41 protein-coding genes, 1 tRNA gene and 4 pseudogenes are annotated in these 43743 nt (G+C 67.4%); 24 read left to right on the plus strand and 22 right to left on the minus strand.

The window, feature by feature from the left end; translation table 11 throughout:
- Window positions 1–124 precede the first annotated feature (124 nt).
- Window positions 125–1168 carry a J domain-containing protein gene (locus GKO32_RS31045; RefSeq protein WP_312868864.1) on the minus strand — a complete coding sequence of 348 codons (1044 nt, stop codon included), beginning with the start codon at window positions 1166–1168 and terminating at the stop codon, window positions 125–127.
- Window positions 1169–1258: 90 nt separating this feature from the next.
- On the opposite strand from GKO32_RS31045, the gene GKO32_RS31050 reads away from it, so the two are divergent.
- Entirely contained in the window at window positions 1259–1861 is a 603-nt protein-coding gene (locus GKO32_RS31050) for a hypothetical protein (RefSeq protein WP_154760474.1), read from the plus strand.
- Here GKO32_RS31050 and GKO32_RS31055 read toward each other — a convergent pair.
- Window positions 1845–2237 carry a DUF2237 family protein gene (locus tag GKO32_RS31055; RefSeq protein WP_154760475.1) on the minus strand — a complete coding sequence of 131 codons (393 nt, stop codon included), beginning with the start codon at window positions 2235–2237 and terminating at the stop codon, window positions 1845–1847. The genes GKO32_RS31050 and GKO32_RS31055 overlap by 17 nt on opposite strands.
- A gap of 133 nt (window positions 2238–2370) precedes the next feature.
- Here GKO32_RS31055 and GKO32_RS31060 point away from each other — a divergent pair, with 133 nt between their 5' ends.
- From GKO32_RS31060 to GKO32_RS31085, 6 genes and pseudogenes are all read left to right on the plus strand, one after another.
- Window positions 2371–3348: a sigma-70 family RNA polymerase sigma factor gene (locus GKO32_RS31060; protein WP_154760506.1), complete on the plus strand. Its 978-nt coding sequence runs from the start codon at window positions 2371–2373 to the stop codon at window positions 3346–3348.
- Window positions 3345–3920, plus strand: a complete 576-nt coding sequence (locus tag GKO32_RS31065) for a TIGR03086 family metal-binding protein (RefSeq protein ID WP_154760476.1) — start codon at window positions 3345–3347, stop codon at window positions 3918–3920. The genes GKO32_RS31060 and GKO32_RS31065 overlap by 4 nt, the downstream gene beginning before the upstream one ends.
- A pseudogene (locus GKO32_RS40675) lies at window positions 3913–4302 on the plus strand (PIG-L deacetylase family protein); the annotation flags it as partial. The gene GKO32_RS31065 and the pseudogene GKO32_RS40675, both read left to right, overlap by 8 nt.
- A gap of 80 nt (window positions 4303–4382) precedes the next feature.
- Window positions 4383–4747, plus strand: a pseudogene (locus GKO32_RS31075) (RraA family protein); the annotation flags it as partial.
- A 190-nt stretch (window positions 4748–4937) separates the two neighbouring features.
- Window positions 4938–5399, plus strand: a complete 462-nt coding sequence (locus GKO32_RS38555) for a DUF5684 domain-containing protein (protein WP_208024601.1) — start codon at window positions 4938–4940, stop codon at window positions 5397–5399.
- 118 nt (window positions 5400–5517) lie between these two features.
- Window positions 5518–5994 (plus strand): phosphatase PAP2 family protein, encoded by a 477-nt coding sequence (locus tag GKO32_RS31085; RefSeq protein ID WP_154760478.1) that lies wholly within the window; start codon window positions 5518–5520, stop codon window positions 5992–5994.
- Here the strand turns inward: GKO32_RS31085 and GKO32_RS31090 are convergent.
- A complete protein-coding gene (locus tag GKO32_RS31090) occupies window positions 5927–6949 on the minus strand; it encodes a diacylglycerol/lipid kinase family protein (RefSeq protein WP_154760479.1) in 1023 nt (340 codons plus the stop codon). The genes GKO32_RS31085 and GKO32_RS31090 overlap by 68 nt on opposite strands.
- 43 nt (window positions 6950–6992) lie before the next feature.
- A tRNA-Leu gene (locus tag GKO32_RS31095) sits at window positions 6993–7066 on the minus strand.
- A 106-nt stretch (window positions 7067–7172) separates the two neighbouring features.
- On the opposite strand from GKO32_RS31095, the gene GKO32_RS31100 reads away from it, so the two are divergent.
- Window positions 7173–7394 carry a DUF3618 domain-containing protein gene (locus GKO32_RS31100; protein ID WP_312868865.1) on the plus strand — a complete coding sequence of 74 codons (222 nt, stop codon included), beginning with the start codon at window positions 7173–7175 and terminating at the stop codon, window positions 7392–7394.
- Window positions 7395–7533: 139 nt separating this feature from the next.
- Here GKO32_RS31100 and GKO32_RS31105 read toward each other — a convergent pair whose 3' ends face one another.
- Complete coding sequence (locus GKO32_RS31105; protein ID WP_154760481.1) at window positions 7534–8016, minus strand: hypothetical protein; 483 nt, start codon at window positions 8014–8016, stop codon at window positions 7534–7536.
- A gap of 239 nt (window positions 8017–8255) precedes the next feature.
- Window positions 8256–8831: a TetR/AcrR family transcriptional regulator gene (locus GKO32_RS31110; protein ID WP_154760507.1), complete on the minus strand. Its 576-nt coding sequence runs from the start codon at window positions 8829–8831 to the stop codon at window positions 8256–8258.
- Window positions 8832–8931: 100 nt separating this feature from the next.
- Here GKO32_RS31110 and GKO32_RS31115 point away from each other — a divergent pair, with 100 nt between their 5' ends.
- Window positions 8932–10419 carry a flavin-containing monooxygenase gene (locus tag GKO32_RS31115; RefSeq protein WP_154760482.1) on the plus strand — a complete coding sequence of 496 codons (1488 nt, stop codon included), beginning with the start codon at window positions 8932–8934 and terminating at the stop codon, window positions 10417–10419.
- A gap of 35 nt (window positions 10420–10454) precedes the next feature.
- Here the strand turns inward: GKO32_RS31115 and GKO32_RS31120 are convergent, their stop codons facing one another.
- The 5 genes from GKO32_RS31120 to GKO32_RS31140 form a co-directional block, all read right to left on the minus strand.
- Entirely contained in the window at window positions 10455–10946 is a 492-nt protein-coding gene (locus GKO32_RS31120) for a helix-turn-helix transcriptional regulator (RefSeq protein WP_312868866.1), read from the minus strand.
- Window positions 10947–11120: 174 nt separating this feature from the next.
- Entirely contained in the window at window positions 11121–12758 is a 1638-nt protein-coding gene (locus GKO32_RS31125) for an LCP family protein (protein WP_446680221.1), read from the minus strand.
- Window positions 12759–12874: 116 nt separating this feature from the next.
- Entirely contained in the window at window positions 12875–15007 is a 2133-nt protein-coding gene (locus GKO32_RS31130) for a phospholipase (protein ID WP_154760483.1), read from the minus strand.
- A gap of 58 nt (window positions 15008–15065) precedes the next feature.
- On the minus strand, window positions 15066–16319 hold the full coding sequence (locus GKO32_RS31135) for a GGDEF domain-containing protein (protein WP_154760484.1): 1254 nt from the start codon (window positions 16317–16319) through the stop codon (window positions 15066–15068).
- 629 nt (window positions 16320–16948) lie between these two features.
- On the minus strand, window positions 16949–18142 hold the full coding sequence (locus GKO32_RS31140; RefSeq protein WP_154760510.1) for an MFS transporter: 1194 nt from the start codon (window positions 18140–18142) through the stop codon (window positions 16949–16951).
- A gap of 422 nt (window positions 18143–18564) precedes the next feature.
- Between GKO32_RS31140 and GKO32_RS31145 the strand changes: the two genes are divergently transcribed.
- Entirely contained in the window at window positions 18565–19479 is a 915-nt protein-coding gene (locus GKO32_RS31145) for an SDR family NAD(P)-dependent oxidoreductase (RefSeq protein ID WP_154760485.1), read from the plus strand.
- 137 nt (window positions 19480–19616) lie between these two features.
- Here the strand turns inward: GKO32_RS31145 and GKO32_RS31150 are convergent, their stop codons facing one another.
- Window positions 19617–21446, minus strand: coding sequence for an AMP-dependent synthetase/ligase (locus tag GKO32_RS31150; RefSeq protein WP_154760486.1), 1830 nt, complete (start codon window positions 21444–21446; stop codon window positions 19617–19619).
- Window positions 21447–21547: 101 nt separating this feature from the next.
- Here GKO32_RS31150 and GKO32_RS31155 point away from each other — a divergent pair, with 101 nt between their 5' ends.
- Complete coding sequence (locus GKO32_RS31155; protein WP_154760487.1) at window positions 21548–22717, plus strand: kynureninase; 1170 nt, start codon at window positions 21548–21550, stop codon at window positions 22715–22717.
- A 335-nt stretch (window positions 22718–23052) separates the two neighbouring features.
- Window positions 23053–23907 (plus strand): LLM class flavin-dependent oxidoreductase, encoded by an 855-nt coding sequence (locus GKO32_RS31160; protein WP_154760488.1) that lies wholly within the window; start codon window positions 23053–23055, stop codon window positions 23905–23907.
- Between the two features lie 63 nt (window positions 23908–23970).
- On the opposite strand, the gene GKO32_RS31165 is transcribed toward GKO32_RS31160, so the two are convergent.
- Entirely contained in the window at window positions 23971–26559 is a 2589-nt protein-coding gene (locus GKO32_RS31165) for a bifunctional FO biosynthesis protein CofGH (protein WP_154760489.1), read from the minus strand.
- A gap of 144 nt (window positions 26560–26703) precedes the next feature.
- On the opposite strand from GKO32_RS31165, the gene GKO32_RS31170 reads away from it, so the two are divergent.
- Window positions 26704–28287, plus strand: a complete 1584-nt coding sequence (locus tag GKO32_RS31170; protein WP_312868867.1) for an IS1634 family transposase — start codon at window positions 26704–26706, stop codon at window positions 28285–28287.
- Here GKO32_RS31170 and GKO32_RS31175 read toward each other — a convergent pair.
- The 3 genes from GKO32_RS31175 to GKO32_RS31185 form a co-directional block, all read right to left on the minus strand.
- Window positions 28275–29870: a glycoside hydrolase family 13 protein gene (locus tag GKO32_RS31175; RefSeq protein ID WP_312868868.1), complete on the minus strand. Its 1596-nt coding sequence runs from the start codon at window positions 29868–29870 to the stop codon at window positions 28275–28277. The two genes, GKO32_RS31170 and GKO32_RS31175, sit on opposite strands and share 13 nt — an antisense overlap.
- Window positions 29871–29935: 65 nt before the next feature.
- Window positions 29936–30103: a hypothetical protein gene (locus GKO32_RS31180; protein ID WP_154760490.1), complete on the minus strand. Its 168-nt coding sequence runs from the start codon at window positions 30101–30103 to the stop codon at window positions 29936–29938.
- Window positions 30104–30171: 68 nt separating this feature from the next.
- Window positions 30172–31191: an AraC family transcriptional regulator gene (locus GKO32_RS31185; RefSeq protein WP_154760491.1), complete on the minus strand. Its 1020-nt coding sequence runs from the start codon at window positions 31189–31191 to the stop codon at window positions 30172–30174.
- Window positions 31192–31261: 70 nt separating this feature from the next.
- Here GKO32_RS31185 and GKO32_RS31190 point away from each other — a divergent pair, with 70 nt between their 5' ends.
- On the plus strand, window positions 31262–32752 hold the full coding sequence (locus GKO32_RS31190; RefSeq protein WP_312868869.1) for a flavin-containing monooxygenase: 1491 nt from the start codon (window positions 31262–31264) through the stop codon (window positions 32750–32752).
- A gap of 7 nt (window positions 32753–32759) precedes the next feature.
- On the opposite strand, the gene GKO32_RS31195 is transcribed toward GKO32_RS31190, so the two are convergent.
- Window positions 32760–33194: a winged helix-turn-helix transcriptional regulator gene (locus GKO32_RS31195; protein WP_154760493.1), complete on the minus strand. Its 435-nt coding sequence runs from the start codon at window positions 33192–33194 to the stop codon at window positions 32760–32762.
- Between the two features lie 247 nt (window positions 33195–33441).
- On the opposite strand from GKO32_RS31195, the gene GKO32_RS31200 reads away from it, so the two are divergent.
- Both GKO32_RS31200 and GKO32_RS31205 read left to right on the plus strand, forming a co-directional pair.
- Window positions 33442–33696 (plus strand): WhiB family transcriptional regulator, encoded by a 255-nt coding sequence (locus GKO32_RS31200; RefSeq protein ID WP_154760494.1) that lies wholly within the window; start codon window positions 33442–33444, stop codon window positions 33694–33696.
- A gap of 97 nt (window positions 33697–33793) precedes the next feature.
- On the plus strand, window positions 33794–34153 hold the full coding sequence (locus tag GKO32_RS31205; RefSeq protein ID WP_312868870.1) for an STAS domain-containing protein: 360 nt from the start codon (window positions 33794–33796) through the stop codon (window positions 34151–34153).
- Window positions 34154–34252: 99 nt separating this feature from the next.
- Here the strand turns inward: GKO32_RS31205 and GKO32_RS31210 are convergent, their stop codons facing one another.
- Entirely contained in the window at window positions 34253–35140 is an 888-nt protein-coding gene (locus tag GKO32_RS31210; RefSeq protein ID WP_154760495.1) for an alpha/beta hydrolase, read from the minus strand.
- Between the two features lie 87 nt (window positions 35141–35227).
- Here GKO32_RS31210 and GKO32_RS31215 point away from each other — a divergent pair, with 87 nt between their 5' ends.
- Window positions 35228–35701 (plus strand): winged helix DNA-binding protein, encoded by a 474-nt coding sequence (locus GKO32_RS31215; protein WP_154760496.1) that lies wholly within the window; start codon window positions 35228–35230, stop codon window positions 35699–35701.
- 18 nt (window positions 35702–35719) lie between these two features.
- Here the strand turns inward: GKO32_RS31215 and GKO32_RS31220 are convergent, their stop codons facing one another.
- Window positions 35720–35902, minus strand: a complete 183-nt coding sequence (locus GKO32_RS31220) for a hypothetical protein (RefSeq protein WP_154760497.1) — start codon at window positions 35900–35902, stop codon at window positions 35720–35722.
- Complete coding sequence (locus GKO32_RS31225) at window positions 35895–36677, minus strand: alpha/beta hydrolase family protein (protein ID WP_166459788.1); 783 nt, start codon at window positions 36675–36677, stop codon at window positions 35895–35897. Before GKO32_RS31225 ends, GKO32_RS31220 begins: the two co-directional genes overlap by 8 nt.
- A gap of 139 nt (window positions 36678–36816) precedes the next feature.
- Here GKO32_RS31225 and GKO32_RS31230 point away from each other — a divergent pair, with 139 nt between their 5' ends.
- Complete coding sequence (locus tag GKO32_RS31230) at window positions 36817–37683, plus strand: AraC family transcriptional regulator (RefSeq protein WP_154760499.1); 867 nt, start codon at window positions 36817–36819, stop codon at window positions 37681–37683.
- On the opposite strand, the gene GKO32_RS31235 is transcribed toward GKO32_RS31230, so the two are convergent.
- A complete protein-coding gene (locus GKO32_RS31235) occupies window positions 37680–38882 on the minus strand; it encodes a cytochrome P450 (protein WP_154760500.1) in 1203 nt (400 codons plus the stop codon). The genes GKO32_RS31230 and GKO32_RS31235 overlap by 4 nt on opposite strands.
- 120 nt (window positions 38883–39002) lie before the next feature.
- On the opposite strand from GKO32_RS31235, the gene GKO32_RS31240 reads away from it, so the two are divergent.
- The 5 genes and pseudogenes from GKO32_RS31240 to GKO32_RS39995 all read left to right on the plus strand — a co-directional run.
- Window positions 39003–39698, plus strand: a complete 696-nt coding sequence (locus GKO32_RS31240) for a GntR family transcriptional regulator (RefSeq protein WP_154760501.1) — start codon at window positions 39003–39005, stop codon at window positions 39696–39698.
- Between the two features lie 81 nt (window positions 39699–39779).
- Window positions 39780–41288 (plus strand): bifunctional 3-(3-hydroxy-phenyl)propionate/3-hydroxycinnamic acid hydroxylase, encoded by a 1509-nt coding sequence (locus tag GKO32_RS31245; protein WP_154760502.1) that lies wholly within the window; start codon window positions 39780–39782, stop codon window positions 41286–41288.
- A gap of 24 nt (window positions 41289–41312) precedes the next feature.
- The gene (locus GKO32_RS39450; RefSeq protein ID WP_166459787.1) at window positions 41313–41615 is read left to right on the plus strand and encodes a hypothetical protein; all 303 of its coding nucleotides are present in this window, start codon (window positions 41313–41315) and stop codon (window positions 41613–41615) included.
- Window positions 41612–41668: pseudogene (locus GKO32_RS40680) on the plus strand (hypothetical protein); the annotation flags it as partial. The gene GKO32_RS39450 and the pseudogene GKO32_RS40680, both read left to right, overlap by 4 nt.
- Window positions 41669–41753: 85 nt before the next feature.
- Window positions 41754–42044, plus strand: a pseudogene (locus tag GKO32_RS39995) (fumarylacetoacetate hydrolase family protein); the annotation flags it as partial.
- 24 nt (window positions 42045–42068) lie between these two features.
- Here GKO32_RS39995 and GKO32_RS31260 read toward each other — a convergent pair.
- Window positions 42069–42632: a TetR/AcrR family transcriptional regulator gene (locus tag GKO32_RS31260; RefSeq protein WP_312868872.1), complete on the minus strand. Its 564-nt coding sequence runs from the start codon at window positions 42630–42632 to the stop codon at window positions 42069–42071.
- A 132-nt stretch (window positions 42633–42764) separates the two neighbouring features.
- Here GKO32_RS31260 and GKO32_RS31265 point away from each other — a divergent pair.
- On the plus strand, window positions 42765–43743 hold a 979-nt coding region (locus GKO32_RS31265; RefSeq protein WP_154760505.1), incomplete at its 3' end, for an aldehyde dehydrogenase family protein.

The raw sequence follows: 43743 nt of genomic DNA on the forward strand, positions 1-43743 counted from the left end.
TGCACACTGATCAATTGAGACCCTTGGTGTGATCGTCTTCCCTAAGCAAGAAGCATGATCAACCAAGGGCCTCATCCATGATCATCCGGGTGCCCCGTCATGGCCCCGAACGTTAAAACTCAAGCTAGGAAACAACCTGGCGGCACACCAGCCGCAGCACCTCAGTATCCACAGTGGACGGTTGCGCCGCTAGCCAGCCGCCGATCTCCTCGACGAACTGCTCGGGGGTCATCGGCGGCGCCGGCAGGTCGAAATCCTCCTCGGTCGTCACCTCGCCGGCACGGCTCGGATACACAATCAACGCACCCCGGATCTCGACCCCAGGTAACAGCTCCCGGTAGGCCTCGATGGCCTCCGGGAGCCGGGTCGCACCACCCCGGAAGCGCCGGTCGTCGCGCCACAAGGTGCCGTCCTCGTCCGCGCCGTAGGTGCCGGGCAGCCACGTCTTCGACTCGATCAGAACGAGCCGGCGCCCGGCCAGCACGGCGTGGTCGATATCGGCGAACACCGAGCCCGGCCACGCCAGACCGTGGAAGATCCGCGCGCTGGGCAGCCGGGTGAGGTACCGGTCCAGCAGCTCCGCGGTCAACCGCTCGCCCCACTGGTCGGCATCGGAGCCGGGGCGGCCGAACACCACCGTGCCACCGAACTCCGCCGCGAACCGTTGGCGCGCCTGGATCACCAGCAAATGCCGCCGCACGAGCCAGATCGCGACGGCCATCGCCAGCAGCAGCCAGACGGTCAGCAGCAACCATCCGGCCATCAACGGCAAGACCACGAGCAGCAACCAGCCGAGCAGTATCGCGGCAGGTGCGTGACCCGGCCGTTGCGGTGTCTCCGGGCGGGCGGCTTCGACGCCGCGATGCCACCACGGCAGGGTTTCCGGATCGAGCCGCGGCATACTCGCGACGAACGAAGGATCTTCGCCGAAACCACGTGGCCGCTGCCGGACCCGCACGGGCACCGGTGACAGTCCACGGTCGTAGTCAGCCCGCCGGTGCGGATCGCTCAGCGTTTCGTAGGCTTGCCGCAACACATGGAACTCGGCGGGCGAACCGCCCGCGTCAGGGTGACTCGCCCGTGCCTTCAACCGGTATGCCGACTTGATCTCGGCTTCGGAGGCGGACCTGTCCACCCCGAGCAGCTCGTAGTAGCCGGGCTCGTGCACGCGGTCACAATACAAGGGCCGTTTCCCCGGCTAGACTTGCCGAGCCGACCGAAAAGCAGGCCGGCTCGGCAACGATGGGCACAGCACGCGATGGCAGGTTCGCCGGCCGGTGATCTGGCCCGAAAACTCGGAATCCGCACCGGCCGCGTGGTCGCGCCGGCCGGACTCGGGGCCATCGTCGTTGCCGCTCTGCTGTTCGTCCTTCCCCCGCACAGCACCATTGTCGCGCTGGTCATGGGAATCGCCGGGGTCGCCGCGTTCGGGCTCGGCATGGTCCGGTACGCGGGTGGGCCATGGTGGGCGCTGATCGTCGCGGTCGTGTCGAGCGGGTTGTTGTTCGCCGCGGTGACCGTCGGCGGACGGGGGCTCGCGCTGCACACGTTCGGGCTGACCGAGTCCTGCCAAGTGGTCCACCGCGAAGAGGTCGACACGCGATCTCGGTACCACCACTACGGATTCGTGCACACCATGGCATGCCCACGGGCCGGCACGTTCACGATCCGCACCGATTCGACCGACCGGCAACGCGAGGGAGCACCGGCCGCGGTGCTGGACGACCCCGGCGGCGTGCTTCAACCCGATTTCGCGGAACGGCACAACCTCGCCGTGGAGATCACCGCGATCGTCGGGGCGGTGGCACTCCTCGTGCTGACGGTCTGGACCACCCGGCGCAGGGTCAGAGCAACGAGCTAGGGTCCGCCGGCACATCGGCCGCGTGCTGGCGCAACGCGTCCAGCTCCAGGACTTCGAGGCTGCGGGCGTGCGTCGCGGCCAGCACGACGGGTGGCGCGACCCCCGCTTCGTATGCCTCCTGCCAGCGCGCGGCGACGATGCACCAGCGGTCACCGGCGTGCAGGCCGGGGAAGTCGTACTCCGGGCGTGGGGTGACCAGGTCGTTGCCGACCGCGAGCTGGTGCTCGAGGAACTCCTTCGTGACGACGGCGCAGACGGTGTGGCTGCCGAGGTCTTCCGGGCCGGTGGTACAGCTGCCGTCACGGTAGAAGCCGGTGATCGGATCACTGCCACACGGTTCGAGGTCCCCGCCCAGCACATTGCGGTCGTTCGACATGGATCCAGCTTGGCATCATCCCACCGCTTGCGCCGCCGATCGTGGCAACAATTGTCCGCCACACCGATGAGTTCTCCCGCCTCGTCCGGTCTGTACAGGTATCCGAGCGGAGGCGATGCTGGTGACCATGACGATGACCGAAAGACCGGCCGGGGAGGACTTTCTCCGTCAGGCCGATCCGTTCAGACGTGAATTGCTCGCGCACTGTTATCGCATGCTGGGTTCGGTTCACGACGCCGAAGACCTGGTGCAGGAGACCTACCTGCGTGCGTGGAAATCGTACGAGAAGTTCGAAGGGCGTTCGTCGCTGCGCACCTGGCTGTACCGCATCGCGACCCGCGTGTGCCTGACCGCGCTGGAGAACCGCGGCAAACGCCCGCTGCCGACCGGGCTGGGCGGGCCGGGCTCGGAGGCCGGGGACGAGCTGGTCGAGCAGGCCGAGGTGCCGTGGCTCGAGCCCGTTCCGGACGCGATGGTCGGCGCCGAGCAGGCCGATCCGGCCGCGATCGTGACTTCCCGCGAGAGCATCCGGCTGGCATTGATCGCCGCGCTGCAACATTTGCCGCCGCGCCAGCGGGCGGTGCTGATCCTGCGCGATGTGCTGCAGTGGCGCGCCGCCGAAGTCGCGAAGGTGCTCAACACGACGACGACCGCGGTCAACAGCATCCTGCAGCGCGCCCGTGCGCAGCTGGCCGAGGCCACCCCGCACGAGGAGGAGATCGTCGAGCCGAGCGTCGCCGGCCAGCGTGAACTGCTCGACCGGTTCGTCGACGCCTTCGAGCGCAAGGACATCCCGGCGATCGTCGAGTTGTTCACCAAGGACGCCGTCTGGGAGATGCCCCCTTTCATCGGTTGGTACCAGGGCGCGGAGAACATCGCGCGGCTCATCGACACGCAGTGCCCCGCCGAAGGCCCCGGCGATATGCGGCTCGTCCCGACCTCGGCCAACGGCCAGCCCGCGTTCGGCCTGTACATGCGTGACGGTGACGTCTACCGGCCGTTCAACCTGCCGGTGCTCACGCTTTCCGAATCCGGCGTCGAACATGTCGCGTGCTTCTTCGACCTCACGCTGTTCCCCAAGTTCGGCCTGCCGGAGGTCCTCGTTCGATGATCGACGAGGGCGCGGCGGCGCTGGTCAGTGGAATCGGACTGCTCGAACGCGCGATCAACTACATGCTCGGCAGTCTGCACCTGGTCACCCCCGCATTGCTGTCGCGCCCGACGCCGTGCCGCGACTGGGACCTGCGCGAACTACTCGCGCATCTGGACGATTCGTTGCTGGCGCTGCACGAGGCGGCCGACCTGGGGCAGGTCACGCTCGACGCCGCTGAATTCGCCCGGGCGGACCCGGTGGCAGCGGTGAAAAACCGTGCCGGTCACCTGCTCGCCGCGTGGAGTGCCGCTTCGGTGCCGGGCACGGTGGCGGTCAGCGGAAGCCCGTTGACCGCGGGCATCCTCACCAGCGCGGGTGCGGTCGAAGTCGCGGTGCACGGCTGGGATGTCGCACAGGCCTGCGGTCACCATCGTCCTCTGCCGGAAGCGCTCGCGGAGGAGCTGCTGGACCTGGCTCCGTTCTTCATCGCCGACCACGACCGGCCCGGCCGGTTCGAGCCGCCGTTGCTGGTCTCGCCGCTGGCGAGCGCGAACGACCGGTTGCTCGCCTTCACCGGACGAAATGCCTGACTGGATCGTCTACCAAATTGTTGGCAATATTGTGGACACGCTTCTCGGGTCGGTGGAGAGCCGAGTCCGAGGAGTTGCCACGGGTTCGTTGTTGGTCGTCAGCGCGCATGCGGGCGATTTCGTGTGGCGAGGCGCAGGGGTCATCGCCCTGGCGACCGCCCGCGGGGGCCGGGCCACCGTGCTGTGCCTGACCTTCGGCGAGCGTGGCGAGTCCGCCAAGGCCTGGCGCGCCGGCAACAGCCCGGCGGAAATCAAGCAGCTCCGTCGCAAGACCCTGGGAGCGGACATCCGGTTCCTCGACGCCGGCGACTACCCCCTCGTCGAGTCGCCCGAGCTGGTGGACCGGATTGTGCACGTCTACCGCGAGGTCGTGCCCACCAGCGTGTTCGACACCAAGCGCAAGGCCATGGAATGCCTTCCCGTGCAGCAGCACATGTGGGACTACTACACGGATCTCGCGAAACGACGGGGCGTGCAAATACCGACGGCCTGTTCGGGGAACTGTTCGCCACCGCGTTGCGACATCGTGGGGTGCGCGGCCTGGTCACCACGACCGGGGTGCGTGATGTCGCCGAACTGCACGCGATGAACTTCCCCGTGTGGTCCGCCGCCGTTTCCGCGCGATATTGGCCGACGACGGCGTCGTCGTGGTGCCCCGCGCCGACGTCGACCGCGCCCTGGACGCCGCGCAAGCCCGTGCGGCGAAAGAAGAAGCGACCAGAGAAGCCTTCCGCGGCGGCGAACTCGGCCTCGACCGCTACGGCCTACGCGACAAACTGTCCGAACTCGGCGTCATCTACGTGACAGCCGAGGAGTACGGGTTGTGAGGGATTTCGGGCAACATCGGTTGGCCAAATCAGCGCCAGGGAACCCGTTCCGGTTTTCTTCGCGTCTATGCGGACGTCAGCGATTACGTTGACCCGCATCTCCTCAGACCCCGTGGAAGGACCCGGACCGGTGCTTATCACAGCGCAGTACACGAACACCCAGGCGAGTGCGTCGATCAGTCCAGGGGTCGTGACCACGATAATCGTTGTCGCCGCGGCATTCGGCCTGTTCATGATCGCCGCGATGTGGCGGGTGTTCAGCAAGGCGGGCAAGCCCGGCTGGGCGGCGATCGTGCCGATCTACAACACCGTCGTGCTGCTGCGTGTCGCGGGCAAGCCCGGCTGGTGGTTCCTGCTGATGTTCATTCCGGTGGTCAACATCTTCGTGGTGTTCTCCACCTACGTCGGGCTGGCGAAGTCGTTCGGCAAGGGCGCCGGTTTCGGTGTGGCGTCGGTGTTCTTCCCGTTCATCTGCATCCCGATCCTCGGCTTCGGCAGTGCCCGCTACCTCGGCGGCCACAACGGTGGCCAGCCGCCCTACCCGCCGCAGGGCTCGTACCCCCCGCCGTACCCGCCGCAGGGTCAGCAGTACCCGCAGCAGTACGGCAACCCCTACGGGCAGCAGCCTTATCAGGGCCAGCCGCGTCGCTAGTCAGTCCACAGTAGACAATCCCGGGTCCGGCGCTGTGCCGGCCCGGGATTTCGCTTTTCCCGCACCGGGAACGGGCCCTGTTGAGCAAGCGCCGCGCGATGATGGTGTGATCGGCGGTATGCGGGACACGGTGCTGCCAACCTTGAGCAGGTGGGCGAACTACAGCCGGTTGTGGCTGGCGGTCAGTGGCGTCCTGGCCCTGAGCGGCAACAGCGGCGCCCGGCGTGGCGCGCTGCGCGGGCTGATGGCGCTGAGCGTCGCGAGTTTCAGCACGAACGTCGTGCTCAAGAGCCTGGTGCGCCGGCCGCGGCCCGCCGTGGACGCGATTCCGGCCGTGCGGCGGTTACGCCGTCCGCCGATCACGACGTCGTTCCCGTCCGGCCATTCCGCCTCGGCCGCCGCGTTCACCACCGGCGTCGCCATCGAGCAGCCGCTGCTCGCGGTGCCTGTCGCGGTCCTGGCGTCCGGGGTGGCGACGTCCCGGGTGGTGACCGGGGCCCACTATCGCAGTGACGTCTTCGCCGGGGTCACGATCGGGATCGCCGCCGGAGTACTGACGTTGCGCTGGTGGCCACGGACTTCGCCCAGTTCCTGATCTTCCGCCAGAAACCGGCCGGTTCTTCTCGCCGGGGTACGCGAACTCGCAATGCCCCCGGCAGGGACCTGAACCGCAGCGGTGGCGCCAGTTTCCGTGCCTCGCCGTCGATCCCGACGTCGAGCAGTTCGTCCCCGGAACCGACTTCGAACTCCCGCACCGTCCATTCCCGGTAGCCGGGAAAGTGGTCGACACGCTCCTCGGACTCCGCGGACAGCAATGCCCGCAGCCCGCCGTTGCGGTTCGCGGTGACCGTGACGATCCCCAGCATGCCGGCGTCGAGCCTGGCCCTGGTGCCGAACTGGCTGAGGCTGGTGAGGTGATAGGCGTTGTTGGACACCAGCAGTACGTCCGCGGTTTTCGCGGTCGTGCCCTCGGGCCCGGTGAATCGCAGGTCGAACGGTTCGGTGTCCGGGCTGAGCAGCTCGGGAAGGATCTGCGCGGCGGTGGCGATCTTGGCGTCGCGGTAGTTGCCGGACTGCACGACCTTGCCGTAGACGCCGAGCGAGACGTTGTTGACGAACACCTCGTCACCGACCAGCGCGAGGTCGATCCGCTGCTCGATGGCTTCGCCGAAGGCATCGAGGGCGGCGGCCACGTCGTCGCGGTCGAGGCCGAGGTCGAGCGCGAAATGGTTGCGGGTGCCGGCCGGTACACAGACGAACGCGAGCCCGTGCCGCCGCGCGACGTCGGCGACCAGCGCCTGTGAGCCGTCGCCACCGGCCATGCCGAGCACATCGGCGCCGTCGGCCGCCGCCTGCTCGGCCAGTGCGCGCAGATCATCGTCGGGGCTGAGCACGATCGTGCGGACCCCGAGTGCCTCCGCCTTCGCCACCAGGTCGGCACGTTCCGCTTTGCCGTCCCCGGAGCGCGGGTTGACGATCAGCACACCACGGCGGGCCGGGCGCACGCGTTTTCTGGCGTGGCGACGTTGCCGTCCGCCTGGAGAGTCCATGTTTCGCGTGCCTTCGCCGGATACGCTGCCGAGGGTGAAACTGTGCGCCCGGAGAGACTCGAACTCTCACTGGCACGGACCTAAACCGTGTGCCTCTGCCAATTGGGCTACGGGCGCGACTTGCTCAGCCTAGCCGCCTCGTGGCGGCTGTTCCGGCGTGGCCGGTACGAGCCGCACGATGCCGTGAACTACGGTAAGGCCCTGCCGAAATCGAGGAGGACTGGTGGCCCGCGATCCCGACACCATCGAGCGCGAGATCGAGCAGGCCCGCGAGGCGCTGGCGTCGACGCTGGATCAGCTCGGTGAGAAGGCCGACCCGAAGAAACTGGCCGACTCGGCGAAGACGAACGTGCGCGCGAAGCTCGACGACCCGAAGGTGAAGTTCCCGCTCATCGGGGTGGGCGTGCTCATCGTCGGATTGCTGCTGCGCAAGCTCTTCCGCTGACCCGCGCGCCGGCCGGCCACGGGGGCGCCGGTGCGCAGAACCTCGCGCATCGGCGGCGCCCCACGGTGTTGTGGTACGGATGCCCAGCGGCTTCGCGCTGTCGGCCCCGTACCCGCTCGCTGCGTATCGCGCAGCACCCTCAGCTGCGACTCGCGGCCTTCGCCGGGGTGGTCTCGACCTTCGGCTCCTTCTTGGAGTTCTCCAGCGCGTCACCGATGTTCGCGGTCAGCTTGGCCTTCGGCTGGCGGCCCGCCTTGTTGTTCGGTTTCGCCGGCTCCTCGGACTGCTGAGGCGGCACCGGGGACTCGCTGGGCTCGCCGTCCGAGGCTGCCGCCTCCGGCTGGGCTTTTTCCGGCGACTTCGCGGGTTCCGGCACCGCGTCCGGGCGCGTCAACCGCGCCGTCATGTAAGCCGCCGTGAACTCGAGTGCACTGCCGTTGAGCAGGTGCACGACGGTTGCGCTCTTGGCGTCCGGGCCCAGCGACTCCACGAGCTGGTCCACGTTGTCCCGCGCGGCGATGATGCCCGGCGCTCTCCCCTTGAGCGTCTTGCCCTGCCCGGCGACGGTGATCGCCCAGTCGTCGTCCTCCTGGACGTAACTCGCCATGATCGGTTCGGCCATCAGGTCCTCCACCCTGCACCGGCTGCCTGGCTCCGCCAGTGGGACCCAGGCCGCACCGCCTTGTGACGCCGATCGGTTACGCCCGATCGGGCGTAACCGAGTAACCGTTTGCTGAACTCGCGTCGGCGTCTATCGATACCTCAACACGACTCTGGGTTACAAGCAACGGAACCAACTGTGCTCTGCGTGACTATCGCTTCGCAGATGCACGGATGTCCGCACGAGCGTGTCACCTTCGCTTACCCAGTGCGTTCGACAAGACCGCCCCAGAGGACCGCCATGGCGTAGTCAGTAGCCCGTTCAGGTGTCACCTCGTCGTGCCGTTCGCACCAGATGGCCAGCCGTTCGCAGGCGCCGACGATGATTTCGGCGACCGCTTCCACCCTTGAGGGGGACCCGAGATCGAGATAGCCGGTCATCAATTTGGCAACCAGATCGGTCTGCTGCCGCCGGGTGGCCTCGATCTCCTCGGAAGCGGATGTACCGATCAAGACCATCTCCTGCCGCAGCAGTGACCAGGCTTGCCGCCGCTCGTGGATGTAGACGAAGAACGCCAGCAGCCCGCGGCGAAGCGCGTCCTCGGCGGAGGTGGCGCCGGTGACCGACTCCTCGGTGGCTTCGCGCAGCTGCGCCCGTGAAGTGGCGATGCAAGCCAGTAGCAGGCCTTCTTTCGAGTTGAAGTACTCGTAGAGCATCGGCTTGGACACGCCGACGCGCTCGGCGATCTCGTCCATCGACGCGGCGGCGTACCCGCGCTCCGCGAACACCGCCTCGGCGACCTCGATCATCTGCCGCTCGCGCTCGGCCCTGGGCATGCGCTTGCGAGTGCTCACGGCGAACACTCTATCGAACGTAACCTACTTCAAGTAAGGTGGACTCGCGGTAACACTAAACGAGGAAGTGCGAGGGAGACGGATGGGCGAGCGCACCGAAGCCGAGGTTGTCATCATCGGCACCGGGTTCTCCGGGCTCGGCATGGCGATCCAGCTGCTCAACCGGGGACACCGGGACTTCGTGATCCTGGAGAAGGCCACCGATGTCGGCGGCACCTGGCGGGACAACACATATCCGGGCTGCGCCTGTGACATTCAGTCGCACATGTACTCGTTCTCGTTCGAGCAGAATCCCGAGTGGACGCGGGCATTCTCACCGCAGCAGGAAATCTGGGACTACCTGCGCGGCGTCGCAGCGAAGTACGACCTGTACTCCCACATCCGCTTCGGTCAGGAAATGACCGGGGCGCGCTGGGACCCGGAGGAACACCGTTGGCTCGTCGCCACGAGGGGCGGCGACGAGTTCGCGGGCCGGTACCTGGTCAACGGCATCGGTGCCCTGCATCTGCCGCAGATCCCGGAGCTCGAGGGCTTGGAGAACTTCCGCGGTGAGAAGTTCCACTCGGCCACCTGGAACCACGACTACGACCTGCGCGGCAAGCGGGTCGCGGTCGTGGGCACCGGGGCGAGCGCGATCCAGTTCATCCCGCGCATCGCCCCCGATGTCGCGAAGCTGACGGTCTTTCAGCGCACGCCGCCGTGGGTGATGCCGAAGCCGGACCACGAGATGCCGGAGTGGACGCGGAAGCTCTTCCGCAGGGCGCCGGGGTTCCAGCGGGCCTATCGCGACCTGCTCTACTGGATGCTCGAATCGCGGGCGGTCGGCTACAACAACGGTGGCCTGCGGCTGATGAAGCTCGCGCAATGGCTCGGCAAGCGGAACATCGAGCGCGGCGTGAAAGATCCGGCCTTGCGTGCGCGGTTGACCCCGGACTACGTGCTCGGGTGCAAGCGGGTGCTGCTGTCGAACGACTATTACCCGGCGCTGGCGCGGGACAACGTGGACGTGCGCACCGACGGCGTGCGAGAGGTGCGCGAACACAGCATCGTCGACGGTGCCGGGGTGGAGCACGAGGTCGACACCATCATCTTCGGCACCGGCTTCCACGTCACCGATGCGTTCGAGAATCTCGAAATCATCGGCGCAGGCGGGCGGAACCTGGCCAAGGATTGGGCGGACGAGGGGATGCGCACCCACCTCGGCATCACCGTGGCGGGCTTCCCGAACCTCTTCTTCCTGCTCGGGCCGAACACCGGACTCGGCCACAACTCCGTCGTCTTCATGATCGAGTCGCAGGCGAGGTACGTCGCCGAGGCCATCGAACTGGTCGGGCGGGCAGGGTCGGCGGGGATCGCCACACGACCCGAGGTGCAGGAACGGTTCAACGCGGACATGCAGCGCAAGCTCGAAAAGGGCGTATGGACGAGGGGTGGATGTCGCAGCTGGTATCTCGACGCACAGGGGGTGAACCGGACGCTGTGGCCCGGTTTCACCTGGCGTTACTGGCTGGCGACCCGCAAGGTCGACCCTGCGGACTTCGAACTAATCGGCACCGCAGATGACAAGTAGGGCCTGACCATCCACGGGTTCGCGGCCGAACGCGACTAGAGAGCGCTTCCGGCATCCAGCCCGCCTGGCGGGGTCAATCCCCGCAGCAGCGCGAGCAGTTCCGGCGCGGTCAACCCGCATAATTCGGCCATCCGCTCGACCGCGGCGGGGTCCAGTTGCACTTCCTGCGGAGTGCCCGGCTGACGGAGCCGGTCCTCGGCCCATCTGCGTAACGGGAGCAGCTCACTGCGGTGATCCGCGACGATCTGGCCGAGATCGAGGCGCACCTTGCCGGGTTCGTCGGTGAAGACGCGCCGGTGCACACGCGCGAGGAGATCCTGTGGGAGTTCGTCCATCGCCAGACAGAGCTCGACAAGTCGCACCACCGAGCACTGCCGGGTCCCCAGTTCGTAGGTCGCCAGCGTCTGCAACGAGATATCACTTTGGAGGTGCTGGTTCAGCTCCTTGCGAGTCCACCCTCGCAGCCGCCGAAGTTTCCGGAGTTCCTCCCCCAGAACTCGCTGATAGAGCTCACTGTCGATGTGCACTCCTGGTCCCCTGCCCTGCGTCGCGCCGCACCCCTGCGCCGGCACGTCCGGTCGAACGTCAGTGGTGTCCACGGGTATGTAAGTCGCTGAGCGCTCCGCTCTTACGCGACTTCGACCGAGTTGTTCGCGGATTAGGCCGATTGGGCTAACGGGCCAAGGTCTGAAAGATGTATGTCAGTTAACGCAAGTGATCCCGTCGGCGGTGATCGGTTTGTCATCGGCGTTCGCCGGTGGCGGAGCGCTCGACGACGGCGCCGGGCCCGCGGCCTGCTGCAATGACTGGCTCGATGACGAGCCCGAGTAGTTGTTGCCGATTACGACGAGTATGTGCCCGGACTGTACCGCTGTGTCCTGCTGCAATGTCGCCGGCGAGCCAAGCGCATCGGCCACGTTCTGCGCCGCGCCCTGTGCGCCGGCGGGGTAGCGGATCGTCGTCTTGCTGATCTTGGCGGTGGCGTTCGCGGTGTCCCCCGCGGTGAAACCCTTGCTGGTGAGCGCCTGCGACACGGTGGCGGCGAGCCCGGACTTCGCCGTTCCGTTGTGGACGTCCACAGTGGTCGACGCGTTGGGACTCGCACTCGGGGGAGCCTGCGTGGGTGGTGCGCCCGGCGGGGTGGTCACGCCCTGGACGAAATTCTTGACCTGGGCCGGATCGACCTGAATGGCCGTGCCATCGGTGGGGCTGTCGTAGTCGGGGTTGACCACCGGGATCGTCTGGAACTGCAGTTGCCCGCCGCTCAGCCCCTTCATCTGCTGGGCGAAGCCGAAAATATCCCAACCCTGGTTGAGCACCACGGATTTCTTGATCGCGTCGGTCAGACTGCTGAGCTTGCCGGGATCGGCGAGGGTGCCCGCAGAGAGCACCTTCTGTGCCATCCCGGCCATGAACACCTGCTGGCGCACGACCCGGTCGAGATCACCGCGCGGCAACCCGTGCCGCTGCCGGACGAACTCGAGCGCCTCGACACCGGAAATCGTGTGCCGGCCCGCGGTGAACTTCGCCCCCGAATACGGGTCGTTGACGTTCGCCTTGAGACAGACGTCCACGCCGCCGATCGCCTGGGTGATATCGGAGAACCCGAGCAGGTTGATCGAGGCGTAGTTGTCGATCGACGATCCGGTGAGCTGCTGGACCGTCGCGATGAGCGTTTTCGCACCGGCTTGAGCGCTTTTGACCTCGACGTCCTTGGGGTCTGTGTCACCGGAGTCCTGCAACCGCTTGCGCTCGGCCGCCTTCGCCCGCGCGTACGCCGAGTTGATCTTGTGCTTGCCGTAACCGCCGGGGATGTCGACATACGAGTCGCGCGGCAGCGAGATCGCGACCGCCTTACTCCCGTCGTTCGGGATGTGCACCATGATCAGCGTGTCGGTGTTCTCCTCGCCGTCGGAGACCCCGGCCCGCAACTGGTCGAGCAGCTGCTGTGGCAGCGGGTTTCCCTGCGCGTCGGTGCGCGAGTCCATCCCGACGAGCAGGATGTCGCGCGCCCCGTCCGGCGGCTGGTCGGCGTTGATCACATCGGCCGTGGTGAGCCCGCTGACCAGGCCTTGCATTGCTGCCCACGCGTACCCCGTCAAGCCCATGACCAGCAGTGACACCAGGCCGACCGCGATCTTCACGCCGTACCGGCGGCGCGGCGGCGGGGGTGCGGGACGGCGGCGAGGCGGTGGTGGACCTGGGCGGCGGCGTTCTCCGCGCGCGGCCGGGGAACGGGGGCGGCGGACGGGACCCTCATGACGGGCGTCGGCGGGGCGGCCCGACCGCGGCGCCGGACGCCCACGCGCCCCACGCTCGTTCCGCGGCGGATACTCCACGCCCACGTCTCCCTTCCCCGGCTCGCAGCTCGCCGTCCCCAGGGACGCCCGACTGTGTCACCCGGTTGCGGTAGCGTCCCATATCGATCAGCGAATGTGGCTCACAACACCCTCATTCAAGTGTTCGTCACCGCCGTTCTGCCTGGCAAAAGCGTGCTGGCCGCGGCGGCAACGGCGAACAGTGCGGTGAGCCCGTGCACGAGCAAGGTCACCGCGTCCGCGTCGAACCCGTCGGCCACCTCGAGCAACGGCGGCACGCAGGCCAGCGCGGTCACCACCCACGTGCTCGTCGCCGCGCTGAGCCCGGTGCGGACGGCGTGCAGCAGGAACACCCCGAGCAGCAACTGGATCAGGTTCTGGATCGGGTCCAGCGGCAGCCCGAGCATCGTTTCGCCGGCGGCGCCGCCGAACTGGGTCAGCGCGAAACCGAACAGCCCGATCGTCGCGAACCCGGTGCCCAGCGCCGTGGCCGCGTGCGCCAGCCAGCCCGTCGGCGACACCCGCTGCGGCGGAACCGATCCATCGCCATGCCGTTCGAACCAGAAGAACACGATGACCGCGGGCACCGCCAGCAAGCCCAGCGCCATCAGGGTTTTCGGCCCGGCGAGCCAGGCGAGCGCGTCCGCGGCCCGCGGCGGCAGGTATACGACCGTCACCAGCAGCAGGACGGCGGCGAGGAACCCCAGGTACAGGCTCATCGGCGCGCGCAGGGCGAACCGGACCACACCGGCAACAACGGGCTGCGCGGTCAGCCGGTTCAGCGGGCGGGCGAAAAGTCCCAGCAAGGACAACTGCGTCGCGCCGAGCAACAGCACCGCCAGCGCCGGCGCGGCCAGCGCCGGTGGCGCACCGGAAGCGCCGAGCAGGTTCGGATCCGTGCCGCCGACCGTCGTGAGCAGCACGAGCCCCGCGATTCCGGCCGGCCCGCCGAGGACCAGCAGACGGCGATTCGCCAGGCGCCCGAAGGCGAGTTGCTGCGCGAGCAGGGCGAGGCCGAACGCGCCGAGGTAGTGCGGAACCTTTGCACCGAGCCAATTCGCGCTCAGCTCTGCCAGCACGACCAGCCCGAGCAGGGTGACCGTGGTCGCGACCGCCGCCCGGCGGTGCAGCGCGAGCATGACCGGCGCGGCGACCATCGTCAGGAGGTAGACACCCAGCAGCCACAACGGATGCAGGGCCACCCGCACGATCGTCGCGTTCGTGCTTGCCGGGATGCCGAGCAGTTCCAGCGCGAGCGGCACGACGAGCGTCACCACGACGAAGATCAGCGCGGGCCGCAGCAGCCAGCTCGCCCGGTGTGCGAGGTACTGGCGATAGCCGCCACCGGCGTCGAGCACCGCCTGCCAGCCCGCCGCGTTCGCCCGGCCACCGGCGAAGAAGAACACCGGGGCCAGCTGCGCGAGCCAGGTGAACGGCCACAACCACGACTCGTCCGCACCAGCCCATCTGGCCAGCTGGACCACCGACTCGCCGCAGATCATCAGCACCAGGCTCGTAACGCCGAGCGTCACCCAGCTCGAAGCCGGAGGCTGGACCGGTGCGGCGGGCGTCAGTGGTCGTCGCGCGCGGTCGCGGCGAAGGGACAGCCAGCCGCGCAACCGCAAGACCAGCAGGCACCCGATCACCGCGATGCCGGCGAGCATCGGCCCGATCGGATCACCGACGGGCGGACCCCACCGCTGGTGCCAGGAGTTGACCACCAGCCCGGCCGAGTAGAGCGACGCGACGAGCTGGCAGGTACGAGGGGAGTTCATCGGGTTGACCCGGCACGCGTTGTGCATGTCCGCGGTCAGTCGCGCGTCGAGCGAGGCGCGTACCGAAGGCGGGAGCGGCTGGCCGATCTTGTCCGCGTACCGCAACAAGTCGTAGCCCAGATCGTGGGCCTTGCACGGCGCGCCATAGTCCCACTTGGTGTTGTCATCACCCCACGGCGTCGAGCAGCCACCGTCCACATGCACCGCGCGGACGGTGCCGTCGCGGGCGGCCAGCGAACCCGGGACGATGCCGGTCACCTTCGTGAAGTCCGCGGGCAGCAGGCTCAACGCGACCGGCTGCGGGCCGGGATGGGTGAGTGCGTCGATCGCGCGCTGCGCCGCGGCGGCCCCGCCGCTCGGCGGGCCCTGCTGGGGCGGGCTGGGCGGCCGTGACGCGACGAAGCCGAAAGTCAGCAGGGCCAGCGTCAGTGCGAGCAGCCAAGCCGAGTTCGACAGCGGCCGCTTGAGGCGGGAGGCGTCGGCTCGGGCGATCATGAACTCCAGACTGGCAGAGACAACGTTTCTCGAACACCGGGGAAACCCCCGGGCGACCTTAGTGGGTCGGCTCGGCGCCGCGCTGGGGCCGGTGCTCGGCAAGCCGGACCTGGTTGCGGCCGCCCTCTTTCGCCTCGTACACAGCGGCGTCCGCGGCCTGCATGAGTTTCTCCAGCGAGTCGCCGTGGTCGGGGAACACCGCGACGCCGATCGACGCGGTCCGTTTGGACACCGTGATCTGGTCCCCGCGCTTGTCCGTGGTGACGATCCGCAAGTGTTCGACCGCCGAGCGGATGCGTTCCGCCGCGCCCGCTGCGGTCGCCTGGTCGGTGTCGGGCAGCAGCACGAGAAATTCCTCGCCGCCGAACCGGCCCACGACATCGCTGGGCCGGGTCACCTCGTCGAGCAACTGAGCGAGATTGCGCAGCACGTCGTCGCCGGCCGGATGGCCGTAGGTGTCGTTGATCCACTTGAAGAAATCGAGATCGATCATCAGGATGCCCAGGTTGTCGTCCGCCTTCGTGGCCCGGGTGAGCGCACGCTCGGCCGACTCGGTCCAGCCGCGCATGTTGAACACCTGCGTCTTCGGATCGGTGCGCACGTCGTCCTGCAGTTGGTCGAGCTCGGCAAGGCGGTTGAAGACCACCGTCACCACGGCCATGATCGCGACCGCCGGGGGCAGGATCACGAGCAGGATCGCGGTGACCGCGCCGAGCCCGATCGTGATCGCCTCGAGCAGGTTGTCCGCCCTGCTGCCCAGCACGTTGTGCAGCGTCGGCTTCGCCGCGGCCAGGCTCAGGATGCTGCCGACGTACAGGATCTGCACGGCTTCGTAGACCAGTGCGACCAGGATGAGTTTGCCGAATTCACCGAAGGAACCGGCCACGGTGAGCGAACTCCAATGCGCGCCGCCGAGTGCCAGGTAGACCTGGTGCGCCACCGTCGCAGCGAGCATATGAGTGATCGAAGAAAAGACGAAGTTGTGCGCCGGCCGCCGTGCGACGAACCAGTGCTGGACGCGAATCAGGAGCACCAGAGCAATCGTCAGCGAGCCCGGAAGAATAATCGCCGCGGGAAAGACCCAGACCGCGGTGAGGTCGATCAGTACCGTGCGAACACGATTTCTCCGACGTTCTTCCTGGCGCCGGGTCATCTGGATGTGGACAGTCGCGCCGGCGGTCAAAATCGCGAAGCGGAGCAAATCCAGAAGCCCCGGCGGCGGCGTATCCAGGAATACGTTGACGAACCAGGCAATGGCGACGAGCTCGGCCGCGACGAGGAAAGCGATGAATCGTTTGGGCCGTCGCCACAACGTCCAATATTGCGGTTTGTACGAGCGCCGAGTATTCGAGGAATCACTCGTCGTGTCCGGGGCAGGATGACTTCCCGCGCCCGGGTTCGGTACTCCCTCGCGCTGCTGACCCGCCGTTATCCCCGTTTGCTTCGGTGGGGCCGGTGATCCGGGCCGCGACGGCGGCGATGACACTGGATCACCTTCTCTCGACGGACAGCGTGGTGGCGAGGTAACTTTGCTGTGCCCGGAAGGACGCCGGGTACTTTTGTTCAACAGGTATCATCCCACCGCAAACGACTCACCGTGGGAGAGGAGATCCCCGTCCACTGTGGTGAGTCGATGCTCGACCACGAGCACCGATCGGAGGTGTTCATCTTGTCCAACCGCGACTTCTGACGGCTTGGAGTTGTCCGTGATTCATTGTGCGCGCGTTGTGTGGAGGTGACTCGTCGTGGCGAACCGTGACTTCTGATCGCTGACCCCGGAAATCGTGTTTGTTTCGTCGCTGTGGGAGAGGTGTTCTTCATGTCGAACCGTGACTTCTGATCCGGTGATCGCGTCCGTTCGCGTTTGTTTCATGCGCAAAAACTGGAGGTGACTGGTTGTGTCGAACCGCGACTTCTGATCCCCGTCGGCATCCCGCCCGTTCATATCCCACCGGCTGTTCCGGTCTCGTTTCGTTGCAGCCGCGCCCAGGACACCGCCAGCGGAATGCCCAGCACGACACCTGCCGCGCCCGCGATCGTGATCGCGGTGGTCGCCGAACCGGCCCACTCTGCCACCGCGCCGCCCAGTGCCACACCCACGCCCTGGGCCACCCGGAGCCCCGTGCGGTAAAGCCCCCCGGCTCCGCCCCGTAGTTCGTTGGGCACTCCCGTGATGAACGAGGCACCCACCGTGACGATGTATGCCCCGGCCGCGCCCGCGGTCGCGAGGACGACAAGGGAAACCACGAGTTCCGGCTGCACAAAGAACACCAGCAAGCACGCCGTCGGCACGATGGCGAGTACACCGAGGGCACGCAGGCGTGTCCGGCCCGAGAAATACCGGGACATCAGGAAGACCCCGGCGACGAAGCCCAGTGGATCCGCCGCGAGCAGCCAGCCCACAGCCTGATCTGGCGCACCGATCTCGCGGGCCAGCGGCGCGACGAGCCCTTCGGGGATGACCGCGAGTCCCACCAGCCAGGAAAGGCCCAGCAGTATCCGCAAGCGTCGCTGCCCGGCGACCCAGCGGATCGCGCCGAACCACCTGCCGTCACCGTTGTCCGCGGCGGGACGCGCGGCGACCCAGCGGTGGAGGGCGACCGCGCTGATCGCGAACGTCGCGGCGTCGAGCGCCAGCGCCACGGAGGCGCCGGCCGCGGTGACGAGGAAGCCACCGCAGGCCAGCCCGAGCAGCATCGCCGTGTTCATGGTGATGCCGCGGATGTCCTGGCTGCGCAGGTACAGCTCGTCGTCGTCGAAGATTTCCCTGGTGAGAGCGTTCTGCGCGGCGTTGGACGGCGCGCCGGCGAGCCGGGCGAACACCACCAGCACGCACAGCGGTAACAGCGGCATGCCGGGAATCGCCATCACACCGACGAACACCGCTTGCACAGCCGCCGAACCCGCCAGCACGGTCCGGCGCGGGAAGTGATCGGCGAGCTGGGCCAGGCCGAGCCCGCCTGCCAGCGCGGGCAGGAAAGTCAGCGCGTAGGCAAGCGCGGCGAACAGGGCCGAGCCGGTGCGGTGGTAGACGAGTAGCGCGAGCGCGACGGTGGTGAGCTGGTCACCGATGGTGGACTGCGCTTCGGCCAGCCAGACGGTGCGGAACTCGGCATTGCCCAGCGCCGCGCGCATGTGCGGCCGGGCCTGAGTCCTCACCATCTTCCTATCTCCCCCTTACCGGGTGAACGGGTCGCGTTCACGCATTCTGTCGTCCGTCGTGGGGTACCGGAAACGGGCACTCACCCAAGCGACGAGAAAGACAACAGCCAGTATGCCGCTTACAGCGCGGAAGCGAACAGTCACTGCGCGACGGTAGCCCCATCCGGACCTCGATCCGCGACGTTCGTACTACGACGAACGGCCGACACTGGGAGTGCGGCTGACCGCCCCGAGAGTATGTCCCCGCTGATCAGCCATCACTCGTTCAGCGCAGTGTGCTGACCGCTCGTCGTCACTCCGGTGGTCTTCGGGTGGAACTGGCCAAGACTGGTCCCGAGGGCCAGTGGGAGCCGCATACCGGCTGCGTCGGGGCTGGCCAGGTGGGAGTGAAAACAATGAACATGCAGCTGGCGGGTTTGCGCGAACGCGCGGTGGTGGTGACGGGCGCGGGCCGGGGGCTCGGCGAGGCGTTCGCCCTGCACCTCGCGCAGGCGGGCGCACGAGTGGTCGCCAATGACATCGATGTCGAGCTGGCCGAGCAGACCGTGGCCACCATCCGCGAGCACGGTGGGCAGGCCGTGGCCAGCGGGCACTCGGTGGCCGACCCCGAGCAGGCACAGGCGCTGGTCCGGCTGTGCGTCGACGAGTTCGGTTCGATCGACGGCCTGGTGAACAACGCCGGGCTCAACTACGAGGCGCTTCCGTGGCAGGACGAGCCCGATCAGATACGTGAACTGGTGGAAGTCAACGTCCTGGGGGTCATGTTCACCGGGATCGCGGCGATCAAGGCGATGGTCGCGCAGGGCCGCGGCGGGGCGATCGTGAACATCTCGTCGGGTGCTTCGCTCGGGCAGCGCAAGCTGGGGGTGTACTCGGCCAGTAAGGGTGCGGTCGCGTCGCTGACCTATTCGTGGGCGCTGGACCTGGAGGAGGTCGGCATCCGGGTGAATGCCGTGTGCCCGCTGGCCCACACTCGGATGGTATGGAAGTCCGAGCGCTCGCTGCGCAACTGCCCACCTGATCGCACGCCGTCGCGGATCGCGCCGCTGGTGCTGTTCCTGCTGTCCGACGACGCCGAGGGAATCACCGGTCAGCTCGTCCGGTGCAACGGGCCGCAGCTGCACATCATCGGCCACCCGTACTTGAAGCAGCCGATTCTGGAAAGGCAGACCTGGGACACCGAGACTGTCCGGCGGGCTTTCGACGAGGTGTTCAGTGCACATCTGGAGCCTTATGGCCTGGAAAAGCGCGTGCCGCCACGACTGCGTAAGTGGACCGAGTCCGATTCGACTCCGTTGCGCAGTGCCTGAACCTGTGGATAAGTCCAGTTGTCCACAGGCGACCACATTGCCTATGTACACGGCGATGGTGGGCTCACCACGATGAAGGGGTGAATGTTTCGTTCCTGAGTGGCTGGTTGTTCAACCGGAGAGCCAGCCACTCGCGGTCAGCTGTAAAGAGCCGCGATCCGATTGACGTACCGGTCGTTGATGACTCGCCGTTTGAGTTTCAGCGTCGGGGTCACCTCGCCCGATTCCGGTGTCCACGGTTTCGTGATCAGCTCGTAGCGCTTGATCTGCTCGGCCCGTGCCAGCCTGCCGTTGGCCGATTCCACCGCGCGCTGGATTTCCGCGCATACAAGGGGATGCGCGGCGAGCGTTGGTACGTCGGTGAATTCGATGCCTTGTGCCGTGGCCCAGCCGGGCAGGATCTCGTCGTCGAGCACGATCAGCGCGGTCACGTAGGGCCGGTCGTTGCCGATCGCGACCGCCTGGCTGATCAGCGGATGCTCCTTGAGCAACCCCTCGATCCTGGTCGGTGCGATGTTCTTGCCACCAGAGGTGATGATCAGTTCCTTCTTGCGGTCGGTGATCTTGACGAAGCCGTCCGCGTCGATCTGGCCGATGTCACCGGTGGCGTACCAGCCTTCGTCGTCGACGGCGGGCTCGATCGTGCCGTCCTCGCGGAGGTACCCGGGAAAAACCAGCGGCCCCCGCACGAGAAGTTCGCCGTCTTCGGCCACCTTCACCTCGGTATCGGCGAGCGGACGGCCGACGGTGCCGGCGCGGAACGCCTCGGCGCTGTTGGCGGTCACAGCGCCGGTGGTCTCCGAAAGTCCCCACACCTCATGGATTTCCACGCCGAGCCCGGCGAGGAAATACAGCACTTCGACCGGCAACGGGGCCGCCCCGCTGGAGCAGAAGACCAGCCGGTCCATACCGAGCAGCTGACGCACGGGCGCGAGCACGGTGCGGTCCGCTTCGGCGATCTTTTCCGCGAGTTCCGGCGGCACGGGTTCGCCCGCGTCACGCAGTTTGTATCCCTGCTGCAGCAATTCGTTCGCCTGCGTCAGCGCGGCGCGCCTGTCCTCCGGTGCGTTCGCGAGCATGTTTTTCAGGCCTGCCACCATTTTTTCCCATACCCGCGGCACACCGAAGAAGCCCTGCGGGTGCACGCGCCCGAGCGCGGACATCACGGCGGTCGGGTCGGCGAGGGTGTGCACGTGCCCGGCAAGCGTGATCGGCAGGTAGATCGCCAGTTCGCGCTCGGCGATATGGGCCAGGGGCAGGTACGCGATGTTCGCGACGTGCAAGGGCATGTGGTGCCGCGCCTGGACGGCGTACGACTCGTACACCGCATTGGCGTGCGTGAGCACCACGCCCTTCGGGTCACCTGTGGTGCCCGAGGTGTAGATCATCGAAAGCGGATCGGAAGGCTTGATGCTGTCCGACATGTGCTCGAACACGCTGGGGTCGGCTTCGTGCAGCTCCGTGCCCCGCCGCCGCACGTCGTCCAGGCTGCTGAACCGCGCGTCATCGGCGGGTACGGCCTTGCTCTCGATCATCACGACCTGCCGTAGCTTCGGCAGGTCGCCGAGCACCTGTTCCCAGCGCTTGAGTTCGTCCATGCCCTGCAACACGACGACGGACGCGGCGCTGTGCCGGGCGACGTAACGGATCTGGTCTGGGCTGAGCGTCGCGTACGCGGTGCAGGGGATGGCGGCGACGTGCACGGCGGCCAAGTCGACGAGCAGGTGCTCCGGTGAGCTCGGCGCCATGATCAGCATCCGTTCGCCACGCTGGAGTCCGAGGTCGCCGAGTCCGCGGGCGAGCACGGCGACTTCGTGGCGGACTTCGCCCCAGGCCAGGGTCGGTTCACCGGCGGCGTCGAGTGAGGTCATCGCGGGCAGGCCGGCGAACTGCTGAGCGTTGCGCCGCAGCAGCGTGACAATGGTCTGGCCGTTGACCTGGTCCGCGACGGATGTCTGATCAGGCATGTCCTGGCCTCCTGTCCGGCTCGGCTGGATCGGCGAACCGGGTCTACTTTATGTGACTTGCGGCACATGGTGATAGTGCCGCGCCTACGGGAGGGACACGTATGTCGTTGTCGGCCGAGGCGGCCGAGCTCGACACCCACGACCCATTGGCGGGGAAGCGGGCCGAGTTCGACCTCGATCCGCAAATGTCCTATTTGGACGGGAACTCGCTTGGCGCGCCGCCGCGCTCGGTGGCGGTGCGGCTCGACGAGGTTGTGCGGAAACAGTGGGCGGGCCGGTTGATCCGTGCGTGGGACGAGGGCTGGTGGCAGGCGCCGGAGCGGGTCGGGGACCGGATCGCGCCGCTGATCGGCGCCGCCGCGGGCCAAGTCGTCGTGGGCGATTCGACGAGCGTCAACGTATTCAAGGCGCTCGTCGCGGCGGCACGGCTGAACCCCGGGCGTCCCGAGATCCTGCTGGACGTCACCACTTTCCCGGCGGACGGGTACATCGCCGAGAACGCGGCGCGGCTGACCGGGCACGAGATCCGGCGGGTTGTTCCGGAGGAGATGCCGGCGGTCGTGTCGGAGCGTACGGCGGTGGCGCTGATCAACCACGTCGATTACCGGTCTGGCCTTGTGCACGAGTTGCCTTCGCTCACTGAAAGCCTGCACGCGGCGGGCGCGCTGGTGGTGTGGGATCTGTGCCACAGCGTAGGCGCGGTGCCGATGGCGGTGGATGCCGCGCAGGTGGATCTGGCGGTCGGCTGCACGTACAAATTCCTCAACGGCGGGCCTGGCGCTCCGGCTTTCCTTTACGTGCCAACGAAGTGGCAGGAGAGTTTTGACCAGCCCCTGAGTGGCTGGGCCGGGCACGTGGACCCGTTCGGCATGGCGGAGGCCTATGTCGGCGGGCCCGGTGTCATCCGCGCCCGGACGGGGACGCCGGACATCCTGTCGATGCTGGCGCTGGATGCCGCGCTCGACGTATGGGACGACGTGACCGTCGAGCAGGTGCGCGCGAAAGGTCTGGCCCTTGGGGACTTCTTCGTGCGGTGCCTGGACGAGCTGGTGCCCGCCGCCGAGGTCCTGTCTCCGAGAGATTATCGCCGTGGCAACCAGTTGTCGGTCGGCTGGCCGGACGCGAAACGCGTCATGGCGGCGATGACCAAAGCCGGCATCATCGGCGATTTTCGTCCACCGGATGTGCTGCGCTTCGGGCTGGCAGCGTTGTACGTACGGTACGTGGATGTGCTTCGCGCCGCTGCGTTCCTGTCAGGATGGCCGGGGTAGCGGGGAGGTATGGGAGTCGCTACCCCGGCCTTTCCCGATGCACTGCGACCGGTGTGATCGAGAAATTCCTGATGTCACACAGCTTTCCTGATCTATGGCTGCTCGACCAGGGCCGAAGGACCCTGTTGTTTCCGTTACACGCCAGTAGCACCGCGCGATCGGGCAGACTCTCCAAGTTATGCAGCTGTGCTGCTGAGTGTGCCCTGTGCCGGTGCCTCTTTGAGTACCCTTCCCGACCTTTAGGGAAGTCACGGAGGCGGAAGCGGTGGAGGAGAAGTGCTCTGTGTCACTGTGCAATTACATGATTGTTCAATCTTTTGACGGAGAGAGGACCAATGCGTATTGGTGTCGGTCTACCCAACCAAATCCGCGACGTGAACGCGGCTGACCTGCCACAGTGGGCAGTGCTGGCCGAGGAGCTGGGGTTTGCCAGCCTCGGCACCGTCGGCCGGAACGCGTATCCGGGTGTGGCGGACACGGTCGCGCTTGCCGCCGCGGCCGCGGTGACCAGCAGGATCGGTCTGATGAGCACCGTCCTGATCGCGCCGGCGTGGCCACCCGCCCTCTTGGCCAAGGAACTGGCCGGCATCGACGGTATCTCCGGTGGGAGGTTGACGCTCGGGGCCGGCGTCGGCATCCGGCCGGACGACTTCCTCGCCGAGGGATACGGGTTGAGCGGTCGCGGAGCGCGGTTCGATCGCGACCTGGAGACGTTCCGCGCCGTTTGGGGAGGTGAGCCCGTCGGCGGTGGACCCAACGCCGCGGTGCCGGGCGGTACCCGCCAGATTCCGCTGCTGCTGGGTGGACAGGCGCCGGCCGCATTCAAACGGATGGCCCGCTGGGGTGAGGGCTACATCGGCGGATCGGTCCCGCCCGAGGTGGTCGCACCCAGCTTCGACGAGGCCAGGGCGGCTTGGCGCGAGGCCGGTCGCGAAGGGTCCCCGCGGCTTGCCGCGGTTGGGTACTTTTCCTTGGGGGACGGCGAAAAAGGGCGAGCCGCTGTCCGCGACTACTACGAAGTCCTGGGCGACGAGCTCGCTGATTTCGTCAGCCAAGGGGTCAGCACCACTGCCGAGGAGGTCAAGACGGTGGTCAAGAAGTTCGCCGACCTCGGTACCGATGAGCTGATCCTTTACCCCACCGTAGACGACGTGGACGAGGTCAAGCGGTTGGCCGACCTGGTGTTGTGATCAGGCTGGGGAGCCGGTGTGGTCCCGACCGGCCTTTTGCACACCTGGGTACACCGGCTCTCCTCAGCTGACGATCGGCAGCGGGTTCCGCACTGCCTGGGCGACGCCGTCGCTCAGTTGGGCTGCCGCGATGCGATCGGGAGTCGGGCGGCCATACAGCGTGGTGCGCTGCACCAGCGGCCGGCCCAGCGGCTCGACCATCGACTCCAGCGAACTGATCGTCTTGTACGAACCGTTGTCGGCGCCGGCCATCCGGCTGATCGTTTCCTCCATCAACGTTCCGCCCAGGTCGTTCACCCCGCCCCGCAGCACCGCCCGGCACGTGTCTTCGCCGAGTTTCACCCAGGAGCACTGGATGTTGTCGATCAACCCGTGCAACAAGATCCGCGCCAGGGCGTGCACCGCGCGGTTCTCCCGCACCGTCGTCCCCGGGCGAGCCAGGCCGGCCAGATAGATCGGCGCGTTCTGGTGGATGAACGGCAACAGCACGAACTCCGTGAACCCGCGCCGGCCGTTGCGTTCCAGTGACTGCCGTTGCAGGGAAGCGATCAGCTTGATGTGCCCCACCCAGTGCGCCGGCGTGTCCACATGCCCGTACATCATCGTCGAAGTCGTCGGAATGCCCAGCGAATGCGCGGTGCTCACCACCTCGATCCAGCTCGACGTCGGCAGCTTGCCCTTCGTCAGCACCCACCGAACATCGTCGTCGAGGATTTCCGCCGCGGTGCCCGGCAATGAGTCCACACCGGACTCGTGCGCCCGCGTCAACCAGTCCCGAATGGACAGATTCGTCCGCGAAGCGCCGTTCACGACCTCCATCGGGCTGTAGGAATGCAGGTGGATCTCCGGCTGCCGCCGCTTGACCTCGGCCGCCAGATCGAAATACGCCGTGCCGGGCATGTCCGGGTGAATCCCGCCCTGCATGCAGATCTCCGTGGCGCCGGCGTCCCAAGCCTGGTCCACCCGGTCACCCACCTGCGACAACGACAACGTGTACGCGTCGGCATCCGTGCGGCGCTGGGCGAAAGCGCAGAACCGGCAACCGGTGTAGCAGACGTTCGTGAAGTTGATGTTCCTCGTCACCACGAACGTCACGTCGTCACCGACCGCGTCGCGGCGCAGGCCGTCGGCCAGCGCGGCCAGCGCGTCGAGCTCGGCGCCGTCCGCGTGCAGCAATGCCAGAGCGTCCTCATCGGACAGTCCGGCAGGGTCTTTTTCCGCGCGCCGCAAGGCAGTGGCGATATCCGCGTCCATCCGGCGAACCGGGGACGGAACCTTCGACGCGAGCTCGTTCCAGTCGCCGTACACCGAATCGAAGTCGCTGCGCCGGTCGCCGGTGCGCCCGACGGTGTCGACCTCGACATGCAGCTCGGTCCGCCCCTGCTCCTGCCAGCCGCCTTCCGGTTCCTGCCAAGGCTTTCCGGTCGGCTTCACGTCCAGTGCGAGGCCCGTCCCGGGATCCGCCAGCGCGGCGACGTGTCCGGCGACCCGCGGGTCCAGCCATGGTTCGCCCGCCACCACATACTCGGGATAGATCGTCAGCCGCTCACGCAGCGAGTACCCCGCGGCCGCGGTTTGCCTTGCCAGCTCATCGATCTGCGGCCACGCCCGCTCCGGGTTCACATGGTCCGGCGTCAGCGGCGAAACCCCACCCCAGTCGTCGATTCCCGCGCGCACCATCAACTCGTACTGGCTGCCGATCAGGTTCGGCGGCGCCTGGATCCGCATCTTCGGGCCGAACACGAGGCGTGCCACCGCGATCGTCGCCGCCAGCTCCTGCAGATCGGCGTCCGGGGTGGCGCGCATCTTCGTGTCCGGCTTCGCGCGGAAGTTCTGTACGATGACTTCCTGAATGCCGCCGTAGGCCCGCGCCGCCTTGCGGATCGCGAACAGCGCGTCCGCCCGCTCGGCGTAGTTCTCGCCGATGCCGATCAAAATCCCCGTGGTGAACGGCACCGAATGCCGCCCGGCGTCGTCGAGTACGCGCAGCCGCACCGCCGGATCCTTGTCCGGCGAACCGTAGTGCGGGCCGCCGCGTTCGCTCCACAACCGGGTCGCGGTGGTCTCCAGCATCATCCCCATGGACGGCGCGACCGGCTTGAGTCGTTGCAGGTCCTGCCAGGTCAGCACACCAGGGTTCAGGTGCGGCAGCAGCCCGGTCTCCTCCAGCACCAGGATCGCCATCGCACGCACGTAGGACAGCGTGTCGTCGTAGCCGTGCGCGTCGAGCCATTCGCGCGCGGCCTTCCACCGGTCCTCCGGCCGGTCGCCGAGCGTGAACAGCGCTTCCTTGCAGCCCATCGCCGCGCCTTCACGGGCGATCTTCAGCACTTCGTCAGGAGAGAGGAACGGTGCGTCCAGTTTCCCCGGCACGGTCGCGAACGTGCAGTAGCCGCATCGGTCCCGGCACAGCCGGGTCAGCGGGATGAACACTTTGCGGCTGTAGGTGATCACACCTTCGCGTCCGACCGCGGCGAGCCCGGCGTCGCGAATACGCGACGCGTGCTCCGAGAGCACGGTCAGATCCTCGTCACGGGCATGCAGCAACACGGTCGCTTCGCCGATGTCCAGCGTCTTGCCGTCACGCGCACGCGCCAGTGCGCGGCGCATCGCGGAAGCGGTCGGACGGTCCTCCTGCTGTGCTGATGCCATGCGGCCAACGTAGGCCGGTTCGGGGAACCTTCTCCATGGCCGCGCAGGTGATTCGCGAGCCATACCAGGAAGGGGGCATGTTTTCCCAGCTCAGTGACGTTGCTTTCGTTGCCGCGACGGCCGTGGCGCGGTATTACCTAAAGTGTGGCTTCGGTCGTCGGCAAGCGGATCAACGGGCGGACTTACTACTACCTGGTCGAGTCCGAACGGGTCGACGGCAGACCCAAGATCGTGTCGCAGCGTTACCTCGGTGCGGCCGAGGAGCTGGCCGCGGCACTCGACGGTGCGGCCGGTTTGCCCGAATCGACGCGGCATCTGGCGTTCGGTGATGTCGCCGCGGTGTGGTCGACGCTGGCCCGCCTGGCGGTGGGCCGCGCGATCGAAGAGATCGTCGGCCCGCGCCGGGTGAAAGTCGCTACATACCTGACCCTGGCCGTGGTGCACCGGGCGACAGCTCCGGACACCGGACTTGCCGAGTGGTGGAAAAACGCCGCCGCGGCGCGTTTCGTCCGGCCACGGCTCGCGGCGGATGCCGTCACCGATGCGGAATTCTGGCGGGTGACCGCGAGGCTCACCCGCCGGCAGTTGGAGCGCATCGAGGACGCAGTCGCCGCGCGCATCGCCTTGCCCGACCCGACCACCCTCGCCGTGGACGTGCCGAACTTCGCGACCTATGCCGAATCCGACACCGCGGACGCGACGCTCGCCGGGCTGAGTGCCATCGTCACCCGCGATGGCGCGATTCCCCTCGTGTCCCGCGTGTACCAGCGTGGCGGTCCCGGTGTGGAGCCGTTCGGTGTCGCGGTGGAGCGGTTGAGCGCCCGCCATCCCGGCACGGTGACCGTCGTGTTCGACACCGGACAGCACGCACAGCTCGACCTGGACTCGGGGTTGCATTTCGTCGGCGCCCTGCCGTTGGGCGACTTTCCCGACCTACTGACCCGGCCCGGGGCGAGCCGGCGACCGGTCGATCACGATCGGTACCCGGGCCTGACCGCGCTCGACACCCGGACGACGGTCTTCGGCACCACCAGGCGAGTGGTGCTGACGCATTCCGCGCGACTGCACGCGGCGCAGGCCCGCGGTTTCGCGCAGGCGCTGAGCAGTGCGACGCGGCAACTCGACGGCCTCGCGCTCGCGCTCGCCGCCGGCACCAACCGCCGGCCACGGGACCAGCTGCGCACCGACATCGCCCGGATCACCCGCGTGCGCTGGGTCGATCGGGTGCTGAGCGCGCAGCTCACCGGCACCCAGCCGGGTGAGCTGCGGTTGGAGTATCGCATCGACGAGACCGCACGCGCCCGGCTCGACGAAGAGTTCTTCGGCAAGCAGCTGCTGGTCACCGACCACGACGACTGGCCGGCCGCCGAAGTCATCGCCGCCTACCGTGCCCGATACCACCTCGACTCGACCTTCCGGATGCTCAACGGATCGTTCGTGCCCGCGCCCGCGCCGCGCCGGGATTGGAGCGAGCAACGGATCGCCGTGCACTCGCTGGTCAGCTCGCTCACGACGGCGGTCACCCACCTGATGCGCCGCGAAGCGGACTGTGCGGGCCTGGACCTGTCCGTCCGCGAGCTGCTCGATCAACTCTCGCGCATCGGTGAGACCGTGCTGCGCTACCCCTCCACCGGCGGCCGCCCGCGCACCCGGCGGATCCTCACCGCCCGCGACGAGACGCAGCAACGGTTGTTCGAGCTGTTCGGCCTGGGCGACTACGCCCCCTGAACCGCCAACCAGACCGCCGCGTCAGTCGGGAGCTTTCCGTTCGGCAGCGTTTCGCTCGCCAGCAGGATCCGCTCGTGCGGCGGCAGCGGGAACGGTTCACCGGACAGGTTCACCGCGCACACCAGACCCGGTTCGCGGTGGAACAGCAACACATCCTCAGGACTGTCCAACCAGGACAGTTCACCCTCACCCAGTGCGGGATGTGCCCGGCGTAACCGCAATGCCTTGCGGTACAAGGAAAGCATCGAATCCTCGTCGCGCAGCTGGGTTTCCGCGGTGAGCTTATGCCAGTGCGGCGGCTGCGGCAGCCACGAACCTCCCGGTCCGAAGCCGAACGGTGGCTCGTTTCCCTGCCATGGCAACGGAACCCGGCACCCATCGCGGCCGCGCTCGGTGTGGCCGGACCGTTCCCAGGTCGGGTCCTGCAACACCTCCTCCGGCAAATCCTCCACTTCCTCCAGGCCGAGTTCCTCGCCCTGGTAGTGGTAGACGCCGCCGGGTAGCGCGTGCATCAGCAGCAACGCGGCGCGGGCCCGGCGGCGGCCGACCTCGAGATCCGCAGGTTCGCCGGGTGCCGGTCGCCCGTACCGGGTCACGTGCCGCACCACGTCGTGGTTGGACAGTACCCAGGTGGCGGGTGCGCCGACCGCGTGCAGCGCACCGATACTGCTGTCGATCACCTTACGCAGCGCCGCGGAATCCCAGTCACAGCGCAGGAAATCGAAGTTGAACGCGCTGTGCAGCTCATCCGGCCGCACGTACCGGGCGATTCGCTCGGCGCCGGTCACCCACGCCTCCGCGACGAAAATCCGGTCCTCGCCATAGGATTCGATGATGCGCCGCCACGACCGGTAGATCTCGTGCACGCCGTCCCGGTCCCAATGCGGGTGATTCGTCCGGTCCGGCGGGCTGACCAGATCTTCGTGGTCGACACCAAGATCAGGAAGGCCAACCTGCTTGATCAACCCGTGCGCGACGTCGATGCGGAACCCGTCCACACCACGATCCAGCCAGAACCGCAGGATGTCCTCGAACTCGGCCCGCACCCGGGGGAGTTCCCAGTTCAGGTCCGGCTGCGAGCGGTCGAACAGGTGCAGGTACCACTCGCCGTCGGGCACCCGGGTCCACGCCGGGCCGCCGAACACACTCTTCCAGTCGTTGGGCGGCGCGCCGGATTCCTTGCCCTGCCGGAAAATGTAGCGTTCGCGGGCCGCCGATCCCGGCCCGGCGGCGAGCGCCTCCTGGAACCACGGGTGCCGGCTGGAGGTGTGGTTGGGCACGATGTCCACGATGAGCCGCAGGCCGTGCTCGTGCGTTTCCCTGATCAGGGCCTCGGCGTCGGCGAGAGTGCCGAACAGCGGGTCGATATCGCGATAGTCGGCGACGTCATAGCCCCCGTCGGCCATAGGGGAGGGGTACCACGGCGTGATCCACACGGCGTCCACGCCGAGGTCACGCAGGTACGGCAGCCGGGACCGGATGCCGGCGAGGTCACCGATCCCATCCCCGCTCGCATCGGTCAGGCTCCTGATGTAGATCTGATAGATAGCCGCGCTGCGCCACCAAAGGGTGCTGACCGCCACGTGCTGCCCCTCTCCTGTCGGCTACGAACAAAGCGTAACCGGGGCAACGCGGTCAGCGCTGGGCTTCACCGTGGTGGCGGCTGGGTGCGGTCGGCTTCGGGCTCGGTGACCTCGGACTTGCCGCTGTTGCGGTCGCGGCGATGCTGATGCGGTTGGTGGTCCTGGTTTTCGGCCAGTTCCGGTCCGCCCCACTTCTCGTTGTTGTCGTTGTCGTCCAAGCGATGTCTGGCCATCATTCCTCCTGATTCCCATTGCCGGCGGAATGCCCGAAACGGTGGCCGTCAAACCTTGTTTGTCCTGGTCAAGAGCGCCGGAGGTACGCCGAGGGCGTGGTGCCCTTCCAGCGTTTGAAGGCGTGGATGAAGCTCGACGCCTCTGCGTAGCCGAGCCGGATCGCTACGTCTTCGATCGACAGCGCGCCGGTGGTCAGCATCTCCTCGGCCAGCGCCACCCGGACCTCGTCGAGGAGGGCACGGAAGCTCGTGCCCTCCTCGGCCAGTTTCCGCCGCAGCGTCCGGGTGCTCATCCCCAGGTCACGCGCGACACCCGGCATGCCTTCGGCCAGCGCGCCAAAACGGGTGAGCCGCTCACGGACGTCGTAGGCGACCCCCGAGCGGCGCCGCCGTCGCGAAACGAGCGTCCGGCACTGTGCTTCGCACACGGCGACGGCCTGCTCGTTGGCCAGCGGCAGCGGCGTATCCAGGAGTGTGGCGTCGAACGTGCCGAGATTGGCCGGCTGCCCGAATCGCGGCGATACGCCGAACAACCTCACGTATTCGTCTACAGTGGACGGTACGGGATGGCGGAAATCCAAGGACAGCAACGGAACCGGGCTCGGCAGCAGGTCGGCCAACATGGTGTGGATTGCGGCCAGATCCCGCTCGACGAGAAACCGGGCGAGTTCGTCCGGCAGTGCGGTGTCATCCAGCTCCAGCCGTACCTGACCATTCACCAGCACCGCACGCGGGATGGTGAAGGAAAAGCTGAGATCGAGATAGCGCAACGCGAAGTTGACCGCGTCGCGCACGGTCGGGCTGCTGAGGAACGCGAAGCCGAAGATACCGAACGTCGTCGTGTGGTACTCGCGGCCGAGGGCGAGCCCGGCGTCGGGCAGCGCCGCCGCGAGATTTCGCACAACACGCAGCTCCTGACGCGCCTCCACCTCGGCCGTCGGGTCCTCCAGCAGCTGCGGGGTCAGGCCGCTGCCGGCCAGCACGCCGGTGACTCCGCGCTCGCGCGCGAACCGATTGAGCAGGCAGACTCCCGCGATCCCGCGTGGGAAGTCCCAGTGCCGGATGGCCGGTTCGGCCAGCTGACTCATGTCCGAAATTATGGATCGAGTGACCGTTGTTGTCTTGGCGGGGTGCCAATATGCACTTACGGTGACAAACGTGCACGAGACGAAGACGTCCCGTCCAGCGATCGCGATCATCGGCGCTGGGTTCGGCGGCCTCGGTATGGCGATCATGCTGGAGCGGGCCGGCTTCACCGATTACACGATCTTCGAGCGGGCTTCGGACATCGGCGGGGTCTGGCGGGACAACACCTACCCGGGCGCGGGCTGTGACGTGCCGTCACCGCTGTACTCCTATTCTTTCGCGCCCAACCGGACCTGGCCGCGTCGGTACTCGTTGCAGCCCGACATCCTCGAGTATCTGCGCCGGACGGCGAAGGACGCCGGGGTGCTGGACCGGGTACGGCTCAACACGGAGGTCACCGGCGCCGACTTCGACGCCGCCGCCAGGAAATGGCGGGTGGAGACGAGCGACGGCGAGACCGTCGAGGTGGACGTGCTGATCCCCGCCGTCGGCCAGCTGTCGCGGCCGTCGGTCCCCGATATTCCCGGTGCGGAGACCTTTACCGGCGATGCCTTCCACTCGGCGCGGTGGCGACACGACGTGGATCTGCGCGGCAAGCGCGTCGCCGTCATCGGCACCGGCGCGAGCGCGGTCCAGTTCGTGCCCCAGATCCAGCCGGAAGTCGCGCGGCTGGCCGTTTTCCAGCGATCGGCGCCCTACGTCATTCCCAAGCCCGACCGGACCTACCGGCGCTGGCATCACCGGATGTTCCGGGCGTTCCCGGGCACCCAGCTCGCCGGTCGCCTCGGTCTCTGGACCGCGGGTGAGCTGCTGACCATGGCACTGACTTCCGTGCAGGCGGTGGGCAAACTCGTCGAGCTGATGTTCCGGACCCAGCTTCGGGTTCAGATACGCGACAAGGAACTACGCGCCAGGTTGATCCCGGACTACCGGGCCGGCTGCAAGCGCGTTCTCTTCTCCAGCAACTGGTTCCCCACGCTCACGAAGTCCAATGTGGACCTGGTGACCGACCCGATCACCGGCATCGCCCCGAACGGGGTGCGAACGGCGACCGGGGAGCACGAGGTGGACGTGATCATCTACGGCACGGGCTTCAAGGCGACGGAATTCCTTGTCCCCATGCGCATTCGTGGGATCGGCGGGCGCGAGCTCGCGGACGAATGGGCCGAGGGTGCGCACGCCTATTACGGCATCAGCGTGCCGAGGTTTCCGAACATGTTCGTGGTCTACGGGCCGAACACCAACCTCGGCGGCAACTCGATCATCTACATGATGGAGCACCAGTTCCGGTACGTCCTGCAGCTGGTGCGCGAGCTCGCTGCAGGCCGGATGTCCTGTGTGGACGTACGCGGCGACGTTGCGGGCAAGTTCGACGCGGAAGTGCAGCAGCGCTTGCGCACCAGCGTGTGGGCCACCTGCCGGAGCTGGTACCGGGACGAGAGCGGCCGGATTTCGACGAACTGGCCCGGGCTCGTGTGGGAGTACCACCGGCGCACGAGGAAGGTCGACCTCGCCGACTATCGCGATCTCGCGCCGGGTGATCGCCCGGCCGCGGTGCAGTGATCCGGCGTTATTGAGGAATGCCGCCCAGGCGCAGGAGTTTGGTGTCGCCGGACCTGGCCGGCTCACCGCAGTGCGCGCACACCGTCGTCGTGTGCAGTTCCGCCCCGCAGGAGTGTTCCCACACCGTCGGCGCCGGGCCCCCGGTCACGTACTTGTCGCCCCACTGCATGAGGCCGTGCAGGATCGGCCGCAGCGCTTTGCCCGCTTCGGTCGGCAGGTACTCGTAGCGCGGCGGGTGCTCCTCGTACCGCACCTTTTCGAGCACGCCGTGCTCCACGAGTTTGCGCAGCCGGGCAGCCAGAATGTCCCGGCTCGCCCCGGTGTTCGCCACGATCTGATCGAACCGCCGCTGCCCCAGCAGCACCTCGCGCAGTGCGACCAGCGTCCACCGCTCCCCGATGACGCCGAGCGCATTGGCCAGCGAGCACGTCCGTGCGACCATGCAACCTCCTCGTCCGATATTCCAACTTAGCACGTGAGAGCGCAGTCGGTGATTTTTTGTTCATCTTGATCGCTGACCCGGTTTGACATTGGCCAGCCCGGGTATCGCCTCGTGTGCGGCACCACAGCCCGGTCGGGAAGAAAGCACGACCGGCGCGCGTTGGGCATCCGGATGGTTCGCGCGTCGCGTGCATTCCCACAGATCGCACAGCGGCTGAGCCATGCCTGGCCAAGGAGAGGAGGCGGCAATGTCACATCAGGGCGACTGGCAGGAAGAAGCCGCCTGCCGGGACGAGGACCCCGAGTTGTTCTTTCCCGTGTCCGAAAGGGGCCCGGGTGCCCGGCAGGTCGCGCAGGCGAAAGCCGTCTGCGCACGCTGCCCGGTCCGCGCCGAGTGTCTCCAGTACGCGCTGGACGCCGGCCTGGACCATGGGATCTTCGGCGGCACGACCGACGCCGAGCGGCGGAAGCTTTTTCGTCGCACGCGCGCCGAGGCGGCCTGAGATCACGGAAGTCCGCTGACCCTTCGGGTGTCAGCGGGCTTTCGCATGCCCGGGGGCGCGAGGTGAGTTCTCCCTTCACCTATGAGATATTTGCGCGGTGAGTCAAGGCGAGCTTCCGAACGGGCAGACCGTGCGCGTCGTGGTGGAGAAGCAAGGTGAGGCGGCGGTGCTGGCGGTCTCCGGTGAGATCGACATGGTGACGGCTCCCGAGTTCGAGGAGCACCTGCTGAATGCGTTGCGCGGGAAGCCAGGCACCTTGATCGTCGATCTCTGTGACGTCGACTTTCTCGGGTCCGCGGGGCTCAGTGCGCTCGTGTCGGCGTACCGGCAGGCAGGCGATGAGACGAAGTTCCGTGTCGTCGCGAAGAGCAGCACGACGGTGCGGCCCTTGCAGCTGACGGGTCTGGATCAGCAGATCCCGGTCTTCGCGAGCCGCGAGGAAGCGCTCGCCGGCTGACGGGAGACGCCAAATAGTGCGTCACGGGATCGTTCCCGTGTCCAATGTGGACGAATTTACGGCTCTTGGTGCGGCGCGGTACCCCTTGCCTGCGTCGCCTCAGGCGTCGAGCGGGCGGTAGAAGTCGAGCAGTGCCGCGGCGAGCGCTTCCGGTGCCTCTTGCGCGACGAGATGGCCGACGCCGTCGAGCGTCACCGTCGTCACGTTCGCGGCGACCTGGTGCATCGTGGTGCTGGTGAAGTCGCCGCTGCCGGCGTCGACCGCGAGTACCGGCATGGTCAACGGCCGGTCCGTCAGGAGTCCCTTCAGTTCGTGGCCTTCCGTGAGCATCGAGCCGTAGATGCCTACGGTGCCGCGGAGACCATCCGGACGGGAGTACACCCGGGTGAACTCGTCGACGTCGGCTTCGGTGATGGCACCCTCCGTGCCGCACATGGCGGGCAGTGCGAAGCCGGTGAGGAACGCGCGCTCCCGTCCGGTCAGCAGCATTTCCGGAATGCCCGGGGCCCCGAGGAATCCGATGTGCCACATGCCGCCGTTCGCCACGTCGGCGAACCGCTCGAGCCCGTAGCCGGGCAGCGCAGTCTCGATCGCCGCGAAGCTCCGGACGAGCTCGGGGGTGCCCGTGGCCAGGCGGACGGTCGCGATCCCGCTGATGTCCTGCCCCGTCAGATGCACGGGCCCGAGGTCGAGGCGCACCAGCAGCGCGCGCAGGGTGTCGGCGAAGACGCTGCTGGTGTACTCGCCTGGCTTCGTGTCCGAGTCGCCGAACCCTGGCAGGTCCACCGCGATCACGCGGTGCTCGGCGGCGAGTAGCGGGATGAGTTTACGAAACGCCCACCAGGATTCCGGAAAGCCATGTACCAGCAGGATCGGGGTACCGGCGTCGCCGGCGGTGACGTAGTGCAGGTCGGTGCCGGCGAGGGTGACGTGATGGTGTGTCACCTCGGGAATCGAGGCGCCGTGAGCGGTGCTTGCGGCGAGCATGGTGCTCCTTCGTAGTTCGACAACCTGGTTGCCCAATACTAGCAACCAAGTTGTCGATACGTCACCCTGGTTGCCTATACTTCGGCCATGTCCCGATCGGGTGCCGACCTCGCACTGCTCTTGCTGGGGGGTTTCCGTGCCCTCGCCGAGGAGGGCAGCGCCGAGCTTGCCGAGCGTGGCTACGACAAGATCCGCCCGATCCACGACTTCGCGATGCACTCGATCCTCGCGGGCGCCGACACCACGGCCGCGCTGGCCCGCGAGCTCGGTGTCTCGAAGCAGGCGGCGGCCAAGGTCACCGCGTTCCTCGAGGTGCACGGCTACGTCACCGGTGCCCCCGACCCGCGAGACAGCCGTCGCCGTCGGCTCACCGTCACGGACGCGGGCCAGGAGTTCGTTCAGACCGGGCAGCAGGTCTTCAACGACCTTCGCGACAGGTGGGCCGAGCGCATCGGCGTCCGTGAGCTCGAGCGGCTCGAGGACGCGCTCGAGGACCTCGGGGCCCGCGGCCCCACGCAACTCGACGCGCCCGGCTGGCTCGGCGGCACCTCGCCGGAGTGAGATCCGGAAAAGACACCGCTATCGAGACGTCATCCGGGCGTCGAAGAACTGGAGGATGCGCTCGGGGTGCCGCTGGAACCAGGTGTAGCCGTCCCAGCGGGCATTCGTGTGCTCGATCCAGAACATTTCTTTGTCCTCTGCTGCGACAGCGTCGTATATGGACTCGAGGTCCGACGGCACCACGAGGTGGTCGTCACGCACGCCATAAGTCAGCGTCGGCAGGGTGACGGACGGAGCCCAGTGGATCGGGGAGGCCTCGGAGAGCGCGACGCTGGTCAATAGCCGCTGCCTCCTGTCGATCTCCTCCGCGTACTGGGCCAACCCTGCGTCTGCCAGCTGACGTTCGAGGATCACCCGAGGGGACAAGAGCAGGGGGGGCCACGAGCGCTCGCACGTCCGAGAAGCCGGCCGGGTCGTCGTGGATCGCACGGAAAGTCGCGTTGGCCCCCATACAGCGGGCGAAAATGCCGATTCTCATTCCGGCGAGTTCAGGAGTGCGCCTGACGTAGTCCAGGGCACCGCGAACGTCGCGTCCCTCGAAGCGGAAAGCGGACTGCAGTCCCCCGTTCGCGGCAGCGCTCAAGCCGAAGTTGCGAAAGTCGAACGCCAAGACGTTGTACCCGGCGTCATGGAGCACCTTGTAGTCAGGGATGAAGTTGATGTCGTAGTCGTTTCCTGCGCCGAAACGCGACTTCCAAGGTTCGATGTTCGACGGAAACCCGGCACGGCTGAATCCGAAGGCGTGCGTGCAGATGATCAGCCGGTCGGACCCGCCGGCGGGAATGAGCCACGCCTCGAGCGGTGTGCCGTCGGTGGAGGGAAAGCTGAAATCTGTGAAGGCCATACCTTCTTCCGACGGAGTGTGGAGAAGAGGCGAGCGCGTCCCATAGGCGAGCCCTCGCGCGATCTGGTCGAGTGTCGCGCTGACGGCTGGGTCGATTGCCTCTACGCCGGCCGAGATGGTTGGGGTCGACATGCTTGGTTCCTTCAGATGGGGAAGATCGGACATGTCAAATTTAGGCAAGGACTTTGGTTTAAGCTTGGTAATGGCCGTCGATTCTTTGCCAGATCCTTTCATTAGCGGCCGGTCAAGGCGTGACGACGGGAGCGCATGAGTGCTCAGCGAACTGGCGGAGCTGGCCATCGAGGTCGCGGGCAATCCGCAGCGCCGCAAGATCGTGCCGGGACTCACCGTCTACGTGGAGCGCGCCCCCACCTTCGCCACTCCCGTTGTGTTCGACCCCGTGCTCTATGTCGTGCTCCAAGGAGCGAAGCAATTGCTCCTCGACGACCGGATCGTGCGGTACGACGAGTCGCAACTCGTGATCGTGACGGTGAACCTGCCTGCATTGGCGCAGGTCTTGCGGGCGGCACCCGAGAACCCGTATGTCGCCGTCGAGGTACGTCTCGACCGGCACATGCTGGCGGAACTCATGCGGGATATCGGGGTCCCACCCTCGCCGTCGACGGAAGCGGTTTCGGTGCATCAGGCTCCCGCGGAGATCTACGACCCGCTCCGGCGTCTTCTCCTGCTCACCCGAGACCCGCGCGCTGCCACGCTGTTCGCATCCGGCACTGTGCGTGAGATGGCCTACCACGTCTTGGTCAGCCCACATGGTGGAGCACTGAGGCAGATGGCCACCTCTCACAGTCCGCTTGGCCAGATGGCACAAGCCACCGCGCTGATGGCGCAGAACCTCGCCAACCCGCTGGAGATGTCGCAGCTCGCGGGTCAGCTGGGCATCAGCATGACCAGCCTGCACCGGCACTTCAAGTCGGCGACCGGAATCAGTCCGATGACCTACTACAAGCGTCTTCGCCTCCACGAGGCCCGTCGCCTGGGTGCCGGAGGGTCGTTCAATGTGACGGAGGCGGCGATGGCCGTCGGTTACGCGAGCGTCGCCCACTTCAGCCGCGACTACAAGCGCGCCTTCGGCCAAGCTCCGTCGCACGACTTTTCCTTACTGCGAAACCAAGGCTAATAGGTTTGGCGGGTGGTGTGGAGGTCGACGGCGGTCACGGGCAGGGTCTCGAGTCCGCGGGCCGTGTTGTTCAGGTGCCGGGTCGGAGTGCCGATGTGGAACCGGTGGACTCGTTTGGCCAGCGCGCCGATGATCGACTGGGCCTCGATCCGGGCGAGGGCCTGCCCGGCGCAGGCGTGGGTGCCATAGCCGAAGCTCAAGTGGTCCGTGGGGTTGCGGGTCGCGTCGAAGCGGTCCGGCTCGGGGTAGTGTCGCTCGTCCCGGTTGCCGGAGCCGTACAGCACGAGCACCTGGGCGTCCGCCGGGATGGTGACTCCGCTGTCGAGTTCGACGCCCCGCGTGGTCTTGCGGCCGAAGACCTGGACAGGGGCGTCGTAGCGCAGGACCTCGTTGAGCGCGCTGGGGATCAGGCTCGGCTCGGCACACACGAGGTCCCACTGGTCGGGGTGGGTCGCGAACAGGTGGACGGCGTTGGCGATCGAAGTGATGGTGGTGTCGAGACCGGCCGCGGCGTAGGCGGCCAGCAGGGGGACGCAGGACTCGTGACGGATCCGGCCCTCGTCGGCGGCCTGGAAGATGGCTCGCCCCATGCTGCCGTCCTTGAGGTCCGCGGCGGTGAGGGTGCCGAGCCACCCGAACATTTCGCCGACCGAACCCATGCTTTCAGCGGTGCGGGCGTTCATCGGGCCGAGCACGGTGAAGGTGGCGTCGGCCGAGCGCAGCATGTTGGGGCGGGCGTCGTCGGGCAGGCCGATGAGGTCGAAGACGACCGAGAAGGGGAAGGCGGTCGCGAGGTCGGTGACGGCGTCGAAGGCCCCTTTCCGAATCACCTCGTCGACGAGCGCGTCGGCACGCTGGGCGATCTCCTGCTGTAGGGGACGTACGGAGCGGGGGCCTAGTCGCTCGGAGAGCACGGAACGCAGCACGGTGTGGGCGGGCGGGTCGGTGGACAACACGGTTCCGATCACCATCTCGGCCACGGTCTCGTTCAGTGCGATCCCGCTTGCCGAAAAGGTCTCCCAGTCGCCGAGGGCGCGGCGCGCCGAGTCGTAACGGGGTAAGGCCCAGGCGTCGAGTGCGTCGAGTCGGACCGCAGGGCCCTGATCCCGCAGGACGCGGTAGGTCGGGTACGGATCCAGGAGAACGTCGTCGCTGAACAGGTCGACGTCGGAGTGGGGAACGCGGGCCGTGAGCGTCATTGCTGTCCCTCCGTGGAAATGGTGGCCGGAGCCGGCCTGGTGGACTCTAATCATCAGAAGACGATGATGCCAACTTTTCAAAGTTGGCGCTGTCTCAAAATATCGCCTATGGTTTCTCTCATGGTAAAGAGAGGTGGCTCGGGCACCCGGGCGGACGAGCTGTACGAGCGGATCCGTGCCGACATCTTCACGGCCCGACTGCAGCCGGGGCAGCGCTTGAAGTTCCCGGAGCTCTGCGAGAACTACGGCACCAGCGTGGGGCCGGTCCGGGAGGCGCTGACCAAGCTGGCGGGTGAGCGGCTGGTAGTTCTGCAGCCCCACCTCGGTTACGCCGTGACCGGGCTGTCGGCAGCCGAGCTGACCGAGCTGACGACGGTGCGGGTGGACGTCGAAGGGCTCGCCTTCCGCCGCGCGATGCTTCATGGGGACGACGTCTGGGAGTCGGAGGTCGTCGCCGCGCATCACCTGCTCGGGCTGCGCGATCGGCAGGTGGAGACCGACGGTCGGGGCGACGCGTGGTATCTGGCCCACGAGGCGTTCCATGCGGCGTTGCTGGCCGGGTGCGGCAACCGCAGGCTGATCGAGATCACGCGAGGATTGCGCGCGGAGACCGAGCTCTACCGCCGGTGGGCTGCGCCGATGCTGGAAGAGAACGAGCGTGACCCGGGTGCCGAGCACAAGGCTCTCGCGGAGGTCGCGGTGCACCGCGACATCGACCGTGGCGTGGAGCTCCTGCAGGACCACATCGCCTTCACTACACAGATGTTGCTGGGACAGCTTCTTCCCACGGACGTCTCCGCGATCGAGGCGGATTGACACCGCAGCCTCTGTTGCGCGCACCCGCGTGAACTGCATGTTTCCCCGATCAACGACGATCAGAACCAGAGGTACGACGACATGAGCGCACGCCCCGACGAACACGTCGACGTGGCCGTCATCGGCTGCGGCGCAACCGGTCTGGCCCTCGCCCGGCTCCTCGAACTCGAGGGGCTCACGTTGGCGGTGATCGACCGCGGGCGGCTGCCGATGGCCCGCCCACGCGCCACCCACCTCGACGACGAGACCATGCGAGCCTTCCAGACCCTCGGCCTGCAGGAGCTGGAGAAGTCGTTCTCCCTCACCGGGGTCTACCGCCACTACGACGCGAAGTGGCGCACGGTCATGGCGATGGACATGAACCGCGGGGTGACCGAGCAGGGCTGGCAGTCGGACTACATGTTCCACCAGCCCGACTTCGAGAGCGTCCTGCGCGGGCACGCCCACAGCTACGAGCGGGCGAGTACCTGGTTCGGCTGGGAGGTCGTCCAGCTCGACGCGGTGGACGACGAGGTCGTGCTGAGCATGCGCGAGATCGCCACTGACCGGCCCTCCCGCGTCACCGCGTCGTACGTGGTGGGCGCCGACGGGGCGAACTCCTGGGTCCGCCGGTCCATGGGTGCCACGCGGACCGACCACCACGCGACCCACCGCTCGTTGATCGTCGACATCATGCCGCTCGTGGACGACGACCGGCTGGGCAGCCGGGACTCGTGGATCCAGGCCGCCATCCGCAACCCGCTGACCGTGATCCCCATCGCGGCCCCCCGGATGCGGTTCGAACTGATGCTGCGACCCGACGACGACTCCGCCGAGTTCGAGCGCGCGGCGAAGGCCTACGAGGTGATCGCACCCTGGTTCGCTCCGCACGAGTACCGCCTGCTGCGCTGCGACGTCTACGAATGGCGCTCGTTGACCGCCGACCAGTGGCGGTCCGGTCGGGTGCTCCTCGCCGGGGACGCCGCGCACACCATGCCGCCGCACCTGGGCCAGGGCATGTGTTCGGGTATTCGGGACGCCACCAACCTGGCCTGGAAGCTCGGTCGCGTCGTGCGGGGCGAGTCACCGGTCTCGCTGCTGGACACCTACCAGAGCGAACGACGCCCGCACGTGCTGACCTACACCACGCTGGCCGCCCAGCTGGCGAACAAGATCGAGACGCTCGAGGCACCGGAGGAGGAGCCGCCGCTGTTCCAGGCTCAGACGTTGCGGCCCCCGCTCGGGCCTGGTGTTCTGGCTGCCACGGAGGGCGTGGCGGGGACGCTGAGCCAGCAGCCCCGCACCCCGGACGGCGAGCTGCTCGACGACGTCGTGGGCTACCGCTTCGCCCTCGTCGCCACCCCGGAAGCCCTCGCCGCTGCCAGCGCGGCCACGACAGAGCTGTGCGCGGTGCTGGATGTCCGGACGGTGGAGGCCGCGCCGGGCGCGGTCGCGGACTGGCTCTCGGGCCTCGGCGTGGCAGCCGTGCTCGTGCGGCCGGACCGCTACCTGTTCGGTGCGGCGGCCGGGCCCGCCGAAATGGACGCCCTGGTCGTGCGGCTCGGCGCGGCACTCGCGCCCACTCCGGTCGCGGCAGGGGAGGCGGGATGAGGCTGGTCACGGGCGATCGACGAGGTGCGCGAAGCGTGCGACGAGGCCCTGCGCGCGGGGTGGGACGCCCCGATCGTGCACCCCAAGCCCACAGTGCAGCTCGTCGCCCCGCTACCTCGCCCGAACAGCCTGCGGGACTACCTCGTCGTCGAGGAGCATATGCGCGGATGTGTGGCTGCTGAGGTGGTCGGCGAGGTGCCCGACGAGTGGTACCGGATCCCGGCCCATTACAAGGGCAACGTCGACGAGATCTACGGTCCGGACGACACCGTCCGTGGCCCGCTTATACCGACAAGCTGGACTACGAACTCGAGGTGTGCGCCGTGATCGGCGCGTCAGGTCGAAGGATCGCGGCCACGGACGCGAGCCGGCACATTGTTGGTTACACGCTCTACAACGACTGGAGCGCACGGGACATCCAGTCCCGGGAGATGAGCATCGGCATCGGACGAGTTCGACCGGCACACCTCCCACCTCCAGGCGCGAGTGGACGGCGAAGTGTGGTCCAGCGGCACACTCGCAACGATGCACTTCTCCTTCGAGGAGCTCATCGCGTGGACCAGCCAGGAGCAGACGCTGCGACCCGGTGACCTGCTGGGCAGCGGCACCGTCAGGAAGGGCTGCGGCGTCGAGATCGGTCGCTGGATCAGCCAGGGCAGTGTGGTCGAGCTCGAGGCCGAGGGCATCGGAGTGCTCCGCAACCAGGTGGGGCGCAGGGGTGAAGGACCTGCGCGCGTGGTCGACATCATCGCCTAAGTCGACCCCAATTTCGTCTCGTCGTCAGTCGCCCTGTGTGTTCTGGTTCCGCATGCCTTGCCAGAGCAGATCGACGAGTTTGACGCTCTCGGTTCGTCGGTCGCCGTCCGATTTCAGCATGATCAACCCGCTCAGTGCTCGGAGTACCGTTCGGGCTTCGACGTCGGCGCGTATGGCGCCTGCGGTGACGTTGGCGTCGATCAGGCCGGCGACCGCCTGGGCGATCTTGTCGAACACCCCGTCGTGACCGTCGTTGCCGGCTGCTTGCAGCGCTCGGGCAAGCCCGCGTTTCGTGGCCATGTAATGCGCCAGGTGCTCGGTGACCCAGACGCGGAACGCGTCCGGGGGCTCATATCGCCGCAACAGAGCCGGGACCGCATCGACGAGGTCCTGGGCTTCGTGCTCATAGACGGCCAAGACGAGCGCTTCCGGCGTCGGAAACTGGCGATACACCGTGCCGACACCCACACCCGCTCGCTTGGCGACGGCATTCAGGGACAGCGCTTCACCTTCGGTGAGAGCCGCCACCGCGGTCTCCAGGATCCGCGTCCTGTTGCGTTGCGCATCCGCCCGCCTCTGACCAGGCACGCCGCCTCCGTTCCCTCACCCGACACTTTACGGGATAAGTATCCGGTTTCGCCTTGCGGTAGCGGATGGAGGCCGCTACCGTTGCCATAAGTGGATAAGAATCCACTTATGGCTCTGTGTGAAAGGTTCACGATGACCACATCATTTACCGCCGAGACCGGCGCGGATCCGGTCGGCAACTGGATCGACGGAAAGTGGAACCTGGGCGGCGACGTGCTCGAGTCCGTCGACCCCTCCACCGGGGAGATCGTCGGGACGTTCCATTCCGCGGGTGCCGGCGAGGGGGCGACGGCGATCGCGGCGGCCCGCGCGGCATTCGACACCACGGACTGGTCCCGCAACACCGAGGGCCGCGCGCGGGCGCTGCACGATCTCGCGAGCAACCTCGATCACAACAGCGACGAGATCGCCACCATGATCGCGCGGGAGAACGGGAAACTCCTGTGGGAAGCGCGCGCCGAGGTCACGATGGCCGCCGAGTCGCTGCGGATCAACGCCGCCCACGCCCGGCTCCAGGTGTTCGGGCACGCCGTCGAACAGGCCCCGGGAGTCTATTGGCACAACGTGCCCGAGGCGGTGGGCGTCGCGGGCATCATCTCCCCCTGGAACGGCCCGGTGCTGCTCAGCGTCCGGTCCATCGCCGCGGCCCTGGCGGCCGGGTGCACCGTGGTGGCGAAACTGCCCGGCCAGACCGCGATGATCAACGCGCTGCTATCCACAGCGGTCGCCGACACGGCCTCCCTTCCCGCCGGTGTGCTGAACATCGTCACGGAGTCCGGCAACGAGGTCGCGCCGCTGCTGGTCAGCTCGCCAGACGTGGACATCGTCAGCTACACCGGCAGCACCCAGGTCGGCCGGGTCATCGCCGCCAACGCCGCACCCACGGTCAAGCGGCTCTCCCTCGAGCTCGGCGGAAAGACCCCTCTGGTGATCTTCGACGACGTGGACCTCGACGCCGTCGTCCGGGTGCTCGTGTTCTCCTGCACGTTCATGAACGGCCAGTACTGCGGCACGGGCGCCCGGGTCCTGGTTCAGCGGGGACTCGCCGACGCGCTGCGGACCACCCTGACCGCCGCCCTGGAGACGGTTCGCGTCGGCCCCGCCCTCGACC

The sequence above is a fragment of the Amycolatopsis pithecellobii genome, assembly GCF_009707865.1.
Lineage (GTDB): Bacteria > Actinomycetota > Actinomycetes > Mycobacteriales > Pseudonocardiaceae > Amycolatopsis_E > Amycolatopsis_E pithecellobii.

Coding starts and splice junctions, on each gene's coding strand:
- GKO32_RS31145 (WP_154760485.1), top strand. CDS start 18,565: ATGAACATGCAGCTGGCGGGTTTGCGCGAACGCGCGGTGGTGGTGACG.
- GKO32_RS31215 (WP_154760496.1), top strand. CDS start 35,228: ATGTCCCGATCGGGTGCCGACCTCGCACTGCTCTTGCTGGGGGGTTTC.
- GKO32_RS31065 (WP_154760476.1), top strand. CDS start 3,345: ATGATCGACGAGGGCGCGGCGGCGCTGGTCAGTGGAATCGGACTGCTC.
- GKO32_RS31195 (WP_154760493.1), bottom strand. CDS start 33,194: ATGGTCGCACGGACGTGCTCGCTGGCCAATGCGCTCGGCGTCATCGGG.
- GKO32_RS31085 (WP_154760478.1), top strand. CDS start 5,518: ATGCGGGACACGGTGCTGCCAACCTTGAGCAGGTGGGCGAACTACAGC.
- GKO32_RS31200 (WP_154760494.1), top strand. CDS start 33,442: ATGTCACATCAGGGCGACTGGCAGGAAGAAGCCGCCTGCCGGGACGAG.
- GKO32_RS31155 (WP_154760487.1), top strand. CDS start 21,548: ATGTCGTTGTCGGCCGAGGCGGCCGAGCTCGACACCCACGACCCATTG.
- GKO32_RS31160 (WP_154760488.1), top strand. CDS start 23,053: ATGCGTATTGGTGTCGGTCTACCCAACCAAATCCGCGACGTGAACGCG.
- GKO32_RS31240 (WP_154760501.1), top strand. CDS start 39,003: ATGGTAAAGAGAGGTGGCTCGGGCACCCGGGCGGACGAGCTGTACGAG.
- GKO32_RS31180 (WP_154760490.1), bottom strand. CDS start 30,103: ATGGCCAGACATCGCTTGGACGACAACGACAACAACGAGAAGTGGGGC.
- GKO32_RS31140 (WP_154760510.1), bottom strand. CDS start 18,142: ATGCGCGCGGCGCTGGGCAATGCCGAGTTCCGCACCGTCTGGCTGGCC.
- GKO32_RS31060 (WP_154760506.1), top strand. CDS start 2,371: ATGACCGAAAGACCGGCCGGGGAGGACTTTCTCCGTCAGGCCGATCCG.
- GKO32_RS31090 (WP_154760479.1), bottom strand. CDS start 6,949: ATGGACTCTCCAGGCGGACGGCAACGTCGCCACGCCAGAAAACGCGTG.
- GKO32_RS31165 (WP_154760489.1), bottom strand. CDS start 26,559: ATGGCATCAGCACAGCAGGAGGACCGTCCGACCGCTTCCGCGATGCGC.
- GKO32_RS31055 (WP_154760475.1), bottom strand. CDS start 2,237: ATGTCGAACGACCGCAATGTGCTGGGCGGGGACCTCGAACCGTGTGGC.
- GKO32_RS31130 (WP_154760483.1), bottom strand. CDS start 15,007: ATGATCGCCCGAGCCGACGCCTCCCGCCTCAAGCGGCCGCTGTCGAAC.
- GKO32_RS31105 (WP_154760481.1), bottom strand. CDS start 8,016: ATGGCCGAACCGATCATGGCGAGTTACGTCCAGGAGGACGACGACTGG.
- GKO32_RS31235 (WP_154760500.1), bottom strand. CDS start 38,882: ATGACGCTCACGGCCCGCGTTCCCCACTCCGACGTCGACCTGTTCAGC.
- GKO32_RS31050 (WP_154760474.1), top strand. CDS start 1,259: ATGGCAGGTTCGCCGGCCGGTGATCTGGCCCGAAAACTCGGAATCCGC.
- GKO32_RS31150 (WP_154760486.1), bottom strand. CDS start 21,446: ATGCCTGATCAGACATCCGTCGCGGACCAGGTCAACGGCCAGACCATT.
- GKO32_RS31110 (WP_154760507.1), bottom strand. CDS start 8,831: ATGCCCAGGGCCGAGCGCGAGCGGCAGATGATCGAGGTCGCCGAGGCG.
- GKO32_RS31225 (WP_166459788.1), bottom strand. CDS start 36,677: ATGTCGACCCCAACCATCTCGGCCGGCGTAGAGGCAATCGACCCAGCC.
- GKO32_RS31245 (WP_154760502.1), top strand. CDS start 39,780: ATGAGCGCACGCCCCGACGAACACGTCGACGTGGCCGTCATCGGCTGC.
- GKO32_RS31115 (WP_154760482.1), top strand. CDS start 8,932: ATGGGCGAGCGCACCGAAGCCGAGGTTGTCATCATCGGCACCGGGTTC.
- GKO32_RS31185 (WP_154760491.1), bottom strand. CDS start 31,191: ATGAGTCAGCTGGCCGAACCGGCCATCCGGCACTGGGACTTCCCACGC.
- GKO32_RS31210 (WP_154760495.1), bottom strand. CDS start 35,140: ATGCTCGCCGCAAGCACCGCTCACGGCGCCTCGATTCCCGAGGTGACA.